Annotated in this window: 38 protein-coding genes; 15 read left to right on the forward strand and 23 right to left on the reverse strand. The window is 64.1% G+C overall.

Going from position 1 to position 41734, the window contains the following annotated elements; translation table 11 throughout:
- Positions 1 to 391 precede the first annotated feature (391 nt).
- Positions 392 to 763, reverse strand: coding sequence for a hypothetical protein (locus ACZ3J7_RS37255; RefSeq protein WP_351642795.1), 372 nt, complete (start codon positions 761 to 763; stop codon positions 392 to 394).
- A 222-nt stretch (positions 764 to 985) separates the two neighbouring features.
- On the opposite strand from ACZ3J7_RS37255, the gene ACZ3J7_RS37260 reads away from it, so the two are divergent.
- Positions 986 to 4015, forward strand: a complete 3030-nt coding sequence (locus ACZ3J7_RS37260; protein WP_050655204.1) for a Tn3 family transposase — start codon at positions 986 to 988, stop codon at positions 4013 to 4015.
- 73 nt (positions 4016 to 4088) lie between these two features.
- Here ACZ3J7_RS37260 and merB read toward each other — a convergent pair whose 3' ends face one another.
- The 3 genes from merB to merA all read right to left on the reverse strand — a co-directional run bounded on the left by merB (position 4089) and on the right by merA (position 6778).
- Complete coding sequence (merB, locus tag ACZ3J7_RS37265) at positions 4089 to 4730, reverse strand: organomercurial lyase MerB (RefSeq protein WP_050655203.1); 642 nt, start codon at positions 4728 to 4730, stop codon at positions 4089 to 4091.
- A 142-nt stretch (positions 4731 to 4872) separates the two neighbouring features.
- Positions 4873 to 5304 (reverse strand): MerR family transcriptional regulator, encoded by a 432-nt coding sequence (locus ACZ3J7_RS37270; protein ID WP_238587942.1) that lies wholly within the window; start codon positions 5302 to 5304, stop codon positions 4873 to 4875.
- Between the two features lie 37 nt (positions 5305 to 5341).
- Positions 5342 to 6778, reverse strand: coding sequence for a mercury(II) reductase (merA, locus tag ACZ3J7_RS37275; RefSeq protein ID WP_050655202.1), 1437 nt, complete (start codon positions 6776 to 6778; stop codon positions 5342 to 5344).
- A gap of 179 nt (positions 6779 to 6957) precedes the next feature.
- Between merA and ACZ3J7_RS37280 the strand changes: the two genes are divergently transcribed.
- From ACZ3J7_RS37280 to ACZ3J7_RS37305, 6 genes are read left to right on the forward strand one after another with little or no spacing between them, the layout of a single operon-like run.
- On the forward strand, positions 6958 to 7290 hold the full coding sequence (locus ACZ3J7_RS37280; RefSeq protein WP_350834920.1) for an ArsR/SmtB family transcription factor: 333 nt from the start codon (positions 6958 to 6960) through the stop codon (positions 7288 to 7290).
- Positions 7287 to 7607: a hypothetical protein gene (locus ACZ3J7_RS37285; protein WP_350834922.1), complete on the forward strand. Its 321-nt coding sequence runs from the start codon at positions 7287 to 7289 to the stop codon at positions 7605 to 7607. The genes ACZ3J7_RS37280 and ACZ3J7_RS37285 overlap by 4 nt, the downstream gene beginning before the upstream one ends.
- On the forward strand, positions 7588 to 8346 hold the full coding sequence (locus ACZ3J7_RS37290; protein WP_134999797.1) for a hypothetical protein: 759 nt from the start codon (positions 7588 to 7590) through the stop codon (positions 8344 to 8346). The genes ACZ3J7_RS37285 and ACZ3J7_RS37290 overlap by 20 nt, the downstream gene beginning before the upstream one ends.
- Before the next feature lie 39 nt (positions 8347 to 8385).
- The gene (locus ACZ3J7_RS37295; RefSeq protein ID WP_050655199.1) at positions 8386 to 8916 is read left to right on the forward strand and encodes a TlpA family protein disulfide reductase; all 531 of its coding nucleotides are present in this window, start codon (positions 8386 to 8388) and stop codon (positions 8914 to 8916) included.
- Positions 8916 to 9818: a cytochrome c biogenesis protein CcdA gene (locus ACZ3J7_RS37300; protein ID WP_050655198.1), complete on the forward strand. Its 903-nt coding sequence runs from the start codon at positions 8916 to 8918 to the stop codon at positions 9816 to 9818. The genes ACZ3J7_RS37295 and ACZ3J7_RS37300 overlap by 1 nt, the downstream gene beginning before the upstream one ends.
- Positions 9815 to 11194, forward strand: a complete 1380-nt coding sequence (locus ACZ3J7_RS37305) for a dihydrolipoyl dehydrogenase family protein (RefSeq protein ID WP_050655197.1) — start codon at positions 9815 to 9817, stop codon at positions 11192 to 11194. The genes ACZ3J7_RS37300 and ACZ3J7_RS37305 overlap by 4 nt, the downstream gene beginning before the upstream one ends.
- Positions 11195 to 11351: 157 nt before the next feature.
- Here ACZ3J7_RS37305 and ACZ3J7_RS37310 read toward each other — a convergent pair whose 3' ends face one another.
- The 5 genes from ACZ3J7_RS37310 to ACZ3J7_RS37330 form a co-directional block, all read right to left on the reverse strand.
- On the reverse strand, positions 11352 to 12287 hold the full coding sequence (locus ACZ3J7_RS37310; protein ID WP_238587940.1) for a tyrosine-type recombinase/integrase: 936 nt from the start codon (positions 12285 to 12287) through the stop codon (positions 11352 to 11354).
- A 520-nt stretch (positions 12288 to 12807) separates the two neighbouring features.
- The gene (locus ACZ3J7_RS37315; protein ID WP_125053151.1) at positions 12808 to 15933 is read right to left on the reverse strand and encodes a CHAT domain-containing protein; all 3126 of its coding nucleotides are present in this window, start codon (positions 15931 to 15933) and stop codon (positions 12808 to 12810) included.
- Positions 15930 to 16574, reverse strand: coding sequence for a hypothetical protein (locus tag ACZ3J7_RS37320; protein WP_073513676.1), 645 nt, complete (start codon positions 16572 to 16574; stop codon positions 15930 to 15932). The genes ACZ3J7_RS37315 and ACZ3J7_RS37320 overlap by 4 nt, the downstream gene beginning before the upstream one ends.
- 19 nt (positions 16575 to 16593) lie before the next feature.
- Positions 16594 to 17256 (reverse strand): RNA polymerase sigma factor, encoded by a 663-nt coding sequence (locus tag ACZ3J7_RS37325; RefSeq protein ID WP_125053153.1) that lies wholly within the window; start codon positions 17254 to 17256, stop codon positions 16594 to 16596.
- A gap of 308 nt (positions 17257 to 17564) precedes the next feature.
- A complete protein-coding gene (locus ACZ3J7_RS37330) occupies positions 17565 to 17948 on the reverse strand; it encodes a hypothetical protein (RefSeq protein WP_073513678.1) in 384 nt (127 codons plus the stop codon).
- A gap of 316 nt (positions 17949 to 18264) precedes the next feature.
- Between ACZ3J7_RS37330 and ACZ3J7_RS37335 the strand changes: the two genes are divergently transcribed.
- Genes ACZ3J7_RS37335 through ACZ3J7_RS37345 form a run of 3 tightly spaced genes read left to right on the forward strand, consistent with a single transcriptional unit; the run spans position 18265 to position 20168 of the window.
- Complete coding sequence (locus ACZ3J7_RS37335) at positions 18265 to 18471, forward strand: hypothetical protein (RefSeq protein WP_073513679.1); 207 nt, start codon at positions 18265 to 18267, stop codon at positions 18469 to 18471.
- A gap of 4 nt (positions 18472 to 18475) precedes the next feature.
- Positions 18476 to 19324 carry a lysophospholipid acyltransferase family protein gene (locus ACZ3J7_RS37340; protein ID WP_350834927.1) on the forward strand — a complete coding sequence of 283 codons (849 nt, stop codon included), beginning with the start codon at positions 18476 to 18478 and terminating at the stop codon, positions 19322 to 19324.
- On the forward strand, positions 19317 to 20168 hold the full coding sequence (locus ACZ3J7_RS37345) for a ThiF family adenylyltransferase (protein ID WP_073513681.1): 852 nt from the start codon (positions 19317 to 19319) through the stop codon (positions 20166 to 20168). The genes ACZ3J7_RS37340 and ACZ3J7_RS37345 overlap by 8 nt, the downstream gene beginning before the upstream one ends.
- Positions 20169 to 20326: 158 nt before the next feature.
- Here ACZ3J7_RS37345 and ACZ3J7_RS37350 read toward each other — a convergent pair whose 3' ends face one another.
- Positions 20327 to 21010: a recombinase family protein gene (locus ACZ3J7_RS37350; protein ID WP_081377648.1), complete on the reverse strand. Its 684-nt coding sequence runs from the start codon at positions 21008 to 21010 to the stop codon at positions 20327 to 20329.
- A gap of 465 nt (positions 21011 to 21475) precedes the next feature.
- Here ACZ3J7_RS37350 and ACZ3J7_RS37355 point away from each other — a divergent pair, with 465 nt between their 5' ends.
- On the forward strand, positions 21476 to 23533 hold the full coding sequence (locus ACZ3J7_RS37355; protein WP_178377376.1) for a DEAD/DEAH box helicase: 2058 nt from the start codon (positions 21476 to 21478) through the stop codon (positions 23531 to 23533).
- Positions 23534 to 23575: 42 nt separating this feature from the next.
- On the opposite strand, the gene ACZ3J7_RS37360 is transcribed toward ACZ3J7_RS37355, so the two are convergent.
- Positions 23576 to 23788 (reverse strand): hypothetical protein, encoded by a 213-nt coding sequence (locus ACZ3J7_RS37360; RefSeq protein ID WP_143173140.1) that lies wholly within the window; start codon positions 23786 to 23788, stop codon positions 23576 to 23578.
- A gap of 389 nt (positions 23789 to 24177) precedes the next feature.
- On the reverse strand, positions 24178 to 29127 hold the full coding sequence (locus ACZ3J7_RS37365; RefSeq protein ID WP_350834930.1) for a DEAD/DEAH box helicase: 4950 nt from the start codon (positions 29125 to 29127) through the stop codon (positions 24178 to 24180).
- A gap of 273 nt (positions 29128 to 29400) precedes the next feature.
- On the opposite strand from ACZ3J7_RS37365, the gene ACZ3J7_RS37370 reads away from it, so the two are divergent.
- Positions 29401 to 30177, forward strand: coding sequence for a ParA family protein (locus ACZ3J7_RS37370; RefSeq protein ID WP_064114095.1), 777 nt, complete (start codon positions 29401 to 29403; stop codon positions 30175 to 30177).
- Between the two features lie 894 nt (positions 30178 to 31071).
- Here the strand turns inward: ACZ3J7_RS37370 and ACZ3J7_RS37375 are convergent.
- Genes ACZ3J7_RS37375 through ACZ3J7_RS37385 form a run of 3 tightly spaced genes read right to left on the reverse strand, consistent with a single transcriptional unit; the run spans position 31072 to position 32562 of the window.
- Positions 31072 to 31398, reverse strand: coding sequence for a hypothetical protein (locus ACZ3J7_RS37375; protein WP_064114092.1), 327 nt, complete (start codon positions 31396 to 31398; stop codon positions 31072 to 31074).
- The gene (locus tag ACZ3J7_RS37380) at positions 31385 to 31678 is read right to left on the reverse strand and encodes a sigma factor-like helix-turn-helix DNA-binding protein (protein WP_064114091.1); all 294 of its coding nucleotides are present in this window, start codon (positions 31676 to 31678) and stop codon (positions 31385 to 31387) included. The genes ACZ3J7_RS37375 and ACZ3J7_RS37380 overlap by 14 nt, the downstream gene beginning before the upstream one ends.
- Positions 31675 to 32562, reverse strand: a complete 888-nt coding sequence (locus ACZ3J7_RS37385; protein WP_064114090.1) for a replication initiation protein — start codon at positions 32560 to 32562, stop codon at positions 31675 to 31677. Before ACZ3J7_RS37385 ends, ACZ3J7_RS37380 begins: the two co-directional genes overlap by 4 nt.
- Positions 32563 to 32771: 209 nt before the next feature.
- Here ACZ3J7_RS37385 and ACZ3J7_RS37390 point away from each other — a divergent pair, with 209 nt between their 5' ends.
- Entirely contained in the window at positions 32772 to 33413 is a 642-nt protein-coding gene (locus tag ACZ3J7_RS37390) for a hypothetical protein (RefSeq protein ID WP_211919423.1), read from the forward strand.
- 124 nt (positions 33414 to 33537) lie between these two features.
- Here ACZ3J7_RS37390 and ACZ3J7_RS37395 read toward each other — a convergent pair whose 3' ends face one another.
- Both ACZ3J7_RS37395 and ACZ3J7_RS37400 read right to left on the reverse strand, forming a co-directional pair.
- Positions 33538 to 33858, reverse strand: coding sequence for a hypothetical protein (locus ACZ3J7_RS37395; protein WP_352029904.1), 321 nt, complete (start codon positions 33856 to 33858; stop codon positions 33538 to 33540).
- A gap of 605 nt (positions 33859 to 34463) precedes the next feature.
- A complete protein-coding gene (locus ACZ3J7_RS37400) occupies positions 34464 to 34709 on the reverse strand; it encodes a hypothetical protein (RefSeq protein ID WP_064113952.1) in 246 nt (81 codons plus the stop codon).
- A gap of 440 nt (positions 34710 to 35149) precedes the next feature.
- Here ACZ3J7_RS37400 and ACZ3J7_RS37405 point away from each other — a divergent pair, with 440 nt between their 5' ends.
- A complete protein-coding gene (locus ACZ3J7_RS37405; protein ID WP_073513684.1) occupies positions 35150 to 35731 on the forward strand; it encodes a hypothetical protein in 582 nt (193 codons plus the stop codon).
- A gap of 315 nt (positions 35732 to 36046) precedes the next feature.
- Entirely contained in the window at positions 36047 to 36262 is a 216-nt protein-coding gene (locus tag ACZ3J7_RS37410; RefSeq protein ID WP_073513685.1) for a hypothetical protein, read from the forward strand.
- Between the two features lie 135 nt (positions 36263 to 36397).
- Here the strand turns inward: ACZ3J7_RS37410 and ACZ3J7_RS37415 are convergent, their stop codons facing one another.
- The 6 genes from ACZ3J7_RS37415 to ACZ3J7_RS37440 form a co-directional block, all read right to left on the reverse strand.
- On the reverse strand, positions 36398 to 37024 hold the full coding sequence (locus ACZ3J7_RS37415; RefSeq protein WP_081377650.1) for a TetR/AcrR family transcriptional regulator: 627 nt from the start codon (positions 37022 to 37024) through the stop codon (positions 36398 to 36400).
- A 413-nt stretch (positions 37025 to 37437) separates the two neighbouring features.
- Complete coding sequence (locus ACZ3J7_RS37420; RefSeq protein ID WP_241199208.1) at positions 37438 to 37878, reverse strand: helix-turn-helix domain-containing protein; 441 nt, start codon at positions 37876 to 37878, stop codon at positions 37438 to 37440.
- A 298-nt stretch (positions 37879 to 38176) separates the two neighbouring features.
- A complete protein-coding gene (locus tag ACZ3J7_RS37425) occupies positions 38177 to 39460 on the reverse strand; it encodes an IS256 family transposase (RefSeq protein ID WP_003945410.1) in 1284 nt (427 codons plus the stop codon).
- 132 nt (positions 39461 to 39592) lie between these two features.
- The gene (locus ACZ3J7_RS37430; protein ID WP_211919425.1) at positions 39593 to 40360 is read right to left on the reverse strand and encodes an 8-oxoguanine DNA glycosylase OGG fold protein; all 768 of its coding nucleotides are present in this window, start codon (positions 40358 to 40360) and stop codon (positions 39593 to 39595) included.
- Positions 40361 to 40466: 106 nt separating this feature from the next.
- Complete coding sequence (locus tag ACZ3J7_RS37435) at positions 40467 to 40883, reverse strand: hypothetical protein (RefSeq protein ID WP_350834936.1); 417 nt, start codon at positions 40881 to 40883, stop codon at positions 40467 to 40469.
- Between the two features lie 94 nt (positions 40884 to 40977).
- Positions 40978 to 41310 (reverse strand): NYN domain-containing protein, encoded by a 333-nt coding sequence (locus ACZ3J7_RS37440; protein WP_350834938.1) that lies wholly within the window; start codon positions 41308 to 41310, stop codon positions 40978 to 40980.
- Positions 41311 to 41734: the final 424 nt, after the last annotated feature.

The following is a 41734-nucleotide window of genomic DNA, read 5'->3' on the forward strand; positions in this document are numbered from 1 at the left end:
TCTCCGGCCGCGGCCTTGTACGGTGCGAGGCGTTCGGGAGTGAGCAGTGTATTCAGGCTCTGGATCAGGGCTGTGGAACGGTTGGGCATCTCACTCCGGCGGTTCTGTAGAGCTTTGATGTGGAAGTGCTGTAGGATTATTATCGAAGACCCCGGATCGGCCTCTGCACTATGTGCATGTCACCGGGGTTTTGATCATTTCCTGGGTAGCAGTGCTGTGTCGCCGCACTTCTTATGTGGGAGTGGAGAACGCAACCGAACTTCGCGGCCGGACCCGATGTCCGCAGCTCTGTGGGTATTTCGAAGCATGAAATCCGTCCTCCGGTTCGATAGCGGAAGTCCCCATCCGGCGGCAAGGAACTGTCGCGATCACGGCGCCTAAGCTCTTTTATCTAACCGTCGATGAGTGTGCGGATCTGATCGAGGATCTCAGCAGCCTTCGCGTCGTCTGCATCGGCAACTTCGAGAAGGAAAGTATCGTTCGATGCTCCCGGTTCGAGAACTGCGTCGATCACCTTCCCTACAGCCGAACTCTTTGCGTATATGCGCACTTCTTCCCATTGTCGCGGCTGCGGGTTGCTGTCGATGGTCTGCTTGGGGTAGTACCCGAGACCAACTCCCGCCAAAGTTGTACCTACTTCAGTTAGGACGCGCGGTCCAAGCTTCCGGTAGTCGAGCATTTCCCTCAAGTCTTGTAGTGAGGCCACTACGAGCCCAAGTTGGTCTACTTCTGACTTGAGATCATCGATATTTGAATATTCCATTTTATCCTCTTCCTTAAATGTTTCTTTAGCGGGTTTATCATATCACAAGATAAATAATATGATGAAACTGATTGGTTTGTTAATGCGGTACGGGTTCCGAACCGTGTCTCGCGGACCTGTCGGGTTTCGGCTAAATCGGGGGTCGGGGAGCAGATCCGCCCAATCCGGCGCTAAGCACGGAAACATCGAGCGGTGCTGGGCTGTAGGTGATTTCATGTCGGCGTGACCGATGAGGGCGGCTACGGCCGGTTCGGGGCGTTGTCCCGTGTTGAGCTGGAACGGTTCTTCTACCTCGATGACGAAGACCGGAAGCTGGTCGCGGGTCGGCGGCGGGACTACAACCGGTTAGGGTTCGCGCTTCAGGTCGTGACGGTCCGGCAGCTCGGGATGTTCCTGGCCGATCCGCTCGACGTGCCCCCGGAGCTGGTCGAATATCTCGCCGAGCAGTTGGGTATCGAGGATTCCTCGTGTGTGAAGCAGTACACCGAGCGGGACAAGACCAAACTCGAACATGCCTGGGAGATCCAGCGCGAGTACGGGTTGACCTCGTACAGCGAGGTCGAGTCGGAGTTGGCGGCGTGGGTCTCCGACCAGGCGTGGGTGACCGGCGACGGACCGAAAGCGATGTTCGCCGGCGCGGTCGACTGGCTACGTAAACGCCAGGCGTTGCTGCCGGGTCTGCGCACGTTGGAACGTTTGGTCACCGAGGGTCGCCAGGCCGCTGATCAGCGGTTGTGGGGTCAGCTGACCGATCAACTGACCGCCGGTTCGGCTTCAGCGCTGCTGGCGTTGCTGACCGCGCCCGAGGGCAAGCGCCGTGTCAGCGAGCTGGAACGGCTTCGCCGGGGCGTGTTCCGGACCAGTTCCAAAGGGATGCTGGCGGCATTGGACCGCCTCGCCGAGCTTATCGCGGTGGGAGGGCAGTCCCTGGATGTGTCGATGGTTCCGCAGCGCCGGGTGATTGGTCTGGCCACCTATGGATTGTCGAGCAAGGCTCCTGCGTTGCGGCGCCTCGAGCCCCGCCAGCATCGGGTGGCGGTGATGGTGGCCACGGTGAAAGTGCTGTCGGGCCGAGCGACCGATGACGTGCTGGAGTTGTTCGACCTGTTGATGGTCACGGATCTGATGTCGAAGGCCGAGCGGGAATCGCGTGAGGAGAAGTTGCGCCGGTATCCGCGGGTGTCGCGTCATGCGGGCAAGCTCGCCGCGGCGGTGAAGGTGCTGTTGGAGATGACCGAGGTCGAACCGGACCTGAGCTTGGAGATGATGTGGGATCTGATCGAGAACACCGCGACCAAGAGCGAGCTCCGTGCCGCTGTCGCGGTGATCGACGAGCTGGTTCCGGTGGATGACGTCGAGTTGAACGAGCAGCGCCTGGAAGAGTTGGCGGGGCGCCTGGCCACGGTCCGGGTGTTCCTGCCACCGATGATGCGCACCGTGGTGTTCGGGGCCACCGCGGACGGTGCGGCGGTGCTGGCGGCGATGAAGACCCTCGCCGAGTTGATGTCGGCGAAGTCGAAACTGTCCGCGAGCTGGCTCGATGCTCGTCAGGTCGACCACGATCTCATCGGTGGCGGGTGGAAGCGGCTGGTCTATCGCGAGGGCCGCCCACCGGAAACTGTCGACCGGGCCGCCTACACGCTGTGCCTGCTCGAGCAGTTCCATCGACATCTCAAGCACCGCAACATCTTTGCCCCGCACTCGACGCGATGGCGTGACCCGCGAGCCCAGTTGCTGGCCGGGCCCGCGTGGGAACGTTCCCGTGAGGCCGGGATGAACGCGTTGAACCTGCCCGATGATCCGGGTTCGTTGCTCGGCGAGCATGCTGCCGCGGTGGACACCGCCTACCGTGAGGTCGTCGCGCGGCTCGATAGCGACGGTCCGGCGACGGTCGATGAGGATGGCCGTCTGCATGTCGCCTCGTTGAAGGCGGAGCCGGATCCGCCGTCGCTGGTGGATCTGCGCCGGCGGGTCCAGGCCATGGTGCCCGAGGTCGACCTGCCCGAGCTGGTCCTGGAAGTCATGTCGTGGGTGCCCGGGTTCGCCGAGTCGTTCACCCACGCCTCGGGAAATGGTGCCCGCGTCGCCGATCTGGGGTTGTCGGTCGCCGCGGTGCTGTGCGCGCATGCGATGAATGTGGGTTTCAAGCCGGTGACCAGCCCCGGTGTGGACGCGCTGACTCGTGACCGCCTGCACCACGTCGATCAGAATTATGTTCGTTTGGAGACGTTGACCGCGGCCAACGTGGAGTTGGTCAAGGCCCAAGCCGAGATCGAGTTGGCGCAGCTGTGGGGTGGTGGGCTGCTCGCCTCGGTCGATGGCATGCGGTTCGTGGTTCCGGTCCGCACGATCCATGCGAGACCGAACCCGAAGTACTTCGGCCGTAAACGGGGTATTACCTGGTTGAACATGCTCAACGACCAGTCCGCCGGGCTGGCGGCCAAGGTGGTGTCCGGCACGCCACGCGACTCGTTGAACTTCATCGATGTCGTGCAGCTTCAGCAGGGTGGCCGCCGGCCCGAGGCCATCATTACCGATACCGGTTCCTATTCCGACATCGTGTTCGGTTTGGTGCATTTGATCGGCAAGCGGTATCGGCCGCAGTTGGCGAACCTGCCCGATCAGCGGTTGTGGCGGTTCGACCAGGGCGCCGACTACGGCCCGCTCAACCAGGCCGCACGGGGGCGAATCGACACAGGAAAAATCGCCGCGCACTGGGAGGATATGTGCCGGGTCGCGGTGTCGATCCATGAGTGTGAGGTCTCCGCTCACGACGTCACCCGCATGATCTCCCGTGACGGGAACCCCACCCCGTTGGGCCAAGGGATCGCGCACTACGGGCGGATCTTCAAAACCCTGCACATCCTGCGCCTGGCCGACGACGAACCGTATCGGCGCGAAGGCAAGGCCCAGGCCAACCTGACCGAGGGCCGCCACGACCTGGGGCGTCGCATCTACCACGGGAAGAAAGGGGAGATGACCCGCACCTATTACGAGGGCATGGAAGATCAGCTCTCCGCGCTCGGGCTGGTGCTCAACTGCACGGTTCTGTGGAATACGTTCTACACCAACCGCGCTCTGGAACAGCTACGCGCCCAAGGCTATCCGGTGCTCGACACCGACGCGCAGCGGCTGTCGGCGTTCATCCGCGCCCACATCGGCATCGACGGCCACTATGCCTTCCACCTGCCCGACTTCGGCGACCGCCACCGGCCCCTGCGCGATCCCGATGCCCCCGACAAGGACGACTGAGCACGTTCGGAACTCACTGGACAGACCGACCCGTTCTGTCATGTCCAGGCTTTCGGGTGGCCGGCGGGTCGGGTCAGCAGCTGCAGCTGGGCGGGGTGTCGCCTGTCAACAGTTGCTGGGTCAGTGGGCGGCCCAGGGCGTAGGCGTCGACGACCGGCAGGACGGTGGCGCCCGGGTGCGTGTCGAGCCACCCTCGGGCGGCGTCGGCGCTGGCGAAGAAGTGGACCTGGTTGCAGAACGCGGTGCGGATGGAGTCCGGGGCGTCGGGGGTGACGACCGAGACGACGGCGGTGGCCGGGTCGAGGTGGGCGACCCGGTCGGGTTCGACGGTGAGCCGTACCGGGGTGCCGGAGGTGTGGCAGGGGGAGGTTACCTGGGCGGTGCGGCCGAGGACGGCGGGGAAGATCAGGGTGTCCAGGGCACACCAGGTGTACAGCGTCGCGCCGCCGGTCTCGAAGCGGTGCGGGGTGGGCTTCAGGGTGATGCCGCTGCCGATGATCCGGCCGTGCTCGTCGTATTCGGTGTCGGGCATGGCTTGTAGGGCGTGGCGGATCTCCTCGGCGCTGCGGCCGGTGGCGGTGGCGAGCTGGTCGAGGGTTACGGGTTCGCCGTGGGCGAGCAGCCGCAGCAGCGACGGCCACAGCCAGGGCTGGGTATGAGCGGTGCCGAGAGTGTCGTTGAGACGGTCGGCGAGTTGCTGGATCGGGCTGTTCATGAGTGTGGGCTCCTTGTCTGGTTCGGACCCGGGGCAGGCCGGTATCTGGGGGAAACGTCCAGGGCCACAGCGTTTTCGGTGGTGTGCGCCGGGTGACTTGGCGGGGTGGCTTCGACGGTAGGGTCTGTCCCCGGGGTGAGGGTCAAGCCCGCAGGTCGCATCCGCAGAGATCGCCCACTGAACACAGGTCGTCGGCGGTCACATGCGCGCTGTGTGTTGTTTCGAATTCGTCGATGCGGTCGAGGATCTGCTGGGCGTGGCCGATCCGCTCGTGGAGTCGTTGCCGGGAACGGTGCAGCAGCTCGGCCAGGTGCGTGCCGACCGACCGGCCGCTGGTGTCACCGCCGGCGGTGAGGAGGTGCTGGATTTCGGCGATGGTGAGCCCGAGCCCGCGGAGCTCGCCGATGAACCGCACGCACCACAGGGCGTCGTCGGTGTAGAGCCGGTACCCGGCCGGGCTGCGGCCCAGGGTGCAGATCAGCCCGAGGTCGGTATACTCGCGCAACGCTTTCACCGGCACCGCGGTGCGCGCGGACAATTCCCCGATCGTCATCGTCCGTGTTGTCGTGTCCATGGGTGTTCCCGGCTTCGCGTGGGGTGGGCGTGCGCGTTCAGCCTGCACAGCAGGAGAGTTTGGTGACGTCGGTGGTGAAGGTCTGGGCGGTGAGTTTCAATGCTTCGCCCATGGTCAGATACGGCGCCCAGGTGTGGGCGAGCTGGTGCACGGTCAAGCCCGCGGTCATGGCGTAGCCGGCGGCGGTGATCAGGTCTCCGGCATTGTCGGTGAGTGCGTGCACGCCCAGAATCCGGCCCGTGCCCTGCTCGGCGATGATTTTGACCAGGCCGCGGGTGTCGCGGTTGACCAGTGCCCGCGGCACGTACGCCAAGTCCAGGACCCGGCACTGGCAGGCCAGCCCGGCCTGGGCTGCTTGGGCGTCGGTCAGTCCGACCGAGGCGATCGCGGGGCTGGTGAACGTCACGCGCGGCACGGTGGTGTAGTCCAGGGTCCGGTCTGCGCCGGTGAGGGCGTTGTCGGCGACCAGGGTGCCCTGGGCGGCGGCCACGTACACGAACTGCGGGTCCCCGGTCACGTCCCCGGCGGCCCAGATCCGCGGATTGCTGCTGGCCTGGTGATCGTCGATGACGACCGCGCCGTCGGCGTCGACTGTGACACCGACCGACTCCAGGCCCAGGCCCGCGGTGTTGGGGCGGCGGCCGGTGGCGATGAGCACGTGCTCGGCCCGCAGCTCGGTGGAGTTGCCGCCGGGGGTGCGTACGGTCATCACCTTGTGCCCGTCGACGGCCAGAACTTTCTCGACGGTGGTGGCGGTGTGCACATCGATGTGCTCGTCGGTGAAGACGGCCTCGAGCGCGGCCGAGATTTCCGGTTCCTCACCGGAGGTCAGCCGAGTGCGAGCGATCACCGTCACCGTGCTGCCCAGGCGGGCGAACAGCTGGGCTTGTTCCAGTCCCACGTACCCCGCGCCCAGCACGATCAGCGACTCCGGCAGGGTGGTCAGGTCCATGGCTGTGGTCGAAGTCAGGTATCCGGCCTCGGCGAGCCCGGCCACGGGCGGTACCGAGGGCGAAGCGCCGGTGGCGATCAGATAGTGGTCGGCCTCGATGACCCGGGTGCCGCCCCCGGTCAACTCGACTCGCAGCGCTGGCGTCGCGGGCGCCCCGTCGAATACTGCGGTGCCGGACACGATCTCCCACCCGTAATCGGTGGCCAGGTCGACGTACTTGTCGGTCCGCAGGTGCTCTACCAGCGCGTCCTTACCCGCAATCAGGTCGGCGAAGTCGACCGGCACGGTGGCGGCAGTGAGCCCGGGGAACCGGCCGGCCGCCGCGGCGGTGTGGCGGGCCTCGGCGGCGGCCAGCAGCGCCTTCGACGGCACGCACCCGACGTTGACGCAGGTGCCGCCGACGGTGCCGCGCTCCACCATCACGACACGTTTGCCGAGGTTTGTCGCCGCGATGGCGGCGGCGAACGCCGCCGATCCGGAACCGATGATCGCCAGATCGGCGCGGGAATCTGTCGGGGTCACAAGGGGCCTCCTGGTCGGGCAACCGGTGAACCATCCACGGCTGCTATTCGTATTGACGAATATCTACCGGCACCATACTATGCGTTTACACGAATAGTTCAACCCCATTTGTGGAGGCGATCCTTATGCCCCGGTCTACGACCGCCGACCTCACCGTCTCTGGTGGTGAGACGGCGTGTATGCATCTGGATACGACGGCGAAGTTCTTTCGCGCCCTGTCGGATCCGACGCGATTGAAACTGCTGGAGTTCATCCTGGCCGGTGAGCGCACCTCGGCTGACTGCGTCGAGCATGCGGGGATCTCGCAGCCACGGGTGTCGATACATCTGTCGTGCCTCGCCGACTGCGGGTATGTGGTCGCGCGCCGCGACGGCAAGAAGCTGCGGTACTCGGTCGGTGACCCACGGGTGGCGGACCTGGTAATGCTGGCCCGGTCGCTGGCTGCCGACAACGCCGCCGCCCTCGAGTGCTGCACCCGCATCCCCACGGGCGAGAACGGAGGCCAACGATGAACGCGCCCAAGCGTTCCGGCGGTGTCGCCGGGCCGCTCGCGGTCGCGGGGGGGGGGGCGCTGGCGGTGGTCGTGTGCTGTGCCGGTCCCGCCCTGATCGCCGGTGGTGTGCTCGCCGGTCTCGGTGGCGTCTTGACCAGCCCGTGGCTGCTCGGCGCCGGCTTGTTGGTCGTGGCCGCCGCCGTCGGCTACACCCTGCGGCGGCGCGCCGCAGGCAAGGCCGCCCGGTGTTGCCCGACACCACCGGGTGCGGACGGGCCCGCCGCCCCGGGCGATCACCACCTCGAGAGCGTGCGCCATGACCACCTCGAATACTGAGACCACGCCGACCGACACCCCGATGGGCGTGCGGGAGACCGTGTTGACGCTGCTCGCGCTGGCCGCAGGCGGCCTGTCGTCGCTGCTGATCGTGGCTGCGACCACCAGGGGCGGCCTGGCCTCGATGCAGGTGTTGTTCTGGGCGATCGGGCTGCCCGGCATGCTGCTGGTCTTCGCCATCGGCGGCTACGCCCATTTCGCGGAATACCCGCGGCTGGCCAACCGGATCGCGGTCGGCGTCCTCGGCGGGATCGCGCTGACCGCCGCCCTCGAGGTCGTCCGCTCTGCGGGCGTGCACCTGGGATACCTGTCGGACGATGAGCCGACGATGTTCGGTGCGATGATCACCGGCGCCGACCACATGGCCGCCCCGACCCTGGCTTCCTACACGCTGGGAATCGTCTACCACTTCTTCAATGGCATCTCTTTCGCGCTGGTGTATTCCATCGTGTTCGGCCGCACCCGCTGGTGGGGTCCGGTGGCGTTCTCGGTGTTCGTCGTGTGGGTCGGCATGATGCTGTTGCCCCCGATGGCACCCATGCTCGGCGCGTTCGGCACCGGCAAATACGCGAGCGCCTGGAACCCGTACGTGGCCGACACCCTGCTCGCCCACATCGCCATGGGCCTGGCACTGGCCGCGGTGATGCACGGGCTGGCCCGCGACCGCGGCCTGCTGCTGGCACCGCGCACCCTGCCCGGCGTGCACCATCCCCCGGCCCACGCCCACCCGAGCACCTGAACTACCCCCACCCCACCCACGGAAGGCCCGTATCCTCCGATGACCCCTTTGCTGCGTACCCGCCGCACCGCCGCCGCCGCGCTCGCGCTCACCGCCGCGCTGATGCTCACCGCCTGCAATAGCACCGACAACTCCGCACCGCCCGCCCCCGGGGCACCCACCGGCACGAGCGCACCCGCCCAGTTCACCACCGTCTCCGGTAGCACCGTGAGCGTGCCCGGTGAGAAACCGACCGCGGTGTTCTTCTTCTCCGTCGGCTGCGGGGCATGCGTCGGCGGCGCGAAGGCGCTCGCGGGTGCGGCCGAAAAGCTCGGCAGTGCAGCGTCGTTCGTGCTCGTCGACATGAATCCGGGCGAATCGGCGCAGACCGTCACCGGGTTCCAGTCCGACACCGGCACCCAGGCGATACCCGCCGTGATCGACACCGGCGCAACCCTGACCACACGGTATTCGGTGGCCGCGTTGTCGACGCTGCTGGTGATCGACCCCTCCGGGAAGGTGAGCTACCGGGCCACCGACCCGTCCACCGACCAGATCACCGACGCACTGCGCAAGGCCGGGGCCGCCTGATGGGCGGGCTCCTCGCGCTGGCCTTCACCGCCGGGATGCTCGCCCCGGTCAACCCGTGCGGATTCGCACTGCTACCCGCCTGGATCACCCACACACTCGGCGACACCACCACCGCGCCCCTGCCGATCCGCATGGGACGTGCCCTGCGCGCCGGATCCGCGCTCACCGTCGGATTCGCCGGCACCCTGGCCGCCGCCGGCCTGGCCATCAGCGCCGGAGCCAAGATATTGATCAGCGCCGCCCCAAGGCTCGGCCTGGCCGTCGGAGTCGTGCTGGTACTGCTGGGCCTGCTCATGCTCACCGGCCGCAGCCTCGGACTGCGCCTGCCCGCCCGCACCCGCCGACACGCCGCGGCGTCGACGACCGCGGGCATGATGGCCGCGGGCGCCGGGTACGCGGCGGCGTCCCTGTCGTGCACGTTCGGGGTGCTGCTGGCCGTGATCGCGCAAGCCCAGGCCACCGCCGGATGGGGCGGGCTGACCGCGGTGTTCGCCGCCTACACCGGTGGGGCCGCCACGATCCTGCTGCTGGTCGCCCTCGCCACCGCCGCCGCGGGCACCGCACTGACCCGCCGGCTGGCGGTCCTGGCACGCTACGGCACCCGCATCACCGCCCTCGTACTGGCGGCCACCGGCGCCTACCTGATCTGGTACTGGCTACCCGCCGCGACCGGCCACACCACCGGGAACTCCAGCGGATCCACTACGTGGTCGGCTACCGTCAGCAACTGGTTGCAAACCCACACCACCCTGGTCACCACCGTGACCGCGCTGGCCGTGGCCGCCACCGTTGTCGCCGTCCTCGCGCACTACACCCGCACCCGCCGCCGCGGCACCGCACCCGGCTCCGTCGACTGCTGCGCCCCCGCCACGACCCCGATCGAGGAAAGGCAGCAGCAATGAGCGAACGTTACGACACCCTGGTCCTCGGTGGCGGCATGGCCGGTCTGCCCCTCGCGTTGCGCGCCGCCCGCCACGGCCGCGTCGCGTTCGTCGAGAAGGAACTCCTCGGTGGCACCTGCCTCAACCGCGGCTGCATCCCCACCAAAACCATGATCGCCTCCGCCACCGTCGCCCATCAGACCCGCCGCGCCGCCGAATTCGGTGTCCTCGTGACAGGCCCGGTCACCGTCGACCTCGCCGCTGTCGTCGCCCGCAAAGACCAGCTCGTCGACTCCATCCGCTCGGGCTCCTACCGAGCCGTCGAGAAATCCGACGGCATCGACTTCTACCACGCGCCAGGCCATTTCACCGGAGCACGCCGCCTCACCATCGACGGCACCGACCTCACCGCCGACCGCATCGTCCTCGCGCCCGGCACCCGCACCGCCCTCCCGGACATCGACGGCCTGGACACGGTGCCCTACTACACCTCCCGCACCCTGCTCGACCTCACCGACCTGCCCGCCCACCTGCTCGTCGTCGGCGGCGGCTACGTCGGCTGCGAATTCGCCCAGATGTTCCGGCGATTCGGCGCCGCCGTGACCCTGATCCAACGGGCCGAGCGGCTGCTGCCGGGCGAGGACCCCGACATCAGCGCCGCCGTCACCGACGGCATGATCGCCGACGGCATCACCGTGCTCACCGGCACCACCTGCACCCACGCCACCGGCACTGCCGGTGACATCCGAATCGGCTGTACCGGCACCGAACCCGGCGAGTTGAAGGGCAGCCACCTACTCATCGCCACGGGCCGCACCCCCAACACCGATCGCCTCGGCCTGGAACATCTTGGCCTGCAACCGGATTCGCACGGCTTCCTCACCGTGGACGACACCCTGCACACCAGCGCCGAGGACGTGTGGGCCATCGGCGACGTGCGCGGCGGGCCGATGTTCACCCACACCGCCCGCGACGACGCCGACATCGTCTACCGCAGCGCCTACCGCGGACAGGACCGCACCGCCGCCGGTCGCATCGTTCCGCACGCGGTGTTCACCGACCCTGAAGTCGGATCCGTCGGACTCACCGAACCCGCCGCCCGCGCAGCGGGTTACGACGTCCTCATCGGCCGCCAGGACTTCACCGGCGTCGTGAAAGCCCGCGCCATCGGCAACACCCGTGGCCTGGTCAAGTTCGTCGCCGACGCCGCCACCGATGCCATCCTGGGCTGTCACATCGCCGGACCCGACGGCGGGAACCTCGTCCACGAAGCCGTCATCGCGATGACCACCGGTGCCACCTACACCCAACTCGCACAAGCCATCCACGTCCACCCCACCCTCGCCGAAGGGGTCAACACCGCGGCCGGCGGCGTCCACCGCGAAATCGGGGCATAGACACCCCACGAGCATCGCCCGGCTATCGGGTGATGCAGAACTCCGACTGCCCCGGATAACACGCTGTTATCCGGGGCGAACTGGAATCCGGTCTGCGGCGACGCGTCTGCCGCCCTGCGGTGTGCCAGTTCACCGTCACACCAGTACATTTCACGGATCATCGCCGCCGGCGGGCGGCGGGGTCGGTCTGGGCCTGCCATCGCATCAGGGACTCGGCCGACGGGTTCGCGTACCTAGCCAGCGACCGCACCGAGGTGTGGCCGCTCATGCGCATCAGCATCGGCGTGGACGCCCCGTCCTCCGCGGCGTGCGTCAAACGGCTATGGCGAAGTTGATGCAGCGTGAAGGGGCCGCGGGTGAAGTCAGCGGTGTGTGTCTCGAACAATTCCAGCGCCCGGCGATACGACAACCGCCCGCGAAGGGTCGACGGGTCGATATCGTCCACGGCCACACCGGGTTTCGCCTTCCGGTCGGTCAGGAACACCGGCCCCTTCTTCCGGCCCGCCAGCAACCGCGGCAACAGCCGCGCGGTCCCGGTCTGCCACGCGACCACATCTCTTGCCCCGCCCTTGCGGGTGACCGTGCCACATCGGTTCGCCGTGTCCAGGTCCGGGATGTCGAGCAGCAACAGCTCGTCGGCTCGGGCGGCGGTCTCGTACAGCATGGTCCACAACACCCGCTCCCGCAGCGGCACATCCTGCGCAAGCAGCCCGGTGACCTCGTCACGAGTCATCGCCCGGGAATGGTCCGGGGCCACTCTGCGCGGCACCAGCCGGACGACGGGATCGCCGAGGAGCCACTCCTGTGCCCGCCAGTACTCGCACGCCCCACGCAAGGAGGCGAGGCGGACATTGAACGTCTGTGCCGAGCTGCCGCCCCACTTGAAGGTGAACCAGCCACCGACCCGCTCGGCCTCCAGCAGTCCCACATCCGAATCGGCGCCGAAGTCGCGCACCAATTGGTTGAGGGCGACGGCGTACCCGCGTCGGGTGTTGACGCTCGGGATGGTCGACAGGTACTGATCCACCGCGTCCTTCAACCGCACCCCCCGCACCGGCAACGCCCGCACCTGCCCCACTGTCAGTCCTTCCACCCGGTCATTGAAGCCCGATCGGCGCTACCGCAGATAATTTACGGAGTCACCGCGTTCGGAGCGGGGTGAAGCGCCTGGTCGCGATCGAGGTTACCGCAGATAATAGGCCATTGTCTGCGGTAACTCCTTAGCGCCGGATCGGGCGGATATGCTCCTCGACCCCCTAAATCGGGCTGAGGGAGCGGTGCGGTTCGGCTGTGGGGGTCCACCCCTCGGTGTCGCTGCCCAAGCACTTCGAGACGTGGATCGCGGGCTCGGCTCAAGCTGTCATGTCGCGAAGTGGAGAGCTATTTCTTCGAATTATCTACTTATGCAGTAGAACTGGTTCCCGGAGGCACCGGCATGGCGGGTATCGCTATCGTCGATAATCGCGATCCGTAGCGGGTCGGGCCGCACCACCCCTACCCCGTGACGCAGACCGGGGCGGATTCGCGTGGGCGGTGCCGGTGGTGGCCAACGCGAGACCTGCCGGCGCCGGTGCGCGGTTCGCAGGCGGCACACCGCCCGGTTCCGCAGCCGGTCAGGTGTTCGGTGCGCCGTAGACGGTCAACCCGGCCCAGTACTCGGGCCAGGTGTGCCGGTGATCTGGATGCTGTTGCAGGTAGTCGAGTTTGGCGTGACGCAACGCGGCCAGGGCGGTCTCGCCGGCGGCGAGACGGTTCCAGAAGGCGATCATGATCGCGCTGGTGGCCTTGTCGTCGATGTTGTAGAGGCCACCGATGACGGTGGTCGCGCCGCGCAGCATCAATGCCAGGGGAAAGCCTCCGATCTCGATGCCGTCGGGTGCGCTGATTGGGGTGTTGCAGGAGGCCAGTACACACAACCGGGGCACGGTCCAGCTGAGGGCTTGGGCGGCGGTGACCCAGACGGTGTTTCCGTCGGCGTCGCGGAGCTTCTTCGCCTGCCCCCAGCCGTGCTCGTCGGCGCTGCCGTGCACAGCCATCGCGAGCAGAGAATACGGTTGCGCGCCGTCGACGGACATCTCGAGGTCGAGATCCTGGTGTGACTCGACCCGCCGGACTCCGTCGAGGGCGGCGAGCAAGGTGTCGAGCTCGGGCCGGGCGTGGGTGAGAGTGTGGTCGTAGAGGGCCAGCGAGGGGGTCGGGGTCCGCTGTTCGTCGAGTGCCATCAGCGACAGGGCGCTGGTCAGTGAGCCGTGGATGCTGACCAGGGCGTGGTCGAGGACAGCGGTGTCGGCGGTGACTGGGAGGGCGTCGAAAGGGATGTGGAAGAACCCGGTGGGCACGATCATCAGCCGTATCGGTGCTTCCGGATTGGTGGCAGCGAGCAGTTCGATCAACGGCTGCGGCAGCAGCCGAGGGGTGTAGTTCTCCCGCCATTCGAACGTGTCGTCGTCGCCGGGATGCAGGTCGAGGGTCAGCCGGGCGACCTCGACTCGATCGGTGAACTGCTCCGTGGGCCTTCCGGAAATGGAGATGGTGACCCTTCGCAGTAACGGCACCCACTCACCGCCGGAGCCGACTGCGTCGGTACCGCGAGACAGCGGGAGGAGCTGGAGGACGGCGGTGGGGACGGCGGTCAGGCCACGGCGGTCAAGAACAGCGGTGGCGGTGGCGGTGTAGAGATGGGACGAGTCGGCCAGAGCCGACAGGGGGCCGAGGACCGATTCGGCGGCCTTGACTGCGGCGGCCCGATCGACGGCGATCTCGTTGGATCGGCCCCGCAGCCCTCGCCCGTTCTCCTTCCCTTTGGTGTCCTCGTCGGGGTTCGTGCCGCTCAAGTCGACGGTGGCAGAGCCGGCGTCCTGCACGGCCAGTGCCGCGGCCCGGATGTTGGTGTCGACGTCGCGGTTGCGGGCCAACTCGGCCAGAAGCAGGCCCACCCGGTCCCGCCGGACGGCTTCCATGATCAGGTCGGCCGCCTCGTGATCGCCCAGGGTGACAGCCAGATCAGCCGCGTCGGTGAACAAGGCGGCGAACTTTTCCGCGATCCGGCGGCGGTCGATGGTGGTGGCGATGGTGAGCATCAGTTCGGTGACGCACCCGATCCCGCGTAGAAGCCGTCGCAATCGTTCGGTCTGTTCATCCGGTGTGGTCTCGGCCACCGCGCGGGCAGCGGCCATCCACGCGGTCGCCTCCGATTCCGGGGCCAGGCTCACTCCCTCGATACGTAGCATCTCCGTGGCGGTGAGGGCTTCGGTCTCGACCCGCACCCAGTCGATGTCGATGCCTGTGGCGGCGGCGCGCCACCACCACTCCGCTGACAGGCCAAGGGTTTTCGCGTGGGCGACGTAACTCGTTCCTAGATCGAACTCGGCGAGCCGTTCGTCGAGGCGATGACGTACCTCGTCGCTGCCGGCCACCCCATGCCGGACTGCGGAGGTGAGCGCATTCTGGGCCGTTGCCCATTGGTAGGCATTGCGGCTCGCGGTCAGCAGGTCCGTGGTCAACTCGACGGTCGGGGCGTCACCCGACATCAAGGCCAACCGTGCTCGACCGTAGAGAAGCGAGCTGACACCATTTCCGGCGAAACCATCCCACGCCGCTTCCGCCACATCCAGGAGGCCTTCCGCGTAGGCCCTGATCTGTGGATCCACGGCGGTGTCACCCGATCGGACGTAGCCGGAGGTGATGGCCCAGGCAATGTTCCCCAGCCAGGTGATCGCGGCCTTCGAGTTGAGCTGACGGTAGTGCGCCACGCAACCCATCAATTCCTCGATCGACGGCTGCCCCTCGAACATTATCCCGAGATCGTCCTTCAGACGGTTCTGCAGCCGTTGATAGCGGAACTCCTGTGCTCGGCTGAAGTCCTGGAACAGGTCCGCGTTCGCGCTCGCCTGGGTATTGGCATGACGCCGGGCAGTCGAGGACTGCGGGTACTGCGCCGCCAGGTCCCTGGACTTCTTCTCCATCCGCAGTACGGCGTGCACGTCTCGACTGCGGCGGTGCAGATGCCCTTCCAACAGCCAGGTATAGGTGAAATTGGTTGGGTCGGCATCGGCGTATCGGCGGGCGTGTTCGCGGGCAATCTCGACCTGCCGCATCGAATGCTCGACGAGGCTGACGTCGCGGTACGCGTTGCAGAGCAACTCTGCGCGTTTGAATCCGATCTTCTCGACGAGGAAGTCACCCAGAAACGGTGCTTCGCGGAGGATTCGAGGTCGTACCTCGTCGCCGACGATCTGGCGGTCACCCGGCTGAATGTGTGTCAGGGCAGCGATGGCGTCGTGCGGCTGATTCACCCTGCGGAGGTATCGGGCGAGTTGGATTTCCACGATGGCCCGATCGACAGGGTCGCCGTGGTCGCCGAGTTCGGTGAGTGCATGCCGGCAGTTTTCGACAGCCTGGATGATTTCACCTCCGGGCGCGACAGCGGTGACCACCTTCTGCTGCGGGAATCGCAGGAGTTGCGTCCACGCCAGCGCCCGTCGCACGTGCGATCGCGCCGTGTGGGACACGGAGGTGAGGTCGAGCAGCAGTTGTGCGGCGGAGCGGACGATGCTCTTACTCGGGACGCCGGGCGGGAACCCGCCGACGCGACGTTCGTGGATCGACTCCGGGGACAGTGCCAGGGCCGCGGCGATGATCGCGGTCAGCAGGGATTCGGCGCGGTCGGGATCGGTGCCCGTGCGGGCCTGGTCGAGTACCTCCCCCCAGGTGGCGCCAGGCGCGGCGTCGATGCTCACGCGGGGCCGGCCAGCACCGAGAGGGTGAGCACCGGGTGGGTGGCTTCGATGCTCGCAGGCAGGATCGCCTTGCCGGACAGCTCGGCCAGACCCATCTGCGCGGCGGCCTCACCACGATCGACCTGGTACAGCGGAATCCGGATGCGGGCACCGTCGCCGTAGTCGATCACCGCGAGGAGCGTGATACCTGGGTCAGGGGTGCTGCGCAGCGGCAACGTCACGCTCACCGCGGTCCCGTCCGCCACCGGGGTATCGGATACAGTCAGCGACAGTGGGCCGACCGCGTCGACGCCGAGGATCGCGGTGACCAGGTCGGGGTCGGTCACCCGCACCTTCCATAGCCGGCCCTCGTCGGCGGTCGCGGCCGCGCGGGTCGAGGACACCAGTCCAAGTTCGGCGGTCCAGGTCGCCAGGACATCGGCGAGGGTGTCGTCGTCGATCCGGGCGTCCCCGATGGCCTCCTGTGCCTCGACGATCGCGCTGGCCCGGGTGAAAGCTCGCTCGGTCATCGCCAGCAGTTCCTCGTCGGAAGGCATCAGAGTGTGGTCGGGGTCGTCGGCGTGCAGCTCGGCGTCGATCAGCGCCAGCAACGCCTCGGCCTCGGCAGCCAGACGTCCGGGGTCGTTGTCGAAGTTCGTCATCGTTGTCTCTTCCTACTTTTTAGAGGGTGGGGGCGTCGGGTGCGGTCGACGGTCGATTCGGGGCCAGCTCAGCCAAGGCGGCCTGCAGTCGGGTCTTGAGCCACGAGCTGAGCTTCTTGACCTTTGACAGGCTCAATCCGGTAACGGCGGCGACCTGCTCGAGGGGCCGGAGGTCACCGTCGTCGAGGTCAAGCAGGGCCCACAGGTGGGGGCGCTGTTCAGCGTCGGGGTAGGAGTCGATCACGACTCCGATGTGGACACGGATCTCGGTGGAGAACACCACTCCCTCGGCGACGTCGCGGGTGACGTGGTCGGACGAGAGGTCGTCGAGGGCGATTTCGAAGCCGGTGTTGACCCCCAGAACAGCCTTCTGTGTCTGCCGCCGCCGATACAGGTCGATGTGCCGATTGGTCAGCACGCGCGTGAGGAAGGCCCGTCCGTTGACCGGTCGGGTGAAGGTGTATCCGATGAGCTTTACGTATGCGTCCTGGGCGAGGTCCTCGGCGTCGGCCCGGTTGCCGCGGGTCAGCTTGAGCGCGTGCGTCATCGCGAAGGCGAGGAGGTCCCTCTGCGGCTCTCCGACGAGTTCGATGTAGGCGCGGTCGATCTGCGAATGCTTCCCCGTCCGGGGAAGCACTCGGGGGAAACCTGACGTCGGGTCTGGCTGATGGGGGTCGTCCATGTATCCGCTCCTCCGTACGCCCACGCTGTTTCTGCGGGGTCTGTGTTCGATGTCGGTCGCTTGCGTGGTGTGTCAGTAGTGACGGATGAATTATGAACTCGGTTCGCCGTGTGCATGCCGATTCACCGGCACTGCCCCTGGCTCTCCAGGTATTGACGACTGATGCCACGTTCGGGTTCGCGACGGGGATGGTGCGTAAGAGCGGTTGCTGCGGTGTGCAGCACGGGCGGACCGGTGCACGGCCCGGGCCGGTCGCACCCCGCAACAGAGTGCGACCGGCCCCGGCGTCCGGGGGTCTTACTGCCGGGTCAGCACTTGTAGCCGGTGTAACCCTGGTTCTCCCAGGGGCGGACGGACATCAGAAACGCGGAGCACCAGCCGCGGTTGGCGTACTGGCGGGCGATCAGCTGGTGGCCCTTGGCCAGCGCGGTGTAGCTGACGTTGATCTGCCAGGGCAGGCCACCGGGGAGCTTCGGGGCGCGGCCGTTGCCCAAGTCTCGGGTCTCCTGCTTGTCGAGGTAGATGACGCAGCGGCCGTCACCGCAGCGGGGGGTCGCCGCCGAGGCGGTGCCGGTGGCGGCGAGGGTGGCGCCGAGTAGCACCGCGACGGCGATGGTGGCGAGGGTGATCCGCTTGACGATGGTGGCCCACAGGGTGGGTGCCGCGGTCTGTGCGGTGGCGGTGGTGGTCATGGTCTCTCCTGCCGGTGGGGCCTGCTGTTGGCGGGCCGTACATGCAGTGGTGACGAGTGACGGTGCCGTGCGGTTCGCGCAGCGGGAAGCCCACCGCCGTCATGAACACCGATCCGTGCGCATCCTGCGCTGAGCGACACCCGTTGCGCGCCTTGGTGCGATCTGTGTCAGAGGCTGCCTCCGGCAGCGGGAGTCCGTCGGCATCGCCTGACCGAGGTTCCCGCAGACGGATCACCCCGCGCGGTCCGCGAACCTCAATCGAACCCTCACTCGTCCTTTCCTGCATGGGCGACGAGGACGAACGGGGAGAACAGCGATGACCAAACGCAGCCGTGAATGGGACACCGTGATCAAGGCGATCGCTACCGCAGGGTGGTCGTACCGGCCTTGCAAGCACGGTCTCTACGTCTACCCGGCGGACCGCGCACTCCGCCCGGTCACCGTGGCCGGCACCCCGGGTGAGTTCCGGTCACTAGCTAACACCCGTGCGCAGCTGCGGCGCGCGGGGCTGGCCGGGATCTGACTGGTTGGTCACCGGTCAGATCCCGAACCCGACCGCCAGCTCGGCCGTCAACATCGACGACGGCCTTCGGTCGTCGCCCGGGGACAGCCCGGGGACAGCCCGGCCCCGCGTCATTCGACCGCGCAGCGGGGTTTCCACCGTCTACACCCCGCCTTCCGTCGAACGCGGCACGAGAGAGGACAAAACCCGTATGATCCCCATGTTCCATTATCGGATCGCCGATCCTGGTAGTGACGATTTCAACCAGTGGAAAAAAATCCGGACCCAGTTGTACCTCGAGGCCGGGTTCATCGAGTCCGACAGCATAAATCCAGGCATCGGAGTGTTCACCGACGAGTACGACGAACACTCAATCCACCTGTTGGCCTCCGACGCCGCCGGCCAGCCCGTGGGGTGCTGCCGGATGATCGAAGGCGGGATGAACACCCTTCAGGTCACCACGCAGTTCGACCTCCAGGTACCCCACTACTCCTGTGAAATCTCTGGAACAGCGGTGTTCGAGCCATTCCGCAAGACGTTCGCGACACTCGGCTTCTACCGCGCCCTCATGCATCTCGCAGAAGAACGTGGTTACGAGTACGCCTACATGGAGGTCGAGGAACCGTTCCTGGCCGCGCTTGAGGTCCTCGGACTTCCGGTGGAAGTCGTCTCGGAACCGCGGTGGGTATACAACACCTACAACGTGGCCGCGCTCGTCAGAGTCAGTAGCATCGCCGCATCCCTGACCGAGGCCGATAATGCTCGAGGAGGAACCACATCGTTCGGTGAGTACTTCCGCCGGCCGTTCACCTGGACGCTCGCCTCGCATGACATTCTGCCGCCCGCCCACACCCGCGTTCGTCATGATGTCTGAGTCCCCGCTGTCGCGGAATCGCGGCCTGATCTCGGATTCCGAGCAGAATCGACTTGCCGGGGCACGGGTACTGGTGGCGGGTGTCGGTGGTGTGGGAGGACGGGTCGCTGAGACCCTGACTCGACTCGGAGTCGGAACACTCGTGCTTGCCGACCCGGACACCTTCTCGGTCACCAACCTCAACAGGCAAGCCGCTGCCACGACCGCCACATTGGGCCGAAACAAGGCCGAAGTCGTCGCCGAACTGTGCCGAGGGATCGGCACCGGCGCGATCGTGGAGGTGGTTCGAGAAGGAATCACCCCGGACAATGTCGAGGACTTGGTTGCCTCGTCGGACTTGGTGATCGACGGCACCGACTACACCGTTCCCGATGTGGGGCTTCGGCTGGCTCGAACGGCACGCGGCGCCTCCGTATCTGTCGTTCTGGCCGTCGAGATCGGATTCGGGGTGTGGCACACAGTGATCCCTCCGGACGGAAATCGCTTCGAGCGGCTTCTCGGCTTGGCCCCCACCGTCACCTTTGATGACCTGGCATCGAGACGAGTCAGTGTCCCCCTCTGGCGGTGGGTATTGAGCATTCCCGCCTACATCGGTATGGACGTGCTCGCCCACGTCGAGCAGGGGCACTTGGAAGCGCCCGCTGTGGCTCCGGCCGTCGAACTCTCTGCCGCGGTGGTTTCGACGACAGCCATATCGCTTCTGGTTGGCCGACGCCCGCCGGCATCGGCTCCGCGTGTCCACCACTTCGATGCACGGACAGGCAAGGCGAAGACATTGCGCCCGTCGCGGGTGCGCTTCTATCTTTCTGCGGCCATCGCCTCGATTGGTCGATCGGTCGGCTGAACAAGGCGGTTGTCGTCGTGTTGTTTCGATGCCGGGGACGGCTTTAACTAGTCGAGAGTGATTGGCACACAACAGATCAAGGTCCGCATTTCACCCTTGGGTCTCGATCCATCTGCGGATCGTGACGGGCAGGTCGTCGTCCGTCGTCCGTCGGCGCCTCAGCCGATCGTCGGCGGCGCGAGGGTCAGTGCGGCTACTTCCGTTGCAGGAGTGGGATTTTCGGTCCGTGGTCTCAACCGTTGGAGTGGTGCGGTGGCGGTGACCTGCTCGTCCGGCCGCGGTGGCAGGTGGCGGTAGAGGGTGGATCGGGTTAGCCCGGTTTTGGAGGTAATCTCGGCGGTGGTGGCGCCAGCGTCGCGCAGTTGGAGGGCGTGGGCGAGCTGGGACTCGCTGACCACCGACGGGCGGCCGGTGCGCCGACCCTTCGCTGTCGCCACCGACCTGGCGTGGGCGGCGCGTTCGAGGGTGTAAGTGCGTTCCATCTGCGCGAACAGCGCGAGCAGCACGACGGCGAGTTGGGCCATCGGATCATCCGGGTTGCTCGAGTCGATCCGGATCGGGTCGGCCAGGTTACGGATTCCGACCCCACGCTCTCGCAGGTCGTGGATCAGGTTGAGAGTGTCGCGCACGTTCCGGCCTAGCCGGTCGAGTGTGTGCGTGACGATGACGTCGCCGTCGCGGGCGTACTCAAGTAGTGCGGTCAGCCCGGGGCGGTCGGTGGTGGCGCCGGACTTCTTGTCCACGTAGATATTCGCCGGGTCGATCCCCGCTTTACTGAGGGCGTCGATCTGCCGGTCGAGTTCCTGTTTGGTCGTCGACACCCGCGCATACCCCAACTCCATGCCCGGAGAGTACCGAAAGTTGTTCCCGTCTCGATTTTCCGACACGATGTTTTGGAATTAACTTCTAGGACATCATGAGCTGGGGTGATCCGATCTGGGCCGCCGGCCGCGTGTCCGTCCCAGAACCAAGGAAATGAGACTGTGCGCAGATAGGTTTGCGGCGATTCCTCATGTCGGCGAGATCAGGAAGGATCGGGAAGTTTTCTATGTCAGCCGCAGGACTCTGCGTCGGACGTCGCGGCCAAACTAGAGATGCGGTCATCGCGATATCCGCGCCAATGTCTGCATTTCTGGCAAGGCTCCGCCCCATAGTTTCTCTGCCACTGCGCGAGCTTGTGACTGGTGCAAACCCGCTCCGCCTAGAAGCATTTTGGGTTGGATTCGACTCATTATTCTGAATGTTGTGAGCACTAATAGGTTATGAACAATGTTGTTAGACTTGTGCAATGTTGTATGGTTTTGCTTATGTCTGATGAAAATTTTCTGAAAGTTGCCGAAGCTGCTTCCTACGTGGGAGTTTCCGCGCAGACCCTTCGGCGCTGGGATCGTGATGGAACGCTGAGCGCGGTAAGGCGACCTGGAAGCAATTACCGCTATTACCGCCAAGCTGACCTTGAACCCTTTCGGCTGCAGTACCGACGCGCCGAGGAAGCCGCAGCGAGCGGGGCTGACAGCAGCGTCTTCGCGACAGCGAACGCTGATGTCGAAGCTAACGCATCCCTGCGGGAACCGCAGCGCGAAGCACACCGAGCGGTCCGGGAACATTTCTCGGCCGACAGGAGTCCTGCGATCGTGCAGATTCCGGTCGGCTGCGGAAAGACCGGCATCATGGCCACACTGCCTTTCGGCATAGCCCAAGGGCGAGTCTTGGTAATCACGCCAAACCTTACGATTCGAAAAGGCGTCGCCGACGCCGTCGATGTCACCAGTCCACAATGCTTCTGGACCAAGTTTCGGGTGCTGTCTGACTTCACGGCTGGCCCCTGGATGGCCGTGCTCGACGGACCGAATGCCAACCTCCACGACGCGATCGAAAGCGACTTCGTTGTCTGTAACATCCAGCAGTTGGCGAGTCAAGCCGACCGTTGGCTTCCCCAGTTCCCCGAAGATTTCTTTGACATGATTCTCGTCGACGAAGGTCACCACGCCGCCGCAGAGAGTTGGCAGAAAGTATTCCGTCGGTTTCCCAATGCGAAGGTCGTCAGTCTGACGGCGACACCGTTCCGCTCTGATCAGCAGCAACTCCACGGCGAGATCGTTTACCGTTACCCGTTCACTCGAGCGATGGTCAACGGCTACATCAAGCAGATCCACTCCCGCAACGTCGCGCCGTCGGAAATCTACTTTAACTACTCCGACGATAACCGCCGCCATACTCTCGAAGAAGTCCTTGAGCTGCGAGAAGAGGCGTGGTTCCGCCGTGGCGTTGCGCTTAGCCCCGAATGTAACCGTCACATCGTCGAGACCAGCATCCAGCAATGCGAGCGCATGCGGGCACAAACAGGTATCCAGCATCAAATCATCGCCGCGGCATGCTCAGTCGACCACGCCCGACAAGTTGCCAGCATTTACAACGAGTGCAACTACCGGGCCGCTGAGATTCACTCGGGGATGGACCCCGACAGCCAAGACGCCGTCATCGAACGGCTGCGGCGAGGCCAACTTGACTGCATCGTGCAGGTTCAAATGCTGGGCGAAGGCTTCGATCATCCACGACTTAGCGTCGCAGCCATTTTCAGACCCTTCCGCAGTCTTGCCCCGTACATTCAGTTCGTCGGCCGAGTCATGCGCGTAGTCCAGGAGTCCGCTCCCGAGCATCCTGACAATCAAGGCCACATAGTTTCGCACGTCGGGCTGAACAACGACGCTCGTTGGTCTGAGTTTCGAGAGCTTGACCTTGATGATCAAGCACTCGTTCACTCTTGGGTTGACGGACAGACTGACAACGATGCGGAGGGCGAAAACAGCGGTCCACGCGCCCGCCGGTTCGATGGTGGAATGCTGGTCGACAGCGAGATTCTGACTCGCTTCGTTGAACAGACCTATCTCGACCCCTCCGATGACCGAGTGCTGGACGAGATGCTCGACAAGGACATTGCGCCCGGGCTGAAGTTGGGTGACCTGGTCAGCCGAGACCAGCTCCGTGAACGCCTACTCGCGCAACAGGCAGCTGCAGAAGTGCAAGTTCCGCAATCGATCCCGGTCTCGCCGCAGCGTGCCCGCCAGTCAGCCAAGACCCGTGTCAACGAGCGCACAAAATCAGTTGCCAACCGTGTACTGGCAGATCTGAAGCTGCCACCTCGCGGTCACCAGCTCATGGTCGTGAGTCCGGGTCCGCGACAGCACAATTCCGTCATCGCGATTCGTCGTGTCGCTGCTGCTATCAATCAGGAAATTGGTATGCCCAACGGGACACGCGGTGAATGGTCACACGAACAGATGACCAGCATCTTCGATCGCCTGGACGAAATCGCTGATTCAGTTCGGGATTCACTGAGAATCCAACTCGATCAACGTAACTGAGCCGCAGCGAATAAGCAGATAGGAGTTGAAATGCCCGTCAAATCAGTCCTGCGACACATCCGAGTTGAAACGCCCCGAACAAACCATCAACGTAAATGCGCAGCGCACCGGACTGGCAAGCAGGCGCATTACATACTTGCCGGTGATACCCACCTCGTCATTGTTGAGGACGGCAAGGAGATCAGGTACTGCCCGGGCGCGGCCACTGAGATTCTCGACCGCGCCCGAATAGATCTGGAACTTCTCCGAAAACAACTCAGCGCGCTGGAGTAAGTCGCGTTAACGTATTGACACTCCGCGCTGGGCCGTCGATACCTACCTGGCCGCCCACCAGGATCACCCTCAGACGTGCCACCGTCACCGCGCAGCGCAATACCGGCCGTTCTGGTGTCCTAAATCTGGGTATCTGTTTGCACGAGTGCCGCACCGAGTCTGATCCGCTCGTGCAGCGGAAGGTCAAAGCACAGGCGCCGATAGTGAAAGCGCTGAAGTGCCTTCTAGATCGGTCCGATCCGCGAGATACCGGACCGATCTGAAATTCTCGAGAAAGTACTGATAAAGACCTATTTCTAACAATCTAGATTGTTAGAGACAACGGCTACCGGAGATCGGCACTCGCCTGTTACTGATCTTTCGGCTTCTCCTTATTCGAGCGAGTCGACTACCTTCATGGTCTCGACTGCCACGGTGGTGACACGCTTGATCAGGTCGACGATGTAGGCGGGGTCGTCGTGTTCGTCGCACCAGTCGTTGGGGTCGTTGACGATCCCGGAGGCTTTATCGGTCTTGGCTTGGTAGCGGTCGATGATCCACGCCAGCGCTGAACGCGAGCCGAGCATGTACCGCTCAGCCTCTTCCGGAATCCCTGAGATGGTGACCTTCGGGTTGTAGACGAGCGTGGTGCGGTCGTCTACATTCTTGCCGGTCTCGGGGTCTTTCTTCTTGCCCCACTTCATCTTCGAGACCCGCCACGTCTCACGGTCTTCGGCCGATGAGCCCGTCTTGAGTTGTACGTCAAGGGGATACGGATCGACGCTCTCGTAGCCGACGTGCAGATCTGCCAGGCGACGACCGGCGGAGAGCAACTGCTCGAACCGCTCTCGGGACTCGGGTGTCGGAATGTGCGGGAGCATCTTCTTCAGATCTGACGCGTAAGCCTGGCGATACGCCGGATCGTGCAGCAGGCCGTAGGCATAGAAAAAGATGTCGTCCTTGGTGACCTGGTTGCCAAACGCGTCCCGATAGAGCGCGAGGATTCCGTCAGTGATGTTGTCGATACGGCGGTATCCGTGCTCGTCGACCTGGAGTGTGTCGGAGGAAGCGAGATCGAGCTCGCAGTCCGGAGATTCGTACTTCTCGTAGGTCCAGCGGGGATAGAAGTTGACTGCGCTGATCCCGGCGGCACCGAGGTCCGGTATTGAATCAGTCATGAGGCACATGAACTGCGGAGCAAGGTTTCCTGGATTCGGGATGTAGATTCCGATGTTCCTGTGTTGCGGAGTCGGAAACATCCGGGGCAGCTTGCCTCGCCGATCGTTGAGATCGTCGTCGAAGTACGCGTACTGCTTGCAGAAGGGCCGATAGACGCTAACTCGGCGATGTTCGGACTGATACTGGAGGCGCCGGCCACGCTCAACTTTCGGAATCAACCCTGACGACCAGCTAATTCGCTTGTCGTTGTAGGACACAGTGTCCTTGGCGCCAGACTGAGAGCCGCTCTTCACCGCTTCTTCATAGGCGTCAACCTGCTCGTTGTAGAAGTCGACCGTGCCCTTGATTTTCTCTCCAAGGGCTTCGCGCGAAAATGCGTAAACCCAGGCATCCCTGTTGGTCTTCAATCCACCAGAGTAATCAGCGAAGAAAGTTGTCTCGATTCCCGCGGTCTTCTTGACTGCTATTGGTGTATATGCGCCGAATGCTGCGTTCCTTTGATCGACCCAGTCCCCTTCAGGATTTGGGTTGATACTGGCCCAGTCAATTGTGCTGAGGCTTGCTCCGCCAACAATCGCCAGCTTCTCCTCGCGACTCAGGTAGTCACCGATGTCGCGGTAGTGGATACGGCACGGTCCACTGTGAGAAGGATCCTTCACCGCAATGAGAACCGCAATCGTGGCCTGTGAGCCTTCGCCGAATACCTTGCCTCCCTCCTTTTTCCAGTCGCCGCGCTGGTTTCCTCTCAAGTTGTAGAGGTAGATAGTCGAGTACTCGTCGGCCAGTGACAAGCGAATTCCGTCGGCGGTGTTTCCGTTGATCCACCCTCCATTTGTCACATAGGCGACTACGCCGGAGTCACCGATACGGTCCGTCGCCCACCGGATCGCCCTAATGTACGAGTCGTACAGCTTGCTCTTCAATGTCGCAGTCGACTTCGCCGCGTACGAACTCTGGATGGCGCGGTCGAGCGTGGGATAGGCGCGATTCGCATTGTTTTCGCTGGCATTCGATTGCCCAGCGGAGTACGGCGGGTTTCCGATCACGACGTTGATCGGGGTGGCGTTCTGGCGGATGATGCGATCGTTGTTCTGCGGGAACATCTCGGAGTCGAGGCTGTCACCGTTTTCGGTGATCTGAAAGGTATCGGCGAGGACGATACCCTCGAACGGCATGTATGTTGCGTCGCCGCCCTGATCGACGAGCGCGTGGTACGTGGTTTCGATGTTCACAGCCGCCACATAGTAGGCGAGGAGCGTGATCTCGTTGGCGTGCAACTCGTTCGTGTACTTACGCGCCAAATCTTCGGGGTTGATCAGCCCGGACTGCAGCAACCGCGTCATGAACGTACCGGTTCCCGTGAACGGGTCCAGGACATGCACGTCTTCGTCGGTCAGACCACGCCCGAACGAATCCCGCAAGGCTGCGTCGGCGGCGCGGAGGATGAAGTCGACGATCTCCACCGGCGTGTAGACGATGCCGAGGGCGTCGGACTGCTTCTTGAACCCGATCTTGAAGAATCGCTCATACAGTTCTGCGATGACTTTCTGCTTGCCTTCGGCGCTGGTCACCTCGGTCGCGCGGACGCGGACGGAGGCGTAGAAGCCGTCGAGGCCGGCGGTTTCCGCTTCTAGCCCGGTGTCGTCGAGGGTATCGACCATCGACTGCATCACCCGCGAGACGGGGTTATGGGAGGCGAAGTCGTGCTCTGCGAACAAGGCATCGAATACCGGTTTGGTGATCAGATGCTGCGAAAGCATGCTGATCGCGTCGTCGCGGCTGATCGAATCGTTGAGGTTGTCGCGCAGTCCGGTGAGGAACCGCTCGAACTCCTCGGCGACTGAGGTGTCGGCGCCGGCGAGGAGGGCGTTGATGCGGGTGATCTGCGCGGCGGCGATGTCGGAGACGTCGCCGGCCCAGTCTTCCCAGTAGGCGCGGGTGCCGACCTTGTCGACGATCTTCGCGTAGATCGCTTCCTGCCATTCGGAGAGGGAGAACAACGCCATCTGCGTTGCCATCCCCCCACCGGAGTCTCCGGTGGGGGTGGCACCTTCGGCAGAATCTGCACTGGTGGAAGCGACGTCAGCACTGCTTCCACTGCTACGGCTGCCGTTGTCGAAGCTCTCGCCGACCTCGACGAGGGGTCCGATGCGCCCACCGAGTAGGCGATCGTTGCCCTTACCGTCCTTCTTGTCCGAGGTGGCGTTCAATGCGATGGAGTTGACCATCGCATTGAACCGATCATCATGCGCGCGAAGCGCATTGAGTACCTGCCAGACGACCTTGAACCGGGTGTTGTTCGACAACGCCTCGGACGGGCTGACACCGGCCGGAACCGCAACGGGCAAGATGATGTAGCCGTAATCCTTGCCGTCGGATTTGCGCATCACCCGGCCCACGGACTGCACCACATCGACCTGAGAGTTGCGGGGGTGCAGGAACATCACCGCATCCAACGCCGGTACGTCGACTCCTTCGGAGAGGCAGCGGGCGTTGGTCAGGATCCGGGCTTCCCCCTCTGGCAGGGGGGCTTTGAGCCAGGAGAGTTGCTCGTTGCGTTGTAGCGCATTGAACGTGCCGTCCACATGGTGCACCGAACACGTCAAGTCCAGGTTGGTGGAATCGACAGTGCGCCCGTCATTTTCGCTGCCCTCGAGTAGATCGCGGTAGGCATCGACAACAGTGGGGAACACTTCGGCGACCTGCTTGGACGCGGCGATGTCCTTCGCGAACGCGACCGCGCGGCGCATCGGCGCCGCACCCGGTGCGAAGCCTGTTCCTTCGGGGGTTTCGCCAGCACGCTTGGCCAGTGCATTCCAGCAGCCGATGATCTTCGACGCGTCGTCGAGCCGTAGTTCGCTGTGCACCCCGGCAAGCTGATCCTGCAGCGGCGCTGCCACCAGGGATTCGTCGACGGTCAGCACGATCACTTTGTAATCGGTGAGCAGACCTCGCTCGACGGCCTCACCGAATGAGAGTCGGTGGAACTCGGGACCGTAAACGGTTTCGTCGTCCATCGAGGTGAGCTCGGCGGAATGCTCTTCCGCCTTCTCTTTGACGTCGTCCACGAATATCTTCGGTGTCGCCGTCATGTACAGCCGGCGGGCGGCGTTGAGGAAGTCGGCGTCGTGGACGCGGACGAAGTTCGAATCGTCCTCACCGAACAGCGTGACGCCGGTGGTGCGGTGCGCTTCGTCGCAGATCACCAGATCGAACGGATCCACCCCCAGCTCTTGTGCTTTCGCGACGGTGGGCAGGGACTGGTACGTGGTGAACACCACAGTCAAACCTTTGGCGCGCTTACGGTGCGCCATCTCCGCAGCCAACTTCACCGGATCGGTGGTGACGGGGATCGCGACGTCGTGGATGTTGACGTCTTCGGCCGAGCGGGACACTTTGGTGTCCGAGCACACCGCGAACGCCCGCAGATCCAACTGCGTTTGCGCGGTCCACTCCCGCAGAGTTTGCGAGAGCAGCGAGATCGACGGCACCGCAAACAGAATCCGGGCGTTGCCGCCGTTCTCCAACGCTGCACGTTCGGCAATCTTGAGGGCGGTGAAGGTTTTACCGGTACCGCAGGCCATGATCAGTTTGCCGCGGTCGTTTCCGGCCTCGAAGCCTGCGAAGACGGCGTCGATGGCGGACTGTTGATGCAGGCGGGGTTCGTGACGTTTCGCTTCGGCCAGGTTGACCTGCAGCTCGCCCTGCGGCCAGGCGATGTCCCAGTCGATCGGCGATTCCGCGATCTCGGCCAGCCCGATCCGCTGCACGGGGATTGACTGCCCCTCGAGGGCGTCTTCGGCGTTCTTGCCCCAGCGGTCGGTGGTGGAGATGATGACCCGGTTGGAGAACGGCGTTTTTCCGGATGCGGTGAAGAAGGAGTCGATGTCGCCTTTGGCAAGGGTGTGGGTGGGTTCGTAGAACTTGCACTGAATCGCGGTGAATTCGCCGGTGTCGCGTTCACGGGCGACGAGGTCGATACCGGTGTCGGGCTTGCCCTTGCGGCCCGGCCAGTCGGTCCACCGCCACACCTTCTCGTACTGCTGCGAGAGCAGTGGGTCGAGTTCGAAGTACCGGACCATCAACTGCTCGAACTTCGTGCCCCGCTCCGAATTCGACGGTGCCTGCCGAAACGCCTCGATGACCTCGTGCACTGAACCCATGAACCCAATCCCTCCGCGACAACAAACGTGCTCGGATCATCCTTGCCCACCCCTCAGTCGAGGAACAGCGCAGGTGCTATTTCTTTTCGCACCTAGGAGACGGCGTACGAATCACTAGGTCTCGTAAGGACGGGTGTGAGAGGCAGCGCTCGACGACTACTTGTCCGCGCGACTGAAACGAGTGAGGTTTCTACGGAGACTGTTGGGGATTGGTCGTTCGACACGCATGCTAGATAGCTATTTCTAACAATTTAGATTGTTAGAGTATTGGTTATGACTGTGGTTGCTGTTGTTAATCAGAAGGGTGGGTCTAGCAAGACCACCACCGTGCTCGGGCTTGCCTCAGCAGCGAGCGCCCGCGGGATCGAAACTCTGGTGATCGATCTCGACCCGCAGTGCAACGCGTCAGAGGCGCTCGGTATCGAGTACCCGCTCGCAGGCAAGACCGCCGCGAATTTACTCGCTCAGGAGCTTCGCGGTAGCGCAGCCGATGCGGTGCACACCTCGACGTGGGACCACGTCAGCGTGATCCCCTCGGATCTGGATCTGGCCGACTTGGACGCGGTCTCCGGGCTTGGAGTCGAACAGCGTCTGCGAGCAGCGCTCGACTCCGACGATCTTCGCCAGCGATACCCACTGGTGCTGATCGACTGCCCTCCCAGCGTCGGCAAACTTGTTTCCAATGCTCTCATCGCCGCCGACACTGCACTGATCGCGACTGAACCATCGTTCATGGCTAGCCGTGGAGTGTCGAAGATTCTGGACGCGATAGAGACGATTACCCGCTACTACAACCCCGGCCTCACCGTCTCCGGTGTCCTGCTCGGCAGGGTTCCGGCGCAGGGTCGAGAAGCTACGCATCGGGCCAGCGAAATTCGGGAGGCGTTGGGAGAGATGGTGTTGCCGATGGTGGTCCCCCAACGTGCTGCGGTCGCCGAAGCTACTGGTGACCATCTCCCGGTGCACAGCGTCCGTCCAGCAGTTCATGAGGTGACAGTTGCATTCGACGCGGCTCTGGACCGAGTGCTCTCTACGGTGACCGTCGCATGAGTACCGCCAAGAAGAAGCCATCCGCGTTCGCAACACCACGAGTCACCGAGACCGCTAGACCCCACCCATTTACTCCGCAACTCGCTCGGGAGGTTGCGGCGGCGCCGCCCACACTTCCAAAGGACGCCACGGTGACCGCTTTCGCGACCCGGCTTCCGCCTGATCTGCAGCGAATGGTCAAAACCGCCTGCGCACAGCGAGGGATCCGCATGCAGGACGCTGTGTACGAGGCGCTTTGGCAGTGGCTCAACAACCAAGAAACGCAAGTACAATCATCGTTTCTAACAAAATAACTTTCTAGAGTTTCTTGGTGTAGCCCATACCACGAAGGCGAAGGCACGCAGGTTAGTTTGGTGATCAGTTGGAACTCGCGGTGCACTCGTCTTGAGTAGGCCACCACGTATCAGGGTCTTCTTCTTGTAGCGAGGTAATGATCTACCCGGACCACCTACCTGCGCTGCGGCGTGGCTGGATCGTGGTCGCTAGTTATCGTGAGCTCCCATGTTTCTGCAGGGAGTAGCCGGGTTGCCTCTTTGATAAAGAATTCCCGGTCGTCGGGCTGCGTGAACCGGAAGGTGGCGTGCTTACGAGCTGCCAGCCAGTGATTGACTTTGGTGCCTCCCCAGGCGATCTGTGGGTAGGTTCCTGATTCGCAGTACTGAGCGAGTCCTCTCAGCATGCTCAGGACAGCTTCATCCGTCACCTTCAAGGTGGCGCTGTGCTTGCAGGCTGCGTAGTTAGTGGGGGGCATCTTTCCTCGTCCTTGGTTGAACGGATATTTTGCAGGTTGCAGATTGTTTCTAACAATAAAGCTTTCTAGAAATTTTGAGTTTTGGAGTATTCGATGCCTGGACCAGGATGCAAGCCAGTTTGCTCTCAGTCCTAAGTACAGTCCTACGTAGTGGGGTTAAGAGGATTATCGAACTGTCCGAGCATCCAGTACCGGGCGTTCTGGATCTGCTCGTCGGTGACATCGGCTTCGGAGCTGAGACCATGCAGAGCCGCGGTGATCTCCACGAGAAGGCTGTAGACGTCGCGGGTCTCGGCTTGAGCCATCATCTCGTCTTCTGGGTGTTCGGCGAGTTCACGGTCGAGGAAATTCAGCGCGTAATGAATAGTGCGGATCAGTGCACTCGGATACTGCATCGGCACGGTAGACGCAGCGCGCAAGTGAGCAGGGTTCGGCTGCCACGGGGGACCGCTCAGGTCAGCAGGCGTCACGGACCGGGTTTTCCTTCTCTTCGATTTTGCGGGCGTCATGCAGTATCCGCCCGACGGCTCCGATGGTGATGTCCATTTCCTCGGCGATGTCCCGGTATTTCATGCCTTGGTTTCGTAGTGACACCACGCGGTCACGGCGGACCTTGGCGCGCTCGAGGAACTCATCCCGTGGTTCGGCGATGAGGCGTCGAGCGGTTCGCTCGGAAGACCCCAGGCGTTCCGCGAGTTCTCGTGCAGTGATGGTTCGACGTTGCTTGGCTCGTGCTCCACCTTGGCTCATAGCGCGTACTCCATTGCTGTGGCGAGATCGAACTTCGTGGCTCGTTTCCGGTTTGCTTCGATCTTTGCAGGTGTCATGACCTTGCCACCTTTACGTCCGAGGTGAGCTTGGCGTGCGCGGTAGGCGGCTTCGTCGAAGTTGCGCCAGATCCATTTACCGATGGAGTACGCGGTCGCCCGAACCTCGACGAAGGGCAGGGGATCGGCGAACTCGGTGTTGACGGCGTGGCAGTGCTGCAGGACAAGACGTAGCCACTGATCGGCGGTGCCGTTCCGGTGATGCCACCACTGGGGGTAGGCCCATTTGCGGGCGGTGTCGAACATGGTGACGTTGCGGCCGAGGCCGGCCGCGCGATCGGGGCGGCGGGGTGCCTGGCGGGGGGTGTGGATGGTGGCCAGTTGCCGCAGCGTGTACGGAGTGGACGGTCCGTAGATGGTTTCCCAGTCGGGGTGAATGGGGTTTTTGGTGAGTTGCCCGCCGTAGGCGAAGTCGCCGCCGACGGAGACCTTGAGCCCGGTCTCGATGCGGTGCGCGTAACGAATGGGGGTCAAGCGGGCGGAGTCGGTGCGGCAGACGTGGTTGGGTCCGAGCCACCAGCCGAGGTGCGCGCGTCCGGAGGGGGACTGGGCGACCCAGTTCGGGGCGGGATGGTCCGAGGGTTTCTCGAAGGCTCGCATCGCCGCATCTGGATGGTCGCAGTCGATGACGATCGAGCCGAGCAGTGCGTGGGGGGAGTGCTCGACGTAACGCATCGTCAGGGCGTCGTCGCGGTGCATCCGGTACTGGCCACGCTCGAGGTAGTTCGTCGCGTAGGGGCGGTGTGGGAGGAGTACCTCGTCAGCCCACTGCGTGTCATTGAGTAACAGTGCCCCCGAGGTGTCCATGGGGACAGCGTGCCGCATCACGATCACTATTCAGGTCGGACACGCCGAGCCATATAGAAAATTATTCGGGTGGGACGTGCCAAGCCATATCAGGTATCCCGGCCCCCCACCCAAAATCCGCGCGCTTGGCCTCCTGCTGGAAAGCTACGTCTACGGAATTTCCCTGACCGGGTCTGGAGAGCATCCGTCTATCGAAGTGGAGCTGCTGAATGTTCGATCTTGCACCGTACGTGGAGTCGTGGATGGAACGACTCGGTAAAGAGCGGCCTCTGTTCCACTCGGAGAGCGACTTCCAGCTTGCGCTGGCAACGGTGATGGCGGATGAGGTGGAGCAGGTTCGGTTGGAGAAGAAGGTGGCCGTCAGTGAGCGGGTGGGCGGACGGTCTCGGCTGGCGGTCGATGTGCTCGGGCGGCTCGGTGGTCGTCGTATCGCGTTGGAGCTGAAGTACCCGAAGAAGCGTCTGCTGGCGGACGTCGACGGTGAGGTGTTCGAGCTTTCTTCTTCGGGGGCGCCGGATCTCGATACGGCGGCAACCTGGCGGGACGCTCAACGCGTCGAACGGCTCATTCTCGACGGAAGTGTCGAGGCCGGGGCTTCTCTGACGTTGACGAACTACCCGTTTTGGAGTGAGCGGAATTCCACGGTGCGCTCGCAGGCGCACGAGTTCCGGTTGTGGGAGGGCCGTCGTGTCGAACCCGGATCGTTGCAGTGGCAGCTCAAGAACGACCGGGTCGGGGAGAGCTTGGGGTTCGAATCGGGGTATCGGTGTTCGTGGCGGGACTACGGCGGTACGCAGTCCTTCGGACTCAGGTATCTGCTTCTGCAACCTTCACTGCGGCGGCAGACGTAGGGAGGGGTGATCAGCGATCTGCACGGACACTGATCGACCCGGTCAATCCGGTGGTCTCGTTTCGCATCGTCACGTGGAGGCATCGCCACAGCGGGGTGGGTGGAAAGTTTTTCGGTGTCGGGTGTCAGTGCCGACTTTTTCCGGTGCTGCGCTGCAGTGCCCGCCGCTGTTGACGAGACAAGGCAGCGGCGGCTCCGTTTTTCGGTGTCGCCTCGGCCGCCGGCGCACGGGTGCGCCGGATGTAATCGGCCAGGAGCGGTGCGAGTTCGACGGCGGCGTCGTGCATGGGGCCGGGGAGTTGACGGTCGATGCTGCGGGGGCCGAGGTTGGCGGTGACCACACGCAGGACGCGGGCGATCAGTTCGGGGGAGTGGGTGACGTGCAGGAGCGCGTCGGCGGGGTCGAACGTCTCGGATGCGGCGCCGGGTCTTTCGGTCGGCTGCACGGGTGGGGCCGAGGGTGCGACGGTCTCCGTCTGCCGGATCACGCGCATTCCGACGACGCCGGCGCGGGCTGCTTTGCGGGCGTTGTGCGCATCGCGTCGGCATTGATCCGAGCACCACACCCGCGGCCGTCCTCGTGTCGGTGGGCTGATCGCGCGGTGACACCACGGGCAGATTCCCCGTGCGCCGCCCTCCTCGAGCAGAGCACCTCGAGCAGAGCAAGATATTGCAAAACCCCGTGGTTTTGGATTCCGCCCGTGCGGTCGGGTGCGCGAGCGGTCGCGCCGAACTCCGCGGGGGAGGCAACGGAGCAAGATAGAAACTTAGGTGCCCTAAGTCGGCTACCGCGGCCTGCCGGCCGCGTCCCGGTGTCCGGGGCGCTGCGCTGGGCAACGAGAAACCGACACCTCGATAACCGTCGACCAGAGAGCTGGCTACGGTCGCTCACGCGCAGAGCAGCTCGACAGAATCTGCCGGTGAATCGGTCACGCGTCGTTTCCGGCATCACATCCGCGCCCGCCCAGCGCGGGGTTTCTGTTGCGAAGCCGCGAGACGCTCCGGCGTGCTCGTGCCGGTGTTCTTCGATTGGGGCCGCCGAGGGTCTCGGCTATGTGCCGGTCTCGATCCAGCAGATGGCGATGTCGGGCGGTGCCGGCTTCCCGATCACCTCGAGGTAGTCGAGGACCATCGCGCGGGCGCGGTCGAGATCGCGGGTTCGGTAGGTCTGGGTCGGGGTGCTGTATCCCTCGATGTGGAGCACCAACCCCGGCGCCCGGGTGCCGGCGCGCCACCACAGTCGGCGCGATTCCCATCGACTGACTTTCACCCGAATTTCTTGCACGCCTTCGAGCATCGCAGCACCTGCCGACAACGACCTACTCCCTGAAAGGGTCCATGGCAACGCGCGTCGCTGTCCGTGACGACCTCACCCAGATATTTCAGACACACCTCTTGCTGAATTTCAGACTGCGGGGGCGTACTTTCGTGCGACGAAATGTTTTTCAGGCGGCGGACGCCGTTCCGGACCTCGGCACCAGGCGATGAACCTGCCGGGCTCGGGTGCCGTTCCCGGCTTACCTCCCCAGTTCTCGACGCCTTCTCATCGCCCGCGCTGCTCTCCTGGCCGTGCTCGCTCGTCACGCGCTTCTGCCCACATCTACCGATCTCTACCGATCTCTACCGCCCTCTATCCCGAAGGGTTCTTTCTCGCTCGCCCCAGGTGCCACACACCTCTTGCATTCAGGTGACGAGACTGACAATGTTTTCGGGCGACGAAATGTTTATGCTGACGAAATGGACCCGAACCTGTGCCCACGCTGCGGTAACTCGGTCACCGTCAAGCCACGTGGCCGGCCGGCCCGGTGGTGTTCGGATCGTTGCCGCAAACTCGCCTCCGAGGAGCGTCGCGCCGGCGAACGCGGCGCGATCGGGTTGCAGATCCGCGACCACACGCGGGTGGTGGAGAAACCGGTTCCGGAGCGGATGAGCGCGACCGTCGCGGCGGCCCGCGCGGCCGAGGACATCGACGCGGCACTGTCGGTGCTCAGCGCTCTGCAACGCAGGCTCGTTGCCGACGAGGTCGCCCTCACCGACCTCGACCGGCTGTACCGGGGTATCAACGATCTGCGGGCGACGTTCCGCCGAACCGTCCCCCCGCATGCCGTGGGCCTCATCAGTTACCGGACCGAAAGCCCCGCTGCGCCGGACCCGAAGACGGCGGTGCCCATCGTGCTGGGTAGTCCCCGCGCCTGCGCGGAAGTGATCGCCGCACTCACCGAGCGCGTGCGTACCGGCGACCTCGCCCACGACCCCCGGCACGACCGGACCCGGCGCGCTGTGGCAGACCTCATCCGTACCGCGCACGTCCGCCGATAGTTGCGCTGTGTGGGTGAGATGCACCGATCCGTTCACGACAAGGGTCGACGGGTAGGTGCGGCGTGGGCCGAACGAAATCATGTCGTCGACGTCCATGTCGCCGGCGCGGCGGAGGCTTGAAGCCGGCCGTTCCGGGCATTGATCCGCCAGGGTGGTACCGCTTCAGGCCCGCGCGGAGTCCACGAAAATGGTGTGGAATCAGCACTCGACGATGGCAGGCTCGCTGTCGTTCCCTCCACCGATGTACTGATGGTGATGGGATGGAGCCACCGTCGATGACGGTGGACTGGATCAGGGAGCGAGAGGAGAGCGGTAGTGGCGGCACAGCGAGGTGTGACCGAGGCGCAGGCGGATTCGGAGCTCGCCGCGCTCACCCCGATCATGGCGGTGGAGGGCCGCACGATGGACGAGCACAGCCAACAACTGCTCATGCAGCTGCTGCAGGAGAGCATCAGCCTGTGCGATGCCCTCGATGCGATCATCCGGCGACGATCCGATATCGCCTCGAGCGCACCCCCACCCGCCGACTGAGACCGCCCGGGGGAAGCCGGGTGTGCCCGTCCTTTCCGATGCCCTCGACGCTGTCCGATGCGGTGCAGCACGCGGTGGGGGTTTGCCGACCCGGCGCGGTTCGCGTCTTCGCCGGAGGTGTTGCCGGTCTCGATGTCAGATGTGGTTGGTCGCGATGGACGAGAAGTGCGCTGCGATGGCATCGTCGATTCGGGTCGACAGGCTGACCTCGTCGCAGTCCGCGGGAATCGCTTGTGTGGCGCCGATTGTTCCCGCCCACAGGTTCCAGGCGAGTCGATGTACCGCCGGGGTTTCACGGACGTCGCCGGCCTCGATGGCGCGTGCGACGAGGTCGTCGGTGTTCTCTACCCACCGCAGGTAGGTCTGGTGCGAGCCCTCGATCGAGGGTTCGAGGCTGAGTTTCATTCCGGCCCGGAGGATCTGGTTCGCGTCGAGGCGGCGGGCGAGTATCCGAAAGATCATCTCCACCTGCGCCAGGGCGGTAGATCGGGTCGCTTTGGCATCTGCGAAAGCGTGGTGCACCGCGCGGGACCATTCTTCGATGAGGTTTTGCGCCATCGATTCTTTGGATGCGAAATGGAAGTACATTCCACCTTTGGTGGTTTCGGCGTCGGCGATGACGGTGTTGACGTTGGCGAGTGTGTAGCCTTCGGCGTCGAATCGTGCGGCTGCCGCGGCGAGGAGTTTTCCTCGCGTTCGTTCGGCTCGAGGTTGCAAGGGTTTACGGTCGGCGACGACGTACGTCCCGTTGCGCTCGGTCATCTCACCAGTCCAATCAGGGTCGCTCGGTCTCGGGCGGTGCGAGGACCACCGCTCCGCAGAATTTCGTACAGCTCATTCCGAACGCCCGAGGGCACGACCGTGCGCGGCCCCGTACTCGCCATGCCCATCAGTGAACTCCCTTTTCCCGATCGTGGGCGGCAAAGCCGTCACATCTTTGTCGAGATCAATAGTGCCGAACAATCGAGGACCGTCACGGCCACAAGCTCACAAATCCCGATCGAGCGAGAGCAGCAGCCTCCGATGTAGCCGACCCCAAGTGTGGCGGCACCGAGAAACCCGACCCGACAGCGACCGACGAAACAGGAGCTTGGGCGTATCGGAATCGACCCAAATGGGTGGCGCCAGTCCCAGGACCCGCGCGAGGTTTCGGTATCGGTGGTCGTGTGTGAATCTCAGACTCGCCTTCGGCCGGACGTCAGATTTTTTTGGTGGCACCCGTCGCCCGCAGTGATTGCCGGACACTTCTCTGCGCGCCGCAAACGTTCGGCCATGTCGAGGACCAGCCCTGCGGACGATTCGGAAAGACCGTCCACGCAGGACAACAAGCGCCGCAGCGGCCCCTGTTCGAGCCGGTCGATGACGGCCGACGCGTCCGTGGACTCGCTGCCGGCCGGCCGAAAAAAGTAGTCGTGATCGACTCCGAAGTAATCCGCAAGCACGGCAACGACATCCGGAGAAGGGCTCGTCCGCAGACCTCGGCGTAACTGAGACAAGTAGGGCCGCGACATACGCCAGCCGCCGGCTGTCAGATCGTCTGCCACCTCTGCTTGGGTGACGGGGTGACCGAGTCGCGGTGAATCCTCGAACAACATATTCAACCGGTCAGCGAACATACGATTCCTCACGTCGAAAAGGCCGAAAACAGTACCGAGCGGAAAACGAGAACCAGGGGCCGACCGCCGCTCGGCACGCCGGGCACGCCGTGTCCGAACGGTTCCACCATGCGGGCACAGAATGCGAATTTCCCTCGACTTATCGCTGCGGTTGCGCACAATGCCCTGAACAGCCGACTCTCCCCTTCCCCATACCGACGGGCCGTCGGCCGATGCCGGCTCCCCAGCCGCTGAACCTTGGGACTGTATCGGATGAGATGGGTCTGTCCAGAAAACGGTGTAATTGATTGATTTCTAACTACTTTCGTCCGGCAGACAGCCGTCCGTCGAACGTTATCTCGAAGGCATTCAGTGCTGCCTTCCATCGGTTGGACCAGCGTTGGCGGGCGGTGCCTTTCGGGTCGAGGCTCATGATGGCCAGATACACGCATTTCAAGGCCGCGGCCTCGGTCGGAAAGTGTCCACGGGCCTTGATAGCCCTGCGGATTCGGGCGTTGACACTTTCGATGGCGTTGGTCGTGTAGATGACCTGCCGGATGGCGTTGTCGAATTGTAGGAACGGCACGAACTCAGCCCAGGCATTGGTCCAGAGCCTGATGATCGCGGGATAGCGTTTCTCCCATTTGTCACTGAACTCTGCGAATCGGTCGAGCGCGGCCTGCTCCGACGGCGCCGTGTAGACGGGTTTGAGGTCCTTGGCGATCTCGGACCAGTCCTTGCGGGAGGCATAGGCGTAGGTGTTACGGAGAAGATGGACCACACAAGTCTGCACGATGGTCTGTGGCCACACTTGCTCGATCGAGTCGGGTAGATGCTTGAGACCGTCGCACACGACGATCAGAACATCCTGCACACCACGGTTTTTCAGCTCGGACAACACCCGAAGCCAGTACTTCGCCCCTTCCCCGTCGCCGTGCTCACCGGCCCACAATCCGAGGATGTCGCGGGTGCCGTCGACAGTCACCCCCATCGCGACGTAGATCGGCCGGTTGGCGACGTTGCCCTCGCGAATCTTGACGTGGATGCAGTCGATGAACAGCACCGGGTACACAGGGTCCAACGGCCGGTTCTGCCACTCGGCCATGCCTTCCATCACCCGCTCGGTGATCGTCGAGATCGTCTGCTTGGACACATCGGCTCCGTACACCTCGGCCAGGTGTGCAGCGATCTCACCGGTCGTCAAACCCTTGGATGACAACGAGATCACCATGTCCTCCACGCCTGAGAGCCGACGCTGCCGCTTGGCCACGATCTTCGGTTCGAAGGAGGAATCCCGGTCACGGGGCACCTCGAGTTCGACCGGGCCGGCCTCGGTCAACACGTTCTTGGTGCGTCTACCGTTGCGGGAGTTGCCGCTGCCCCTGCCTGCCGGGTCGCTCTTGCCGTATCCGAGGTGGTCGTCCATCTCGCCTTCGAGCGCGGACTCCACGACTAGCTTGGTCAGCTTCGACAGCAATCCACCATCTCCGGTCAACTGCAGCCCTTCGGCTCGCGCCTGCTCGACCAGCTCTTTGAGCCGCGCATCGCTGATACCCGGCTGAGCCGAGTTCGTCTCTGTCTCACGATCAATCACATCAGTCATAGTGGCGTATCTCCTTTCAGAGTTACACCGTTGTTCTTACAGTCCCGATGAGATCGCGCCGCCCCCCGTTCGCCGGCTGAGACTGTTCGGGGAGGTGGGCCCGTCTTTTCCGGTGCCTCGACGGGTGTGGGTTCAGGTGTTGTTGCGGTGAGCGCGGCGCACCCGGTCGGCGTCGGTGATCTGTGTGCGCCAGTGGTGGGTGAGCCACATTTCGACGAGTTCGGCGGTGGTGTCGGCTTGTCGGGCCCAGTGGTGGAGCAGGTCGGTGTAGCGGGTGTAGCGGGCGACGGTGAACTGGGGGACCGAGGGGTTTTCCAGCCAGCCGTGCTGGAGCAGGGTCGACACGGATTGTTGATCGAGAAGTTGCGGTCGCCAGATGCTGTCGGGGTGGGTGGCCCAGCAGTACAACGAGAACAGTGACGGCCCGACGCCGGGGGTTTTCGGCCATCCGGACCATTGCCGGAACGGGCCGGCGTCGGTCAGCGCCGGGGATCGCTCGCACGCGGCGAACGCTTCGGTGATGACCCGGAACGGTTGATCCGGGGTGCTCGGGGTGCGGACGTCGACGAAGCGCCGTGCCCGGCCCCGGTGCGGGTGCGCGTAGAGCCACGCCGCGCACAGGTAGAGGGCGCTCAGATCCCGCCAACCGTCGACTTCGAGGGTGCCGCTCTCGCACTGAAGATCACTGCGGCTCAGATACGCTGTCCCGGTGTCTATCTGGTGTCCGTCGCGGTCGTGGCCGGCGATCCGCACCGGGATCCGGTGGCGATCGAGGCGGGTGTTCCACCAGTCGAGGTCGACGAGGGCCATGTCGTCGAGCACCGCAAGACCTTGATCGCGGGCGCTGCACCACCGAACGCAGTCGTCGGGAACGGTCAACGGTTCATCACGGGGGTCCATGGGAACATCGTGACAGTACCCACCGACAGTCCAGTGTGTTCGGAATCTGTTGCAGCACTGCATTTTTTCGCGCCGGTGCTCTGGTGTTCGTCGGGGTCGGTGTGTGTCAGCTTCGCGGCGTGGCGCAGGAGTGGTCGTACTTCGTCCAGAACCGTGCCCGCAACCGGTATCGGATCTTCTCGTCCAGGTCGTACTTCTGGGTGACGTCGCAGGCGTCCCGCAGAAGTGCGCGGTCGATGTCCGGTGGAATCGAGGGCCGCGCCGCCTGAAGTTCGAGTTGGTCCTCACCGGTCGCGCTTTCCTGAAACGCTGTGAGAACGCGGGAGACGACGTCGTCGATCAGTGGGCCGTGCTCGTCGTTGTCGTCACCGTACCCGTGCGGGTTGTGGGCGGGCGATCCCGTTGAAACACTGTACGCCAGAACCGATGTCGGTCGCGGCGTTGTCGGGGTGTGCTGAGGCCTCGCGAGGTCGAGGGGAGTGCGAGTGGGCGGGTGCGCCGCCGCTGCGGTCGTCGTCGACATCGACGGCCGGTGCGGGGGTCTCGGCGCCGGCCCGGGGTGGCGATCGACTTTGACCACTGCGGCATCGAGCGCCGCGCCGTCGATGTTGTCGAGGTCATCGGCCGCGGACCAGATGCCGGCTCACGCCGTGCGCTTTACCGTCGGCGGTCGGTACCGCGAGCAGCAGGACCTGCACTCCGTGCACCTGGGCCTCTTCGACTGCTTCGGCGAGGTCGTCGTCGCCGGAGACGAGGAAGAACACATCGGATGCCCTGTTGCGGGCATGGGCCACCAGGTCGAGGCCGATCCGAAGATCGACGCCCTTCTGCTCGCCGTTGACGCCGAACCGTCCGAGTCGGAGCTTCACTTTCGGGAGTTCGCCGATGCGTTCCTGCTGCGCGTCCGGGATCCCGTTGCGGGCAGAGTCGTACCAATACACCCGCAACATCGGCAGTTCGAGTAGAGCGCCGGCGAGCCTTTTCGATGTCCTTCTGGGATTCCTGGCCGAATATTGTTCTGAAATACCAAGGCACGTCGTTGTTTTCGCGCTGATTCCAGATTATGAGCTGGTTGTGGCAGGCGTTGCGTAGCGCGACTTCGAGGTAACCGAGGTCTTCGAACACTGCAGCGCTGATGCGACTGTTCCATTCGTAGAGATCCAGTGCACCTTCGATGTCGTCTCCGGCCGCGGCCTTGTACGGTGCGAGGCGTTCGGGAGTGAGCAGTGTATTCAGGCTCTGGATCAGGGCTGTGGAACGGTTGGGCATCTCACTGTCGTCTCCGGCCGCGGCCTTGTACGGTGCGAGGCGTTCGGGAGTGAGCAGTGTATTCAGGCTCTGGATCAGGGCTGTGGAACGGTTGGGCATCTCACT

It is taken from the genome of Kitasatospora sp. NPDC015121, assembly GCF_055562955.1.

Bases quoted from the DNA above. Each gene is read 5' to 3' on its own strand.
- ACZ3J7_RS37255 (WP_351642795.1), bottom strand. From the start codon at position 763: ATGGAATATTCAAATATCGATGATCTCAAGTCAGAAGTAGACCAACTT.
- merB (WP_050655203.1), bottom strand. From the start codon at position 4,730: ATGAACAGCCCGATCCAGCAACTCGCCGACCGTCTCAACGACACTCTC.
- ACZ3J7_RS37270 (WP_238587942.1), bottom strand. From the start codon at position 5,304: ATGGACACGACAACACGGACGATGACGATCGGGGAATTGTCCGCGCGC.
- ACZ3J7_RS37280 (WP_350834920.1), top strand. From the start codon at position 6,958: ATGCATCTGGATACGACGGCGAAGTTCTTTCGCGCCCTGTCGGATCCG.
- ACZ3J7_RS37285 (WP_350834922.1), top strand. From the start codon at position 7,287: ATGAACGCGCCCAAGCGTTCCGGCGGTGTCGCCGGGCCGCTCGCGGTC.
- ACZ3J7_RS37290 (WP_134999797.1), top strand. From the start codon at position 7,588: ATGACCACCTCGAATACTGAGACCACGCCGACCGACACCCCGATGGGC.
- ACZ3J7_RS37295 (WP_050655199.1), top strand. From the start codon at position 8,386: ATGACCCCTTTGCTGCGTACCCGCCGCACCGCCGCCGCCGCGCTCGCG.
- ACZ3J7_RS37300 (WP_050655198.1), top strand. From the start codon at position 8,916: ATGGGCGGGCTCCTCGCGCTGGCCTTCACCGCCGGGATGCTCGCCCCG.
- ACZ3J7_RS37305 (WP_050655197.1), top strand. From the start codon at position 9,815: ATGAGCGAACGTTACGACACCCTGGTCCTCGGTGGCGGCATGGCCGGT.
- ACZ3J7_RS37320 (WP_073513676.1), bottom strand. From the start codon at position 16,574: ATGACGAACTTCGACAACGACCCCGGACGTCTGGCTGCCGAGGCCGAG.
- ACZ3J7_RS37325 (WP_125053153.1), bottom strand. From the start codon at position 17,256: ATGGACGACCCCCATCAGCCAGACCCGACGTCAGGTTTCCCCCGAGTG.
- ACZ3J7_RS37330 (WP_073513678.1), bottom strand. From the start codon at position 17,948: ATGACCACCACCGCCACCGCACAGACCGCGGCACCCACCCTGTGGGCC.
- ACZ3J7_RS37335 (WP_073513679.1), top strand. From the start codon at position 18,265: ATGACCAAACGCAGCCGTGAATGGGACACCGTGATCAAGGCGATCGCT.
- ACZ3J7_RS37345 (WP_073513681.1), top strand. From the start codon at position 19,317: ATGTCTGAGTCCCCGCTGTCGCGGAATCGCGGCCTGATCTCGGATTCC.
- ACZ3J7_RS37350 (WP_081377648.1), bottom strand. From the start codon at position 21,010: ATGGAGTTGGGGTATGCGCGGGTGTCGACGACCAAACAGGAACTCGAC.
- ACZ3J7_RS37355 (WP_178377376.1), top strand. From the start codon at position 21,476: ATGTCTGATGAAAATTTTCTGAAAGTTGCCGAAGCTGCTTCCTACGTG.
- ACZ3J7_RS37365 (WP_350834930.1), bottom strand. From the start codon at position 29,127: ATGGGTTCAGTGCACGAGGTCATCGAGGCGTTTCGGCAGGCACCGTCG.
- ACZ3J7_RS37370 (WP_064114095.1), top strand. From the start codon at position 29,401: ATGACTGTGGTTGCTGTTGTTAATCAGAAGGGTGGGTCTAGCAAGACC.
- ACZ3J7_RS37380 (WP_064114091.1), bottom strand. From the start codon at position 31,678: ATGAGCCAAGGTGGAGCACGAGCCAAGCAACGTCGAACCATCACTGCA.
- ACZ3J7_RS37385 (WP_064114090.1), bottom strand. From the start codon at position 32,562: ATGGACACCTCGGGGGCACTGTTACTCAATGACACGCAGTGGGCTGAC.
- ACZ3J7_RS37390 (WP_211919423.1), top strand. From the start codon at position 32,772: ATGTTCGATCTTGCACCGTACGTGGAGTCGTGGATGGAACGACTCGGT.
- ACZ3J7_RS37400 (WP_064113952.1), bottom strand. From the start codon at position 34,709: ATGCTCGAAGGCGTGCAAGAAATTCGGGTGAAAGTCAGTCGATGGGAA.
- ACZ3J7_RS37405 (WP_073513684.1), top strand. From the start codon at position 35,150: ATGGACCCGAACCTGTGCCCACGCTGCGGTAACTCGGTCACCGTCAAG.
- ACZ3J7_RS37415 (WP_081377650.1), bottom strand. From the start codon at position 37,024: ATGACCGAGCGCAACGGGACGTACGTCGTCGCCGACCGTAAACCCTTG.
- ACZ3J7_RS37420 (WP_241199208.1), bottom strand. From the start codon at position 37,878: ATGTTCGCTGACCGGTTGAATATGTTGTTCGAGGATTCACCGCGACTC.
- ACZ3J7_RS37425 (WP_003945410.1), bottom strand. From the start codon at position 39,460: ATGACTGATGTGATTGATCGTGAGACAGAGACGAACTCGGCTCAGCCG.
- ACZ3J7_RS37430 (WP_211919425.1), bottom strand. From the start codon at position 40,360: ATGGACCCCCGTGATGAACCGTTGACCGTTCCCGACGACTGCGTTCGG.
- ACZ3J7_RS37435 (WP_350834936.1), bottom strand. From the start codon at position 40,883: ATGTCGACGACGACCGCAGCGGCGGCGCACCCGCCCACTCGCACTCCC.
- ACZ3J7_RS37440 (WP_350834938.1), bottom strand. From the start codon at position 41,310: ATGTTGCGGGTGTATTGGTACGACTCTGCCCGCAACGGGATCCCGGAC.